The organism is Streptomyces sp. NPDC004721, assembly GCF_053601495.1.
This window is the reverse complement of record NZ_JBSGBZ010000004.1, coordinates 1-54,583: the sequence shown is the minus strand read 5'-3', so window position 1 is coordinate 54,583 and position 54,583 is coordinate 1. Positions and strand designations below refer to the sequence as shown.

General features: G+C 73.0%; 54 protein-coding genes, 2 tRNA genes and 1 pseudogene. 28 read left to right on the top strand and 29 right to left on the bottom strand.

Features of this window, described 5'->3' with window-relative positions:
- Nucleotides 1-58: 58 nt before the first annotated feature.
- The 4 genes from ACWEK3_RS04550 to ACWEK3_RS04535 all read right to left on the bottom strand — a co-directional run bounded on the left by ACWEK3_RS04550 (nt 59) and on the right by ACWEK3_RS04535 (nt 1,807).
- Nucleotides 59-132: transfer RNA gene (locus tag ACWEK3_RS04550), tRNA-Pro, on the bottom strand.
- 75 nt (nt 133-207) lie between these two features.
- Nucleotides 208-843, bottom strand: a complete 636-nt coding sequence (locus ACWEK3_RS04545) for an SRPBCC family protein (RefSeq protein ID WP_453248917.1) — start codon at nt 841-843, stop codon at nt 208-210.
- Nucleotides 840-1,202 (bottom strand): ArsR/SmtB family transcription factor, encoded by a 363-nt coding sequence (locus tag ACWEK3_RS04540; protein ID WP_453248916.1) that lies wholly within the window; start codon nt 1,200-1,202, stop codon nt 840-842. The genes ACWEK3_RS04545 and ACWEK3_RS04540 overlap by 4 nt, the downstream gene beginning before the upstream one ends.
- Before the next feature lie 80 nt (nt 1,203-1,282).
- Nucleotides 1,283-1,807, bottom strand: a complete 525-nt coding sequence (locus tag ACWEK3_RS04535; protein ID WP_453248915.1) for a MarR family winged helix-turn-helix transcriptional regulator — start codon at nt 1,805-1,807, stop codon at nt 1,283-1,285.
- A gap of 238 nt (nt 1,808-2,045) precedes the next feature.
- On the opposite strand from ACWEK3_RS04535, the gene ACWEK3_RS04530 reads away from it, so the two are divergent.
- Both ACWEK3_RS04530 and ACWEK3_RS04525 read left to right on the top strand, forming a co-directional pair.
- Nucleotides 2,046-2,483 (top strand): SH3 domain-containing protein, encoded by a 438-nt coding sequence (locus ACWEK3_RS04530; RefSeq protein ID WP_390725444.1) that lies wholly within the window; start codon nt 2,046-2,048, stop codon nt 2,481-2,483.
- Nucleotides 2,484-2,646: 163 nt separating this feature from the next.
- A complete protein-coding gene (locus tag ACWEK3_RS04525) occupies nt 2,647-3,498 on the top strand; it encodes a DUF2690 domain-containing protein (RefSeq protein WP_450545620.1) in 852 nt (283 codons plus the stop codon).
- 22 nt (nt 3,499-3,520) lie between these two features.
- Here the strand turns inward: ACWEK3_RS04525 and ACWEK3_RS04520 are convergent, their stop codons facing one another.
- Entirely contained in the window at nt 3,521-3,724 is a 204-nt protein-coding gene (locus ACWEK3_RS04520) for a hypothetical protein (protein ID WP_450545618.1), read from the bottom strand.
- Between the two features lie 106 nt (nt 3,725-3,830).
- Between ACWEK3_RS04520 and ACWEK3_RS04515 the strand changes: the two genes are divergently transcribed.
- Nucleotides 3,831-4,175, top strand: a complete 345-nt coding sequence (locus ACWEK3_RS04515) for a cupin domain-containing protein (RefSeq protein WP_361415658.1) — start codon at nt 3,831-3,833, stop codon at nt 4,173-4,175.
- Between the two features lie 15 nt (nt 4,176-4,190).
- Here the strand turns inward: ACWEK3_RS04515 and ACWEK3_RS04510 are convergent, their stop codons facing one another.
- The gene (locus tag ACWEK3_RS04510) at nt 4,191-5,225 is read right to left on the bottom strand and encodes a LacI family DNA-binding transcriptional regulator (protein WP_453248914.1); all 1,035 of its coding nucleotides are present in this window, start codon (nt 5,223-5,225) and stop codon (nt 4,191-4,193) included.
- A gap of 242 nt (nt 5,226-5,467) precedes the next feature.
- Here ACWEK3_RS04510 and ACWEK3_RS04505 point away from each other — a divergent pair, with 242 nt between their 5' ends.
- The 3 genes from ACWEK3_RS04505 (at nt 5,468) to ACWEK3_RS04495 (ending at nt 8,541) form a co-directional block, all read left to right on the top strand.
- Nucleotides 5,468-6,643 carry a phytanoyl-CoA dioxygenase family protein gene (locus tag ACWEK3_RS04505; RefSeq protein ID WP_450545613.1) on the top strand — a complete coding sequence of 392 codons (1,176 nt, stop codon included), beginning with the start codon at nt 5,468-5,470 and terminating at the stop codon, nt 6,641-6,643.
- Between the two features lie 8 nt (nt 6,644-6,651).
- The gene (locus ACWEK3_RS04500) at nt 6,652-7,452 is read left to right on the top strand and encodes an SDR family oxidoreductase (protein ID WP_453248913.1); all 801 of its coding nucleotides are present in this window, start codon (nt 6,652-6,654) and stop codon (nt 7,450-7,452) included.
- Nucleotides 7,453-7,536: 84 nt separating this feature from the next.
- Nucleotides 7,537-8,541 carry a Gfo/Idh/MocA family protein gene (locus ACWEK3_RS04495; protein WP_453248912.1) on the top strand — a complete coding sequence of 335 codons (1,005 nt, stop codon included), beginning with the start codon at nt 7,537-7,539 and terminating at the stop codon, nt 8,539-8,541.
- Nucleotides 8,542-8,608: 67 nt separating this feature from the next.
- Here the strand turns inward: ACWEK3_RS04495 and nhaA are convergent, their stop codons facing one another.
- The 8 genes from nhaA to ACWEK3_RS04455 form a co-directional block, all read right to left on the bottom strand.
- The gene (gene nhaA, locus ACWEK3_RS04490; protein WP_453248911.1) at nt 8,609-10,486 is read right to left on the bottom strand and encodes a Na+/H+ antiporter NhaA; all 1,878 of its coding nucleotides are present in this window, start codon (nt 10,484-10,486) and stop codon (nt 8,609-8,611) included.
- Nucleotides 10,487-10,549: 63 nt separating this feature from the next.
- Nucleotides 10,550-11,797, bottom strand: a complete 1,248-nt coding sequence (locus ACWEK3_RS04485) for a serine hydrolase domain-containing protein (RefSeq protein WP_450545607.1) — start codon at nt 11,795-11,797, stop codon at nt 10,550-10,552.
- Nucleotides 11,798-11,966: 169 nt separating this feature from the next.
- Nucleotides 11,967-12,572: a GOLPH3/VPS74 family protein gene (locus ACWEK3_RS04480; protein ID WP_390725452.1), complete on the bottom strand. Its 606-nt coding sequence runs from the start codon at nt 12,570-12,572 to the stop codon at nt 11,967-11,969.
- A 114-nt stretch (nt 12,573-12,686) separates the two neighbouring features.
- Entirely contained in the window at nt 12,687-13,706 is a 1,020-nt protein-coding gene (locus ACWEK3_RS04475) for a Gfo/Idh/MocA family protein (protein ID WP_453248910.1), read from the bottom strand.
- Between the two features lie 21 nt (nt 13,707-13,727).
- Entirely contained in the window at nt 13,728-14,630 is a 903-nt protein-coding gene (locus tag ACWEK3_RS04470) for a sugar phosphate isomerase/epimerase family protein (RefSeq protein WP_453248909.1), read from the bottom strand.
- A gap of 4 nt (nt 14,631-14,634) precedes the next feature.
- Nucleotides 14,635-15,552 (bottom strand): ATP-binding cassette domain-containing protein, encoded by a 918-nt coding sequence (locus ACWEK3_RS04465; RefSeq protein ID WP_365774734.1) that lies wholly within the window; start codon nt 15,550-15,552, stop codon nt 14,635-14,637.
- A gap of 5 nt (nt 15,553-15,557) precedes the next feature.
- Nucleotides 15,558-16,628, bottom strand: a complete 1,071-nt coding sequence (locus ACWEK3_RS04460; RefSeq protein ID WP_365419803.1) for an ABC transporter permease — start codon at nt 16,626-16,628, stop codon at nt 15,558-15,560.
- Nucleotides 16,629-16,633: 5 nt separating this feature from the next.
- On the bottom strand, nt 16,634-17,653 hold the full coding sequence (locus ACWEK3_RS04455) for a sugar ABC transporter substrate-binding protein (protein ID WP_361415680.1): 1,020 nt from the start codon (nt 17,651-17,653) through the stop codon (nt 16,634-16,636).
- A gap of 353 nt (nt 17,654-18,006) precedes the next feature.
- Here ACWEK3_RS04455 and iolC point away from each other — a divergent pair, with 353 nt between their 5' ends.
- The 6 genes from iolC to ACWEK3_RS04425 all read left to right on the top strand — a co-directional run bounded on the left by iolC (nt 18,007) and on the right by ACWEK3_RS04425 (nt 24,530).
- The gene (gene iolC, locus ACWEK3_RS04450; RefSeq protein WP_453248908.1) at nt 18,007-18,978 is read left to right on the top strand and encodes a 5-dehydro-2-deoxygluconokinase; all 972 of its coding nucleotides are present in this window, start codon (nt 18,007-18,009) and stop codon (nt 18,976-18,978) included.
- A gap of 13 nt (nt 18,979-18,991) precedes the next feature.
- Complete coding sequence (locus ACWEK3_RS04445) at nt 18,992-19,870, top strand: Cgl0159 family (beta/alpha)8-fold protein (protein WP_453248907.1); 879 nt, start codon at nt 18,992-18,994, stop codon at nt 19,868-19,870.
- Between the two features lie 103 nt (nt 19,871-19,973).
- Nucleotides 19,974-20,867 carry a 5-deoxy-glucuronate isomerase gene (iolB, locus tag ACWEK3_RS04440; RefSeq protein WP_450545597.1) on the top strand — a complete coding sequence of 298 codons (894 nt, stop codon included), beginning with the start codon at nt 19,974-19,976 and terminating at the stop codon, nt 20,865-20,867.
- A gap of 7 nt (nt 20,868-20,874) precedes the next feature.
- Complete coding sequence (gene iolD, locus ACWEK3_RS04435; protein WP_453248906.1) at nt 20,875-22,758, top strand: 3D-(3,5/4)-trihydroxycyclohexane-1,2-dione acylhydrolase (decyclizing); 1,884 nt, start codon at nt 20,875-20,877, stop codon at nt 22,756-22,758.
- 65 nt (nt 22,759-22,823) lie between these two features.
- On the top strand, nt 22,824-23,609 hold the full coding sequence (locus ACWEK3_RS04430; protein ID WP_450545593.1) for a GntR family transcriptional regulator: 786 nt from the start codon (nt 22,824-22,826) through the stop codon (nt 23,607-23,609).
- Nucleotides 23,610-23,897: 288 nt separating this feature from the next.
- A complete protein-coding gene (locus ACWEK3_RS04425; RefSeq protein WP_453248905.1) occupies nt 23,898-24,530 on the top strand; it encodes a hypothetical protein in 633 nt (210 codons plus the stop codon).
- A 116-nt stretch (nt 24,531-24,646) separates the two neighbouring features.
- On the opposite strand, the gene ACWEK3_RS04420 is transcribed toward ACWEK3_RS04425, so the two are convergent.
- Nucleotides 24,647-24,720, bottom strand: a tRNA-Pro gene (locus ACWEK3_RS04420).
- A 101-nt stretch (nt 24,721-24,821) separates the two neighbouring features.
- Between ACWEK3_RS04420 and ACWEK3_RS04415 the strand changes: the two genes are divergently transcribed.
- Together ACWEK3_RS04415 and cobF are read left to right on the top strand one after the other, a co-directional pair.
- Nucleotides 24,822-25,349 (top strand): DUF309 domain-containing protein, encoded by a 528-nt coding sequence (locus ACWEK3_RS04415; protein WP_376651797.1) that lies wholly within the window; start codon nt 24,822-24,824, stop codon nt 25,347-25,349.
- A gap of 84 nt (nt 25,350-25,433) precedes the next feature.
- The gene (cobF, locus tag ACWEK3_RS04410) at nt 25,434-26,213 is read left to right on the top strand and encodes a precorrin-6A synthase (deacetylating) (RefSeq protein WP_453248904.1); all 780 of its coding nucleotides are present in this window, start codon (nt 25,434-25,436) and stop codon (nt 26,211-26,213) included.
- Here cobF and ACWEK3_RS04405 read toward each other — a convergent pair.
- From ACWEK3_RS04405 to ACWEK3_RS04390, 4 genes are all read right to left on the bottom strand, one after another.
- Nucleotides 26,164-26,958, bottom strand: a complete 795-nt coding sequence (locus ACWEK3_RS04405; protein WP_453248903.1) for a cobalt-precorrin-6A reductase — start codon at nt 26,956-26,958, stop codon at nt 26,164-26,166. The two genes, cobF and ACWEK3_RS04405, sit on opposite strands and share 50 nt — an antisense overlap.
- Before the next feature lie 362 nt (nt 26,959-27,320).
- On the bottom strand, nt 27,321-28,040 hold the full coding sequence (locus ACWEK3_RS04400) for a polysaccharide deacetylase family protein (protein WP_450545625.1): 720 nt from the start codon (nt 28,038-28,040) through the stop codon (nt 27,321-27,323).
- 150 nt (nt 28,041-28,190) lie between these two features.
- Nucleotides 28,191-29,210, bottom strand: coding sequence for a DMT family transporter (locus ACWEK3_RS04395; protein ID WP_453248902.1), 1,020 nt, complete (start codon nt 29,208-29,210; stop codon nt 28,191-28,193).
- Between the two features lie 8 nt (nt 29,211-29,218).
- The gene (locus tag ACWEK3_RS04390) at nt 29,219-30,067 is read right to left on the bottom strand and encodes an SDR family NAD(P)-dependent oxidoreductase (RefSeq protein WP_450545583.1); all 849 of its coding nucleotides are present in this window, start codon (nt 30,065-30,067) and stop codon (nt 29,219-29,221) included.
- Nucleotides 30,068-30,237: 170 nt separating this feature from the next.
- On the opposite strand from ACWEK3_RS04390, the gene ACWEK3_RS04385 reads away from it, so the two are divergent.
- Complete coding sequence (locus ACWEK3_RS04385) at nt 30,238-31,434, top strand: MGDG synthase family glycosyltransferase (RefSeq protein ID WP_453248901.1); 1,197 nt, start codon at nt 30,238-30,240, stop codon at nt 31,432-31,434.
- Nucleotides 31,435-31,672: 238 nt separating this feature from the next.
- Here the strand turns inward: ACWEK3_RS04385 and ACWEK3_RS04380 are convergent, their stop codons facing one another.
- Both ACWEK3_RS04380 and ACWEK3_RS04375 read right to left on the bottom strand, forming a co-directional pair.
- Complete coding sequence (locus ACWEK3_RS04380) at nt 31,673-32,143, bottom strand: RpiB/LacA/LacB family sugar-phosphate isomerase (RefSeq protein ID WP_361415708.1); 471 nt, start codon at nt 32,141-32,143, stop codon at nt 31,673-31,675.
- Nucleotides 32,144-32,257: 114 nt separating this feature from the next.
- Nucleotides 32,258-33,382, bottom strand: coding sequence for a serine/threonine-protein kinase (locus ACWEK3_RS04375; protein WP_450546867.1), 1,125 nt, complete (start codon nt 33,380-33,382; stop codon nt 32,258-32,260).
- Nucleotides 33,383-33,691: 309 nt separating this feature from the next.
- Here ACWEK3_RS04375 and ACWEK3_RS04370 point away from each other — a divergent pair, with 309 nt between their 5' ends.
- The gene (locus tag ACWEK3_RS04370) at nt 33,692-33,847 is read left to right on the top strand and encodes a hypothetical protein (RefSeq protein ID WP_361415712.1); all 156 of its coding nucleotides are present in this window, start codon (nt 33,692-33,694) and stop codon (nt 33,845-33,847) included.
- 67 nt (nt 33,848-33,914) lie between these two features.
- On the opposite strand, the gene ACWEK3_RS04365 is transcribed toward ACWEK3_RS04370, so the two are convergent.
- Nucleotides 33,915-34,688: a sulfite exporter TauE/SafE family protein gene (locus tag ACWEK3_RS04365; protein WP_453248900.1), complete on the bottom strand. Its 774-nt coding sequence runs from the start codon at nt 34,686-34,688 to the stop codon at nt 33,915-33,917.
- 63 nt (nt 34,689-34,751) lie between these two features.
- Here ACWEK3_RS04365 and ACWEK3_RS04360 point away from each other — a divergent pair, with 63 nt between their 5' ends.
- The 4 genes from ACWEK3_RS04360 (at nt 34,752) to ACWEK3_RS04345 (ending at nt 37,799) form a co-directional block, all read left to right on the top strand.
- Entirely contained in the window at nt 34,752-35,558 is an 807-nt protein-coding gene (locus ACWEK3_RS04360) for an alpha/beta hydrolase (RefSeq protein ID WP_453248899.1), read from the top strand.
- A gap of 202 nt (nt 35,559-35,760) precedes the next feature.
- The gene (locus tag ACWEK3_RS04355; RefSeq protein ID WP_361415718.1) at nt 35,761-36,243 is read left to right on the top strand and encodes a Dps family protein; all 483 of its coding nucleotides are present in this window, start codon (nt 35,761-35,763) and stop codon (nt 36,241-36,243) included.
- Nucleotides 36,244-36,434: 191 nt separating this feature from the next.
- Nucleotides 36,435-36,983: a hypothetical protein gene (locus ACWEK3_RS04350; protein ID WP_450546864.1), complete on the top strand. Its 549-nt coding sequence runs from the start codon at nt 36,435-36,437 to the stop codon at nt 36,981-36,983.
- Nucleotides 36,984-37,061: 78 nt separating this feature from the next.
- On the top strand, nt 37,062-37,799 hold the full coding sequence (locus tag ACWEK3_RS04345) for a DUF3566 domain-containing protein (protein ID WP_453248898.1): 738 nt from the start codon (nt 37,062-37,064) through the stop codon (nt 37,797-37,799).
- A gap of 89 nt (nt 37,800-37,888) precedes the next feature.
- On the opposite strand, the gene ACWEK3_RS04340 is transcribed toward ACWEK3_RS04345, so the two are convergent.
- Entirely contained in the window at nt 37,889-38,773 is an 885-nt protein-coding gene (locus ACWEK3_RS04340) for a Cof-type HAD-IIB family hydrolase (RefSeq protein ID WP_453248897.1), read from the bottom strand.
- A 393-nt stretch (nt 38,774-39,166) separates the two neighbouring features.
- Here ACWEK3_RS04340 and ACWEK3_RS04335 point away from each other — a divergent pair, with 393 nt between their 5' ends.
- Genes ACWEK3_RS04335 through ACWEK3_RS04320 form a run of 4 tightly spaced genes read left to right on the top strand, consistent with a single transcriptional unit; the run spans nt 39,167 to nt 43,208 of the window.
- Nucleotides 39,167-39,979, top strand: coding sequence for an SAM-dependent methyltransferase (locus ACWEK3_RS04335; RefSeq protein WP_453248896.1), 813 nt, complete (start codon nt 39,167-39,169; stop codon nt 39,977-39,979).
- A gap of 49 nt (nt 39,980-40,028) precedes the next feature.
- Nucleotides 40,029-41,432, top strand: a complete 1,404-nt coding sequence (locus ACWEK3_RS04330) for a glutamine synthetase (protein WP_450546860.1) — start codon at nt 40,029-40,031, stop codon at nt 41,430-41,432.
- On the top strand, nt 41,432-42,646 hold the full coding sequence (locus ACWEK3_RS04325) for an amidohydrolase family protein (RefSeq protein ID WP_450546859.1): 1,215 nt from the start codon (nt 41,432-41,434) through the stop codon (nt 42,644-42,646). Before ACWEK3_RS04330 ends, ACWEK3_RS04325 begins: the two co-directional genes overlap by 1 nt.
- 34 nt (nt 42,647-42,680) lie before the next feature.
- The gene (locus tag ACWEK3_RS04320) at nt 42,681-43,208 is read left to right on the top strand and encodes an NUDIX hydrolase family protein (protein WP_361415809.1); all 528 of its coding nucleotides are present in this window, start codon (nt 42,681-42,683) and stop codon (nt 43,206-43,208) included.
- Nucleotides 43,209-43,266: 58 nt separating this feature from the next.
- On the opposite strand, the gene ACWEK3_RS04315 is transcribed toward ACWEK3_RS04320, so the two are convergent.
- From ACWEK3_RS04315 to ACWEK3_RS04295, 5 genes are all read right to left on the bottom strand, one after another.
- Entirely contained in the window at nt 43,267-44,733 is a 1,467-nt protein-coding gene (locus ACWEK3_RS04315; protein WP_450546868.1) for a sialate:H+ symport family MFS transporter, read from the bottom strand.
- 60 nt (nt 44,734-44,793) lie between these two features.
- Complete coding sequence (locus tag ACWEK3_RS04310) at nt 44,794-45,477, bottom strand: N-acetylmannosamine-6-phosphate 2-epimerase (protein ID WP_453248895.1); 684 nt, start codon at nt 45,475-45,477, stop codon at nt 44,794-44,796.
- On the bottom strand, nt 45,474-46,418 hold the full coding sequence (locus ACWEK3_RS04305) for an ROK family protein (protein ID WP_450546857.1): 945 nt from the start codon (nt 46,416-46,418) through the stop codon (nt 45,474-45,476). Before ACWEK3_RS04305 ends, ACWEK3_RS04310 begins: the two co-directional genes overlap by 4 nt.
- Complete coding sequence (locus ACWEK3_RS04300; RefSeq protein WP_453248894.1) at nt 46,415-47,374, bottom strand: dihydrodipicolinate synthase family protein; 960 nt, start codon at nt 47,372-47,374, stop codon at nt 46,415-46,417. Before ACWEK3_RS04300 ends, ACWEK3_RS04305 begins: the two co-directional genes overlap by 4 nt.
- Before the next feature lie 220 nt (nt 47,375-47,594).
- Nucleotides 47,595-48,368 (bottom strand): FadR/GntR family transcriptional regulator, encoded by a 774-nt coding sequence (locus ACWEK3_RS04295; protein WP_450546855.1) that lies wholly within the window; start codon nt 48,366-48,368, stop codon nt 47,595-47,597.
- Nucleotides 48,369-48,520: 152 nt separating this feature from the next.
- Between ACWEK3_RS04295 and ACWEK3_RS04290 the strand changes: the two genes are divergently transcribed.
- The 4 genes from ACWEK3_RS04290 to ACWEK3_RS04275 all read left to right on the top strand — a co-directional run bounded on the left by ACWEK3_RS04290 (nt 48,521) and on the right by ACWEK3_RS04275 (nt 54,194).
- The gene (locus ACWEK3_RS04290) at nt 48,521-50,095 is read left to right on the top strand and encodes an ABC transporter substrate-binding protein (protein WP_453248893.1); all 1,575 of its coding nucleotides are present in this window, start codon (nt 48,521-48,523) and stop codon (nt 50,093-50,095) included.
- 91 nt (nt 50,096-50,186) lie between these two features.
- A complete protein-coding gene (locus ACWEK3_RS04285) occupies nt 50,187-51,137 on the top strand; it encodes an ABC transporter permease (protein WP_361415742.1) in 951 nt (316 codons plus the stop codon).
- Nucleotide 51,138: 1 nt separating this feature from the next.
- Nucleotides 51,139-53,226, top strand: coding sequence for a dipeptide/oligopeptide/nickel ABC transporter permease/ATP-binding protein (locus tag ACWEK3_RS04280; RefSeq protein ID WP_453248892.1), 2,088 nt, complete (start codon nt 51,139-51,141; stop codon nt 53,224-53,226).
- Nucleotides 53,223-54,194 (top strand): oligopeptide/dipeptide ABC transporter ATP-binding protein, encoded by a 972-nt coding sequence (locus ACWEK3_RS04275; protein ID WP_453248891.1) that lies wholly within the window; start codon nt 53,223-53,225, stop codon nt 54,192-54,194. Before ACWEK3_RS04280 ends, ACWEK3_RS04275 begins: the two co-directional genes overlap by 4 nt.
- Nucleotides 54,195-54,262: 68 nt before the next feature.
- Here ACWEK3_RS04275 and ACWEK3_RS04270 read toward each other — a convergent pair.
- A pseudogene (locus ACWEK3_RS04270) lies at nt 54,263-54,583 on the bottom strand (nucleoside deaminase); the annotation flags it as partial.

Sequence of the window (54,583 nt, the reverse complement as noted above, 5' to 3'; positions counted from 1 at the left end):
ATCAAGGGGCCTTTTCAGATGTCTTCTGAAAAGGCCCCTGACCTGCGACTCCGTAAAGTCGGGACGACAGGATTTGAACCTGCGACCCCTTGACCCCCAGTCAAGTGCGCTACCAAGCTGCGCCACGTCCCGGTGCGTTCGTGCGGAGATCCGCCCGAACGCGCAGGTGAACCTTACCTTACGCGGGCGGGTGCGGCCGATTTCCGGCTATCCCTCGGCGCCCGTGTAGGCGGCGGTGGTGCGGTCGGCGGCCTCGCGTGCGCGTGCCGGGTCCTCGCCGCTCGCGACGTTGGCCGCGTACCACCCCTCGCTGCTCGCGGCGACGAATCGGCGGCCCTCCTCGGAGCCCACCCAGGCCATGGCCTCGCGGGAGTCGACCGGAGCGCCGCTCGCCAGATGGCGGGTCAGGCCGATGAGCATCATGTCCCAGCCGACCCCGACCGCGCCCGGGCCGAACTCGCCCCACTTGGTGTCGTCGACGTGGAAGAGGTGGTCCAGCTCGAAGTGGGTGCCGCCGCCGTCCCGCGCGGTCAGGCGCAGCTCGATCCAACTGGTCTCGCCGCCGTACTCCCAGGTCGCGGCGAAGCCCTTGGGCGGGTCGCAGCGTTCGATCGTGCCGCCGGCGTTGCCCTCGAGTTGGTAGTGGCCGCCCAGGCGGAGTTCACCGGTGACGGGGAGGAACCAGCGCGGGATGCGCTCGGGGTTGGTGCAGGCGTCCCAGACGTCGTCGAGCGGGGCGTCGTAGGACTGGCTCACGGTGACCACACGGGCCTCGGCCGCCTTGAAGACGCGGCGGCCGACCCGGCGGTCGACGGCGTTGATCTGATGGGTCACGTCGATCATGGGGTGCTCCTCGGAGGGTCGTCGGCACCGCGCAGCCGGCGTTCGCGCCTGCCGCGGGCCAGCTCGGTGGCCAGCGCGTCCAGGGGCTGGGCCCAGAAGCCGCGGAACCGGTCGAGCCAGGCGTCGACGTCCTTGAGCGGTGCGGAGTTCACCGCGTACAGCCGCCGGGCGCCCTCGGGGCGGACGGTCGCGAAACCGTTCTCCCGCAGTACCTTCAGATGCTGCGACACCGCGGGCTGCGAGATCCCGAACTCCGCCATGACGGCCTCGCAGACGGCGCCGGAGGTCTTCTCGCCGTCGGCGAGAAGTTCCAGTATCCGCCGCCGGACGGGGTCGCCGAGGACGTCGAACGCGTGCATGGCCGCCAACGTATCACCCACCCCTTATATAAGCCACCACTGATACGCCATCCGCCGCGGACCCGGGACCCGGCACACCCTCAGCGGGTGCGCCGGGCCGCCTCGGCGGCCTCGTGTTCACTCTCGACGTCCTTGGCGTAGACGAGGAAGTCGTCGACCATGCGGTGGAAGAGCGACGCGAGGCGGCGCAGGTCCTCCGGGGACCAGTCGGCCAGGGCGAGCTGCATACCGCGAGCCCCGACCTCGCGGATGCGGGAGATGGCGTCCCTGCCGAGGTCGGTGAGCTGGATGCGCTGGGCACGGCGGTCGTCGGGGTCGGGAATCCGGATCACATGACCGGACCGCTCCAACTGCTGCACCGTGCGCGTGACATGGGAGGCCTCCACGCCCAGGCGGTTGGCCAGTTCCCCCGGCCGCTGCGGCTCGCAGTCGGCGATCTGGCGCAGCAGGGCGACCGCCGCCCGGTCCAGCGGCACCCCGGCCAGACTCATCAGCCTCTCGTGCTGCCGGGCCCGCGTCCCCAGGTAGGTGATGCGCATCAGGGCGCGCTCGATCTCGGCCACCTCGGGCGAGACGGGTCCGGTGGGCAACGGTGGAATGACCATACCGGCAACTTTACCATATCATTGCGTTACTCAAGCAATTTGCTGCGGACCGGAGCACGGTACGGCGATGCGTGCGCAGAGCCGTCTCCCCGGCCGGCCACACCCCGGGTCTCGTCCCCGGGGACGGCAGGGACGTCCCCGGGGACGCGGGGACGGCATCGCGGAGGCGTGGCGCGGAAACGCTGGGCGGCATGCGATCACGACGCGTGGTCGCAGGAACGAAAGCCCGGAGGTTTCCATGATCCGACGGACCCTCACCAGCGGTGTGCTGGCCACGGTCGCGGCACTCGCGCTCGTGCCCACGGCGGCCGACGCCGCTCCGGCCGGCCCCGGCTCACGCCCGGCCGTGTCGGCGGTCGCCCCGCACCTGCTCCCCTCGATGCTGCCCGAGCCCGCCCAGCAGTCGCACCATGTCAACCGGTGGGCTACGCACCACCGTTCGATCCACTCCCTCGGACGTGTGGTCACGCACCGCCGGGCACTGAACGTCCGCTCCGGCCCCAGCACCCGGTACCGGGTGGTCGGCGTCCGGCACCCACACCGCCTGGTGGCGCTGAAGTGCCGGACGCGCGGGTCCTGGGTGGGCGGCACGCGACAGTGGTACCGCCTCGCGCATGCACGGGGTTACGTCTCCGCGCACTACGTGCGGGTCCGGCACACCCTGCCGTGGTGCTGACGCGCCGTCACGCGCGTACGCGGTGACCGGCCGGGCCCGTCCAGGAGCAGCGTGCTCCCGGACGGGCCGTCGGCTCGAGGTGTGTCGGTGCCCTCAGCCCGGGAAACCATCCCGACAACCGGGGCGAAACGCCCAAAGCGGGAATGGAGTCGGGAGCAGCAGCATGCGGCAACCCCAAGGAACGGCAGCGTCACCCGGGCAGTTGACGACAGCCCTGCGCGAGCTGCGGGACCGTACGGGTCTGAGCCTGGCGGCCCTGGCCGCGCGCACTCCGTACAGCAAGTCCGCCTGGCACCGCTATCTGACCGGGGCCAAGCACCCTCCCCGATCGGCCGTGGAGGCACTCGCCCGGCTCGCGGGCGCCGATCCAGTTCCGGCGCTGGCCCTGTGGGACGCCGTCGGCGAGTGCCCTTCCGCGGCCGCCGAGCCCGGCTCCGGGCCTGATTCCGAGCCCGAGCCCGATCCCGGACCCGAGTCCAGACCCGATCCCGTCCCCCGACCAGAGTCCGAGTCAGAGCCGGTCGATCCGCCCAGGACGCGGGTGGGACGCCTGCCGCTGCTGACGGCTCTCACCCTGCCCGCCGCGGTCACCGCGGTGGCCGCGGTCCTCCTCACACCGTCCCCCGGCAAGCCACCGGGCACCCGGGTGATGATGACGTCGCCACGCTGTCACGGCGCCTCCTGCCAGGGCGAGTTGCCCGACGCCTCGGCCTGCGCCGGGGACGCGCGCACCCAGAGCGCCGTGGCCGGCTCGACGTACACCGTGCGGCTGCGGTACTCGTCCTCCTGCCGTACCGCCTGGTCCCAGGTGCGGGTACGGGGCGCGGTCGCCCGGGAGATCTCCGTACGGATGGGCGGGAACGTCCTGTCGGCCACCTACGCCGCCGACGACACCAGCGGCGACACGAGCCCCATGCTCAGCGTCTCCTCCCCACGGGGTGTGGAGGCCTGCGCCGAGGTCGAGGGGAAGTTGGCCTGCACCGGCCTGGACCCCGACGCGCCGGACCGCCCGTGACGCCCCGGGGAGGGCGGGAGTGTCAGCTCGCGGCCAGGAGGTCCCGTCGGAGGCTGCTCTGCGCGGGGTTCCTCGGGGCGCGCAGGCCCGCGACTCCGATGAAGACCATGGAGGAGACACCGGCCAGAGCGAAGGCCGTGAAGCCCCGGTCGCCGCGGTCGGCGGCCGGCAGCCGGCCGCCGGGCCGGGGGCACCGCGCACAGGCCGGAGGCCAGGGAGACCTCATACATGCCGGGCTTCCCGCCGGAAGCGACGAAGTGTCCTCGGGCCGGGGCCGATGCCCCACACTCTGTCGGCGTTCCCGTGCCGTCCGCCCCGGCTAGGGTCACGGCATGACGCACAGTTTCGTTCTGCACGTTCCCGACGCCGACCTCGTGCCCGAGCCGCTCGAACCGGAGCAGATCGTCTCCGGGACGCCCGAGGTGACCGGCAAGGTGGTCTGGGAGTCGGCCGACGGCCGGCAGATCCGTGGGATCTGGCAGATCACCCCCGGGGTCGTCACCGACACCGAGGCGGACGAGTTGTTCGTGGTGATCAGCGGCTCGGCGACCATCGAGGTCGAGGGCGGGCCGACCTTGCGCGTCGGCCCCGGCGACATGGCGGTGCTGCGCGAGGGCGACCGCACGACGTGGACGGTGCACGAGACGCTGCGCAAGGCGTACGCGATCAACCTGTGAGGCCCGCCGCGGGGTTCAGCCGGCCACCGGGTGCGGCGGCATGTTGTACGGGGTCACCACCTGGATCGCCGACGGAAGCGTCGGTCCCGCGGGCGGCAGGGCGCCGTGGGCCCGCATCACCAGGTGGCAGGCCTCCCGCATGTCCTGCCGCAGGTCGTGGTGGAGCACGGCGGACAGGCGGTGCTCGCGCAGCAGGCGGGTGTTGTCCTGGTCGAGGTCGTGCGCGATGAACACCGCGCACTCGCGGCCGAGGTCCGCGAAGGCCCGCAGGGTGGCGATGTTGCCGCCGCCGATCGAGTAGACAGCGCGGATCTCCGGGTCGCGTTCCAGGGCGGCCCGCACGAGGTCGTACTGCGTGGCGTCCAGGCCCTGCCCCTCGGCGATCTCCACCAGCACCCGCCGGGGGTGGCGGGCGCGCATGGCGCCGCGGAAGCCCATCTCGCGTTCCTCCTCGTTGCGGAAGAAGCCGCTGCTGAGGCTGGTGAGCACATTGCCGGGCCGGTCGCCGAGCCACTGGCCCATCAGGTACGCGGCCGTCGCGCCCGCCGCCCGGTTGTCGCTGCCGACGTAGCCGAACCGGGCGCTGGCGGGCAGGTCGGTGACCAGGGTGACGACCGGGATGCCGACCGCCACCAGCCGGCCGACCGCCGCGGTGACCTCGGGGACGTCCGGGGCCTTGAGGATCACGCCCTGCGAGCCGCGCCGCGCGATCCGGTCGAGTACGGCGATCTGCTCGCGCACCGGACCGGTCTCGCGGAAGTGGAAGCGGGAGCGCACCACGGCCGGGTGCAGGGACGGCAGTTCGGCCTCCAGGGCGGTCCGTACGGCGGTGCTGAACCGCTCGGGCGCCTGCATCACGATGTCGACCATGAAGGTGCGGCCCACCAGCCGGACCTGGGTGCGCTGCCGGTCGAGGTCGGCGATGGCCCGGCGCACCTCCCGCGCGGTGCTCTCCCGCACCCCGCCGCGGCCGTTGAGCACCCGGTCGACGGTGGCCTCGCTCAGCCCTGCCTGACGTGCTATCTCGCGGATCGGGAAGGGGTGACCCATGCGCAGGCTCCTTGGGTGGGTCCCTGAGGGGTTTTTGATGGCTCGCTGCTGGTTGTTCGAGGTGTTTGTACTGACAAGAATGGCAGGACGCGACGGCCCTCGTGACCAGGTCCGCCGACGACCGGGTCCGGGACCGGGTCCGCCCGTCACCGTCCCCGAGTCCGCCCATGACCGTCCCCGTCACCGAGCCCGCCCGACGACCGTTCCCGTGGCCGCGTCGCCCGACGACCGAAAGGACGACGATGTCCTCCACCCCCGTACACCGCCGCGTCCGGCTGTCCGAGCAGGACTGCGACCTCGACTCCTTCCGCGCGCTCGTCGAGCGAGCGACCGACGCCGCCGACTATCCGCACGCCTCGTCGGTGGACCGCAACGTCCTCGTCTACGACGCCGAGCGGCTGCGCGGGCCCGCCGGCCTCGCCGCCCGCGACGCCCTACGGGCCGAACTGGTCCGCGCCCTGGACGAGGGCCCCGGCATCGTGGTGTTCCGGGGCGCCTTCCCCGACACCGCGGTGGTCGACCGGGCCACCGCCGTCTTCCGCGCCCTGATCGCCGAGCAGCGCGCCTCGGGCGCGGGCGCCGGGGACCACTTCGCCAAGCCGGGCGCCAACGACCGGGTATGGAACGCCCTGGAGAAGGCGGCGCTGCACGATCCGGAGGCGTTCGCCGACTACTACGCGAACGACGTCCTGGCGCTGGTCGGCGAGGCCTGGCTGGGCCCCGGCTACCAGGTCACCTCGCAGATCAACGTGGTCAACCCGGGCGGCGCGGCCCAGACCGTGCACCGCGACTACCACCTGGGCTTCCTGGCCAACGAGGTCGCCGCCGCCTACCCGGCGCACGTCCACCGGCTCTCCCCCGTGCTGACCCTCCAGGGCGCGGTCGCGCACTGCGACATGCCCGTGGAGTCCGGTCCGACGATGTACCTGCCGTACTCGCAGCGGTACGAGCCGGGGTACCTCGCCTGGCGACTGCCCGCGTTCCAGGCCTACTTCGAGGACCACCACGTGCAACTGCCGCTGGCCAAGGGGGACGCGGTCTTCTTCAGCCCGGCGCTCTTCCACGCCGCCGGGACGAACCGGTCGGCGGACATCCATCGCATGGCCAACCTGCTCCAGGTCTCCTCCGCCTTCGGGCGCGCGATGGAGACCGTGGACCGCGAGGCCGTCGCGGGCGCCGTCTTCCCGGTGCTGCTCAAGCGCAAGGCGGAGGGTGCCGACGCCGCATGGCTGGACCGCGTCGTCGCCGCGAGCGCCGAGGGCTACCCGTTCCCCACGAACCTCGACAGCGATCCGCCGGTCGACGGGCTGGCCCCGCCCTCGCAGGCGGACCTCGTACGGCGGGCGGTGCGCGAGGAGTGGACACCGGACGCGCTCCGCGCGGAGCTGCGGGCCGGTGCCGAGCGACGCGAGAGCTGAGGAAAGCCATGGGACTTCTCGAAGGAACCGCGGACGGACTGCTGCACGGCAAGGTCGTCCTCGTCAACGGCGGCAGCCAGGGCGTGGGGGCCGCGATCGCGCGGGCCGCCGTCCGCGAGGGCGCCGTGGTCGCCGTGACCGGGCGGCGGACCGAGCCGGGCGAGGCGCTGGTGGCGGAGCTGACGGCCGCCGGGGGCAAGGCGATGTTCGTCCGGGCCGACCTGGCCGACGCGGAGCAGGCCAAGGGGTCGGTGGCGCGGGTGGTCTCCGCGTACGGACGGATCGACTGCCTGGTGAACTCCGCGGGGCTGACCTCGCGCGGCACGCTCCTCGACACCACGCCCGAGCTGTTCGACGCGCACATCGCGGTCAACCTCAAGGGGCCGTTCTTCGCGATGCAGGCGGCGGTGGCCGACATGGTGGCCCGCGGGGCGCCGGGCACGGTCGTCAACATCATCACGTCCTCGGCGCACGGCGGGCAGCCGTTCCTGGCGCCGTACGTCGCCGCCAAGGCCGGCCTGGCCGGGCTCACCCGCAACGCCGCGCACGCCCACCGCTTCGACCGGGTACGGATCAACGGCCTGAACATCGGCTGGACCGCGACCGAGGGCGAGGACGCCACCCAGCGTGCCTTCCACGGCGCCGGTGACGACTGGCGGGAGCGGGCCGGGGAGCGGCTGCCGATGGGCAGGCTCGGCCGGCCCGACGAGATCGCCGACTTCGTGGTCCTGCTGCTGTCCGAGCGGTCCGGGGTGGTCACCGGTTCCGTGATCGACTGGGACCAGAACGTGCTCGGCGGACTGGACTGACGTACTGCCGCACCACGCGCGCGACCACGCACCACCCACGCACGACCCACGCACGACCCACGCACCAAAGGAGCATCAGCCCCCATGCGTATCGGAATCCTCGGCCTCGGCCGGATCGGCGCCTTCCACGCCGAGACCCTCTCCGGACTCGACACGGTCGAGTCGCTCGTCCTCGCCGACCCGTTCACGGACGCGGCCAAGGCCGCCGCCGAGCGGTTCGGGGCCGAGGTGGCCGACTCGGCCGAGGCGGTGCTGGCCGCCGGGGTGGACGGCGTCGTGGTGGCCGCCGCGACCGACGCCCACCCGGCGCTGATCCTCGCCGCCGTCGACGCCGGTGTCCCCGTCTTCTGCGAGAAGCCGGTGGCCCGCACCATGCCCGAGGGCGTCGAGGTCCTCAAGGCCGTCCAGGGCAGCGGTGTGCCCGTGCAGATCGGCTACAACCGCCGCTTCGACGCCGGATTCGCCGCTGCCCGGGCCGCGGTGCGGGCGGGCGAGCTGGGCAGGCTGCACACCGTGCGGTCCACCACGCTCGACCCGGCGCCGCCGCCGGCCGCGTACATCGCCGCCTCCGGCGGGATCTTCCGGGACTGCTCGGTGCACGACTTCGACATCATCCGCTGGGTGACCGGGCGGGAGGTGACCGAGGTGTACGCCGTCGGCGGCAACCGGGGCGCCAACCACATCAGGGAGGCGGGCGACGCCGACACCACCGGGGCGGTGCTCACCCTGGACGACGGCACGATCGCGGTGGTCTCCAACAGCCGCCACAACGCCCGCGGTTACGACGTCCGCATGGAGCTGCACGGCTTCGAGGACTCGATCGCCGTCGGCCTGGACGACAAACTGCCGCTGCGCTCCGTCGAACCCGGGGTGACCTTCCCCGCCGGCACCCCGCACGACTTCTTCATGGACCGCTTCACCGCCGCCTACCGCGCCGAACTCACCGCGTTCACCGAGGTCGTGGCCGGCCGGCTCCCCTCCCCGTGCACGGTCGCGGACGCCCTGGAGGCCGGCTGGATCGCCGAGGCCTGCACCCTCTCCCTCCACGAACACCGCCCGGTACGCATCGACGAGGTACGAACCGCCTGACCCACCGACGCAAGACCGGCAACGCGGCCCCTACGGGCCACGCGACCGGCCCAGCGGGCCCGCGTCGTCAGGGCTGCGGGCCCGCCCCCGCGAGTGTGGCGCGTTCGCGGGCTGTGCGGACTGTTGTCGTGAGGGTGGTGATGTCGTAGGCGCCGTGGTGGCGGCGGCCGTTGACGAAGAAGGTGGGGGTGCCGGAGACGGCGCTGAGGTCGGCCGACTCCACGTCGTCGGCCACCCGCTGCGCGCCCGTCCGCTCCCGCAGGTCCCGGCGGAAGCGGTCCACGTCGAGGCCGATCTGCTCGGCGTAGCGCAGGAGGTCCTTGGGGCTCAGGTCACCCTGGTGGCTGATCAGGACGTCGTGCAGCTCCCAGAAGCGGCCCTGGCGGGCGGCGCCCTCCGCGGCCTCGGCGGCGAGCTGCGCGTTCGGGTGGACGTCGGTCAGCGGCAGGTGCCGCCAGACGTAGCGCACGTCGTCGCCGAAGTCGGCGAGCAGCTCCCGCACGACCGGCTCGGCGAGTCCGCAGTACGGGCACTCGTAGTCGCCGTACTCGACCAGGGTCACCGGGGCGTCGAGCGGGCCGCGGACGTGGTCGCGCTCGGGGTCGACGGGCTCGCCGAGATCGACGAGGACCCGGCCGCGGCCCAGCAGCGCGCGGACTCGGCGGCGCGGGGGCAGCAGGGAGAGGACCCCGGTCACCAACCAGGTGACGGCGAAGGAGCACAGGACGGTCGCCAGGATGCCGATCTTCGCCTCCTCCAGCCGGGTCCCGCGGAGGGCGAGGGTGGCGATCAGCAGGGAGACCGTGAAGCCCACCCCGGCCAGGCCGCCGCCCGCGGTGATGGCGCCCCAGCCGATCGGCGGGCGCAGCCGCCCGCGGCTCAGCCGCACGGCGAGCCAGGTGGAGCCGACGATGCCGATCGGCTTGCCGACGACGTAGCCGAGCAGGATGCCGACGGTGACGGGTGAGGTGAACGCGTCCGCGAGCCGGGCCGCGCCGAGCGGCAGACCGGCGTTGGCCAGCGCGAACAGCGGCACGATCAGATAGCTGGTCCAGGGGTGGAGCATGCGCTGAAGCCGCTCGTTGGGCGACAGCGCGGTGGCCAGGCCCCGGCGCAGGGTGCGTTCCAGCTCGGGAGTGGGCTGCTCGCGGAAGCGCCGGAAGAGCCGGCTGGCGCGTTCCAGGGCGTGCCGCTGGGCCGGGTGGGCATAGGTGAGCAGGCCCATGACCAGTCCGCTGACCACCGGGTCGACGCCGGAGCGCAGCAGCGCGCCCCACAGGACCAGGGCGACGAACGCGTACACGACGGAGATCCGTACGCCGGCCAGGCGCAGTGCGATCAGCACGGCGAGGACGCCGAACGCGGTGAGCAGCGCGGGCACGTAGAGGGTCCCGCTGTAGGCGAAGGCGATGACGGCGAGGGCGAGGAAGTCGTCGGCGACCGTGACGCCGAGCAGGAAGACGCGCAGACCGCCGGGCAGCCGGGAGCCGAAGACGGCGAGGATGCCGAGCGCGAACGCCGTGTCGGTGGACATGGCCGCGCCCCACCCCCGTGCGGTGGCGTGGCCCGCGTTGAGGGCCAGGTAGATCGCCACGGGTACGGCCATGCCGTTGATCCCGGCGATCGCCGAGAGCGCGAGCCGCCTGCGCTCTCTCAGCTCCCCCATGTCGAACTCCCGGCGGGCCTCCAGGCCGACGACGAAGAAGAACAGCGCCATCAGCCCGCTGTTGATCCACTCCCGCAGTCCCAGCGAGACCCCGGTCGAGCCGACCATGAACGACACGTGGGTGCGCCAGAACGACTCGTAGGTTCCGGGCGAGACGTTGGCCCACACCAGCGCGGCGACCGCGGCGGCGAGCAGCACGGCGGCGCTGCCGGTCTCGGTGCGCAGGAAGGTGCGCAGCGGTCCGCGCGCGCCGGCGCCGCAGGCGGTCTGCCCGCTCATGGGCGGCTGTTCCGGAGGTGCGGTCGAAGCCCGGGACACGTCGTCAGTCCATGGAGCGGCCGGTCACCGGGCGGCTGCCCGGGCCGGCAGGTCGAAGACGTGTCCCGGAGTGACGATCTTCGTGATCGCCTCGCCGAGCAGGGTGCTGGGCTCGGTCCCCTTGTCGTCGATGTCGCTGTTCAGCAGGAGGACGAGAGTCGTCCGCGCCGAGGGGAGATAGACCGTGAGGGACTCGTAGCCCGGCAGTGAGCCGTTGTGGCCGATCCAGCCCCGCACGTCGAAGATGCCGAGGCCGTATCCGGCGCCGGGGACAGAGGTCGGGGGTGTGGTGAGCCGCTGCTTCTGGGAGGCGGGGCTGATGAGCCTGGTGCCGTCGGGCAGGACGCCCGTGGCGACGGTGCGCGCCCATACGCGCAGGTCGTCGAGGTTGGAGACCATCGCTCCGGCCGCCCAGCCCCAGGAGGGGTTCCAGTCGGCCGCGTCCTGCACCTCTCCGTTGGCCGTCTGGTTCGTGTAGCCCTGCGCGTGCGGCCGGGGGAACTGCGCCCCGGCCGGGAAGAAGGTCTGGTCGAGCCCGGCCGGCCGCAGCACATGGGTGCCGACGTAGTCCGCGAGATGTCGGCCGCTCGCCTTCTGGACGACCAGGCCCAGCAGGATGAGGTTGGTGTTGCTGTAGTCGAACTTCCGGCCCGGCGGGAAGAGCACGGGGTGCTCGAAGGCGTACGCGAGCAGTTGCTTCGGGGTGAAGGGCCGGCGCGGATCCGAGGCCAGCGCCTTGCGGAAGCCCGCGTCGGCCGTGTAGTCGGGCAGTCCGCTGCGCATCCCGGCGAGCTGCCGCAGGGTGATCCTGTCCCCGTTCGGCACGCCGGCGACGTACTTGCCGACGGGGTCGTCCAGGCCCACCTTGTGCCGGTCCACCAGATGCAGCAGCGCCGTCACGGTGAAGGTCTTGGTCTCGCTGCCGATCCGCATGTACAGGTCGGGCGACATCTTCCGCCCGGTTGTCTTGTCGGCGACGCCGAAGGACTTGACGTACTGCCCCTGGTCCGGTGTCCACAGCCCCACGGTCACCCCGGGCACGCCCGCCTGCCGCATGACGCGCAGCACGGCCTGGTCGAGTTGCCGGACCACGTCGGGACTCAGTCTCCGCACCCCGGTCGGGGACAGCCCCAAAGGCGCGGTGACGGAAGCGGCGCCGGGGCGGACGTGGGGTCCGGCAAAGGCGGTCCCGCCGGCGAGCGGCACCACGAGGATTCCGACGGCGGTCGCGGTGGCGACACCCCGTCGCAGTCGTGGACGTACGTGGGTCATGCGCCGGCTCCAAGCGCGTGGGAACGAGCCCGCGGCCGTCCCGGACGAGCAGGGGACGAGGGGACGCCGCGCGATTCCGCCGGCGTGCGCCGACGGAATCGCGCGGGCGGTTGACCCGCGCCGTCCCTCAGCTTAGGAGCGCCCCCGCGGCACCGCCTGTCGGCGACGCCTACGCGCCCCGCCACACGTTGGCGAAGGCCGCGTCCTCGATGGCCTTGCGCTGGCGGACGGCCTCCAGTTCCATCACCGCGTCGTGGACGGCGGCGAGGACGGTGAGGACCGCGTCGTCGGTGATGCCCGGCTCCGCCGCGGTCATCTCGTCGCGGATGCCGACGGCCGCGGCGAGGGTGAGCAGCACCGGCTCGTCGGCCGCCCAGCGGTAGCCCGCGCGGTTCCGTGCCTCGGTGTCGCTGAGGACCGAGCGGCCGCCCCGGAAGGGCAGCCAGCGGCTGCGTTCCCAGGTGACCTGGCCCTCCTGTTCCAGGGCGGTCAGATAGGCCCGGGCCAGGCCGCGCCCGCGCCGCCAGAGCCAGTCCTCCAGGGTTTCGTGCGGTACCTGGCGCACCAGCGAGGAGGCGGCCTCGTCCAGCAGCCGGTCGTCGAGCTCCGGCAGGGGCCGCGGCACGATCCGGTCGCCGTCCAGCTCCAGCACCTCGGCCCGCAGCAGGTCGTACGCCTCGGCGCCGGCCAGCGCCAGGGAGAGGTCCCCGCGCTCCAGCGACCGGCTGGGTTCCAGGTCCAGGGCGACGATCATCAGGTCACGCGCTGTGCTCATTACGCTCCCCGTCGAGGAGTTGCCCGCCACTGCGCCACCGGCACGCAGAACGCGACGTTTCGTGCTTCCCGTACGCCCCGACTGTAGCGCGGCGGGCGAGGCGCGCGGCGGGTGTCACCCGTACAGTGCCGGGCGTTCCGGCAGCTCCACCTCGACCCGGCCGCCCTCGCTCAGGGACCGGACGCCCGCCGCGCAGACCGCGGCCGCGGCGTAGCCGTCCCAGGCGGTGGGACCCGTGGCCGTGCCGTGGCGGACGGAGTCGATCCAGGCCCGCAGCTCGCGGTCGTAGGCGTCGTCGAAGCGTTCGAGGTAGTCCTGGGCGATGGTGCCGCCCCAGCGGCCCGCCGTCTGGGTGACCATGGCGTGGCCGTCGCCGACGCGGGCCGTACCGCGCTCGCAGACGGCCTCGGCCTGGACCTGGTAGCCGAAGCCGCAGTTGACGAAGATCTCCGCGTCGGCGATGACGCCGCCGTCCGTCTCGAGGACGACGAACTGCGGGTCCTGGATGCCGTCGGGGGCGTCGCGGGACGGCGTGGGGCGCAGCACCGTCACCGCGGTGATCTCCTGGCCGAGCAGCCAGCGGGTCACGTCCATCTCGTGCACGAGCGAGTCGCTGATGAGCAGCTCGCTGGCCCATCCGGGCGGGGCGGCCACGTTGCGGTGGCGGTGGTGCAGCAGCAGCGGGCGGCCCAGCCGGCCGGTCCGCAGGAGCTGTTCGAGCCGGACGTATTCCGGGTCGTAGCGCCGCATGAAACCCACCTGGATACGCCGCCGGCCGAGCCGCTGCTCGGCTTCGAGCACGCGCAGGGCGGAGGCCGGGTCCGGGGTGAGGGGCTTCTCGCACAGGACGGGCAGGTCGTGGGCGAGAGCGGCGAGCAGTGCCCCCTCGTGGGCCGGGCTCGAAGAGGCCACGAGCACCGCGTCGACGTCGGCCGCGGCCAGCGCGGCGGCCGGGTCGGTGTACGCGGCGCAGCCGCCGGAGTGGGCCGCGACGGCCGAGGCGCGTTCCGCGTCGGCGTCCACGACGGCGCTCACCCGGGCCCCGCTGACGACCTCCTGGATCCGGCGGACATGGTCGGCGCCCATCCGGCCCACGCCGATGACGGCGACGTTCAGCGTCGATGACCGGGCCATCGTCGTCCTTCCTCGGCGGGGTCAGGCACCGCAGGACTTGAGGAACCTGCGTGTGCGCACCGCGATGGGCAGCGGCTTGTCCGGCTCGCACGGGTACATGTCCTGCTCGACGATCGCGAAGAGGTCCACGCCGAGTCCCTGCGCGGCCGTCAGGACCGGTTCCAGCTCCGGTACTCCGGCCGGCGGCTCGCACATGACGCCCCGCTGGACCGCCGGCCCGAAGGGGACCTTGTTCGCCACCACCTCGGCGAGGATCTCCGGGTCGACCTGCTTGAGGTGCAGGTAGCCGATACGCTCGCCGTAGGTCTCGATCAGCTTGACGCTGTCGCCGCCGCAGTAGGCGTAGTGCCCGGTGTCCAGGCAGAGGTTGACGAGATCGGAGTCGGTGGAGTCGAGGAAGCGCTCGACGTGGGCCTCGGTGTCGATGTGGGTGTCGGCGTGCGGGTGGACGACGATGTCGAGGCCGTACGTCTCCCTGACCTGCCGGCCGAGCCGTTCCATGCCCCGCGTCAGGTGCGCCCACTGCTCGCCGGTCAGCTCCGGCTGCTCCAGGATCTCGGCGGTCTTGTCGTCGCGCCAGAAGGAGGGGATGACGACGAGGTGGCGTGCGCCCATGGCCCGGGTGAGTTCGGCGACCTGGCTGACGTGTTCCCAGGTGGACTCCCACACCGACGGGCCGCGGTGCAGGCCGGTGAAGACGGTGCCCGCCGAGACCTTGAGGTCGCGCTTGGCCACCTCGTCGGTGAGCCGGGCCGGGTCGGTCGGCAGATAGCCGTAAGGGCCGAGTTCGATCCAGGGGTAGCCGGCCTCGGCGACCTCGTCGAGGAAGCGTTCCCAGGGCACCTGCGCGGGGTCGTCGGGAAACCACACGCCCCAGGAGTCGGGGGCGGAGCCGACCCGGATGCGGTCCAGCACGGGGGCCATGTCATCAGTTCCCTTCGGTGGGTGCCGGTGCGGGCGCGGTGGGTGCGGCGAGGTCCTCCGCCTCCGGGAGCTCCTCGGTGTCGACACCGCGGACCTGCGACAGCTCGTGCTTGAGGGCGGCGAGTTCGGTACCGCCGGCCATGTGGTGGGTCAGCTCCTCCAGGCCGACGTCGCTGCGGCCGGCGCTGAGTTCGAGGGTGCCCAGGCGCAGCACGCTGAAGTGGTCGCCGACCATGTAGGCGTGGTGGGGGTTGTGGGTGATGAAGATGACGCCGAGGCCGCGGTCACGGGCGGCGGCGATGTACTTGAGGACCACACCGGACTGCTTGACGCCGAGCGCGGCGGTGGGCTCGTCCAGGATGAGGACGCGGGCGCCGAAGTGGACGGCGCGGGCGATGGCCACGCACTGGCGCTGGCCGCCGGAGAGGGTGCCGATGGGCTGTTCCAGGTCGTCCAGGACGATGCCCATGTTGCGCAGTTCCTCGTCCGCGGTCCGCTTCATCCGGGCGATGTCGAGGCGGCGGACGGGCCAGGGGCCCTTGGTCATCTCGGAGCCGAGGAAGAAGTTCCGCCACACGGGCATGAGCGGGACGGTCGCGAGGTCCTGGTAGACGGTGGCGATGCCCTTGGCGAGGGCGTCGCGCGGGCTGGAGAAGCGCACCGGTTCGCCGTCGACGAGGAACTCGCCCTCGGTGTGCCGGTGCAGCCCGGAGATGATCTTGATGAGGGTGGACTTGCCGGCGCCGTTGTCGCCGAGTACGCAGGTCACGTGCCCCGGGTGGACGGCGAGGTCGACGCCGTGCAGGGCGCGGATGTTGCCGTAGGACTTGCCGGCGCCGCGCAGTTCGACGACGGGCCCGTCGTGCGCGGGCGGGGTGTCGGGGAGGACGGCTCCGTGGGTCGCCGCCTTGTCGGTCGTCATGTCGGTCACCTCCGGGTCGCCGTGCGGCGGACCCACAGATTGATGAGCACGGCTCCGAGCAGCATCACGCCGAGGAAGGCCTTGAACCAGTCGGGGTTCCAGCCCGCGTAGACGATGCCCTGGTTCACCATGCCGAACATGAAGGCGCCGAAGACGGGGCCGATGGCGGAGCCGTAGCCGCCGGTGAGCAGGCAGCCGCCGATCACCGCGGCGGCGATGTAGATGAGCTCCTGGCCGACGCCCTCGCCGGACTGCACGGTGTTGAACGAGAACAGCTGGTGCATGCCCGCGAACCAGGCGCCGAAGCCGACCAGCATGAACAGGGTGATCTTGGTGAAGGTGACGGGCACGCCGACCGCGCGGGCGCTGTCCTTGTTGCCGCCGACCGCGAAGATCCAGTTGCCGTACTTGGTGCGCAGCAGGACCCAGGTGGCCAGTGCGGCGAAGACCAGCCACCACACCACGGTGATCTTCACCTCGACACCGCCGACGTCGAAGGACGAGGCGAAGACGGCCTTGGCCTGGTCGAAGCCGTCCATGTCGCTGATGTCGTCGGTGGCGACGTTGCCGGTGACCAGTTTGGTGACGGCGAGGTTGACGCCCTGGAGGATCAGGAAGGTGCCGAGGGTGACCAGGAAGCTCGGCAGGCCGGTCTTCACCAGCATCCAGCCGTTGAAGGCGCCGATGCCCAGCGACACCGCCAGGGCGACGATCACCCCCGCCCACACGTTCATCGTGAGCTGGTAGCTGAGCATGCTCGCGGTGAGCGCCGAGGTGATCACGGCGACACCGGCGGAGAGGTCGAACTCGCCGCCGATCATCAGCAGTGCCACCGGCAGGGCCATGATCCCGATGGTCGACGACTGGTAGAGGACCGTCGCCATGGAGCCGCCCTGGCGAACCGAGGGCGCGGCGACGAGGAAGAACACGAGCACGGCGACGGCGCCGAGGAAGACCCCGACCTCCGGGCGGGCCAGCAGCCGCAGCGCCAGCGGGCGCCGTACGGTACGGCCGTCGGTCTGCTGGGAGCCGGGAGCCGGCGGTGTGCTCACCGCCGGTGCGGCCTGCTGGGACATGTCGCTCACCGGGTGCCCTTCGCGGCGAACCCCGCGATCTTCTCGACGTTGGACTTGTCGACGAAGGCCGGTCCGGTGAGCACCGGCTGCTCGCCGCCGCCGCTGTAGTTGCCGTTGTTCTTGTACAGCCACAGGCCGTCCACGGCCAGGTAGCCCTGGAGGTAGGGCTGCTGGTCGACGGCGAACTCGATGTCGCCCTTCTTGACGGCGCCGGCCAGTTCCTTGTTGAGGTCGAAGGTGGCGACCTGCGCCTTGCTGCCCGCGTCGCCCACCGACTGCACGGCGGTCATCGCGACGGGGGCGCCGAGGGTGACGACGTGGTCGACGGAGCCGTCCTGCTTGAGCTTGGCGGTGATCGTCGACTTCACCGACGGCATGTCCGCGCCGTTGACGTAGAGGTTCTCGATCGAGCCCTGGAAGGTCTTCTTCACGCCGTCGCAGCGCTGGGTCAGGCCGACGTTGCCCTGCTCGTGGATCACGCAGACGGCCTTCTTGGCGCCGACCTCGTTCAACTTCTTGCCGAACGCCTCGCCCGCCACCGACTCGTCCTGCCCGAAGAACTCCAGCAGGTTGAGCTTCTTCCAGTCGTTCAGGCCGGAGTTGAGCCCGACCACGGGTATGCCGGCCTGCTCGGCCTTGGCCAGCACGCTCCGCATCGCGTCCGGCTTGGCGAGGGTGACGGCGATGCCGTCGACCTTCTGGTCGATGGCGTTCTGGACGAGGTTGGCCTGGGTGCCGGCGTTGGGGTCGGCGGAGTAGACGAGCTTGATGTTGTCCTTGGCGGCGGCCGCCTCCGCGCCCTTGCGGACGATGTCCCAGAAGGTGTCGCCGGGCGCCTGGTGGGTGACCAGCGCGACCGTCATCCGGGGCGTGCCGGCCTTGCCCGCCGTGCCGCCACCGTCTCCGCCCTCCTCGGCCTTCTTTCCGCCCGAGCCGCTGGAACAGCCGGCGAGGGCCAGAGCCGCCACCGCGGTCACGGCCACGAGGGGGGCGACTCCGCGGGAGCGGCGAGAAGAGCGGTCCATCTTTCCTGCACCTCACTGTGGTTCGGGGAAAGCTCGGGGGGAGAACTCGGGGAACTCGGGGGAAGGTAGGGCATCGGGAGGTCCGGGGCCCAGAGCCGGCAAGGACGGCTCCGGGGCCGTGCGCCGCTTGCGCGGCTGGTGCGTTGGGACCGGATCCAATCCCCTGGCGCGCCCGCTGTCAATACTTTGTTAAGACATCCGTTCACGAGCTAGTCCGAATGTAAGAACAAACTCTTGACAGTGTGGCCGCCCGCGTCCTACATCTGGGAGGCGGCAGGCCCCGGGATCCGTGTCCCCACCGTCGCCGGGCCCCCTGGGATCCGCACCCCAGCCCAGCTCGAGGAGCGTCGCGCATGGCAGAGCCCGTTGAGTCCGCCCAGTCGTTCGACCTGATCACCATGGGACGCATCGGGGTCGATCTCTACCCCCTGCAGTCCGGCGTACCCCTGGCCCGCGTGGAGACCTTCGGCAAGTTCCTCGGCGGTTCCGCGGCCAACGTGGCCGTCGCCGCGGCCCGGCTCGGCCGCTCCACCGCGGTGATCACCCGCACCGGCGACGACCCGTTCGGCGCGTATCTGCACGAGGCGCTGAAGGACTTCGGCGTCGACGACCGCTGGGTCACGCCGGTCGCCGCGTACCCGACCCCGGTGACCTTCTGCGAGATCTTCCCGCCGGACGACTTCCCCCTGTACTTCTACCGCCGGCCCAAGGCCCCGGACCTGGAGATCCACACCGACGAGCTGGACCTCTCCGCGATCCGCGCGGCCCGGATCTTCTGGATCACCGGCACCGGCCTGAGCGAGGAGCCGAGCCGCTCCGCCACGCTCGCCGCCCTGGCCGCGCGCGACAAGGCGGGCACCACCGTCTTCGACCTCGACTGGCGCCCAATGTTCTGGCCGGATCCCGCCCAGGCCCGCCCTTACTACGCCGAGGCGCTGCGCCACGCCACCGTGGCGGTCGGCAACGTCGACGAGTGCGAGATCGCCACCGGCGTGCGCGAACCCGAGGCCTGCGCCGAGGCGCTGCTGGCGGCCGGTGTGGAGCTGGCCGTCGTCAAACAGGGCCCCAAGGGCGTCCTCGCGGTGCACCGGGACGGCACCCGGGCCGAGGTCCCGCCGGTGCCCGTCGAGGTCGTCAACGGCCTCGGCGCGGGCGACGCGTTCGGCGGCTCGCTCTGCCACGCCCTGCTGTCCGGCTGGGACCTCACGACGACCATGCGGTACGCCAACGCGGCCGGCGCCCTCGTCGCCTCCCGCCTCGCCTGCTCCTCCGCGATGCCCACCCGTGCGGAGGTCGACGGCCTCCTCGCGCGAGCCACTGCCTGAACGGAGCCTCCCCTTGACCCTCAGCATCCCCGACCTCACCGCGGTCCGTGCCCGGCACCCCGAGGCCGTCGCGGAGGCGGCCGCGCGCCGGGAGCGCCGTCCGCTGATCGGCGACAGCGGCCGGCTGATGATCGTGGCCGCCGACCACCCCGCGCGCGGCGCGCTCGGCGTCGGCGACCGCAGACTCGCCATGGCCAATCGGGCCGACCTGCTCGAACGCCTCTGCGTCGCGCTGTCGCGGCCCGGCGTCGACGGGGTGCTCGCCACCGCCGACGTCCTGGAGGACCTGCTGCTCCTCGGGGTGCTCGACGGCAAGGTCGTCATGGGCTCGATGAACCGCGGCGGCCTGTCCGGCGCCTCCTTCGAGATGGACGACCGCTTCACCGGGCACCGCGCCCGCGACATCGCCCGGCTCCGCTTCGACGCGGGCAAGCTGCTGCTGCGCATCGACTACGACGACCCGGGCTCGCTGAGCACCATGGAGTCCACCGCGCGGGCCGTCGACGAGATGGCGGAGCTGCGTCTGCCGGTCTTCGTCGAGCCGTTCATCGCGCGCCGCGCCGGCGGCAGGGTCGCCAACGACCTGTCCGCCGAGGCCGTCACCCGCTCCATCGCCATAGCGTCGGGCCTGGGCGGCACCTCCGCCTACACCTGGCTGAAACTGCCCGTCACCGAGAACCCGGACGACATGGCCGAGGTCCTGCGGACGTCCACGCTGCCGGCCGTGCTGCTCGGCGGCGAGATCGGCGACGACCAGGAGGGCGCCTACGAACGCTGGCGCAAGGCCCTCAGGCTCCCCACCGTGCAGGGCATGGTCGTCGGCCGGTCGCTGCTGTACCCGGCCGCGGGCAGTGTGGAGAGCGCGGTCGACACGGCCGTGAGCCTGCTGTGACGGGGCCCTTCCGGTCCGGGCCCGCCCCGGCCTCGCCCGGGCCGTGACGCCCGTGCTCCAGCCCGTGATCCGCCGTGATCCCGCTGCGAAAAGGAGGCATCTCGTGACCAGCCCCTACCACCTCCCCGCCGGAAAGGCCCTCGGCGGACCCTACGTCGTGGACGTGAACCCGGAGTCCGCCGGCTGGGGCCACTCCAGCCTGCGCGTCCTGGAACTGCCGCCCGGCGGCTCGCACACCTTCGACACCGGCGACAGCGAGTGGATCGTGCTGCCGCTCGGCGGCGGCTGCACGGTCGCCGCCGCCGACGACTTCGGCAGTGACACGTTCCAACTGACCGGCCGCGAGAGCGTGTTCAGCGGCGTGAGCGACTTCGCGTACGTACCCCGCGACGCCCGCGTGACCGTCTCGTCCACGGGCGGCGGACGGTTCGCGCTCACCGGCGCCCGCTGCGTCCGGCGCCTGCCCGCCCGGTACGGTCCGGCGTCCGGCGTACCGGTGGAGCTGCGCGGCACCGGGAACTGCTCCCGCCAGGTCAACAACTTCGGCGCGGCGGACGTCTTCGAGTGCGACAAGCTGATCGCCGTGGAGGTGATCACCCCGGGCGGCAACTGGTCCTCCTTCCCGCCGCACAAGCACGACGAGCACCGGCCGGGCGAGGAGTCGGTCCTGGAGGAGGTCTACTACTTCGAGTTCGCCGCCCACGACGGCACCCCCGGCCTCGGCTACCAGCGGGTCTCCCCGTCCGGTCCCGGCCGGGAGACGGACGTGCTGGCCGAGGTGCGCGGCGGTGACGTGGTCCTGATCCCGGACGGCTGGCACGGACCGTCGATGGCCGTGCCCGGCCACCACATGTACTACCTCAACGTCATGGCCGGCCCGGACGCCGAGCGCGCCTGGCTGATCTGCGACCACCCCGACCACGCGTGGATCCGCGGCACCTGGCCCGAGCAGCCCGTCGACCCCCGCCTGCCCCTGTACACCGCCCCTTCCCCGTGAGGTCACGATGAGCCACTCCACGATCCGCCTCACCGCCGCCCAGGCGCTGGTGCGGTTCCTCGCCGCCCAGCACACCGAGCGGGACGGCGTACGGCACCGGCTGATCGCCGGCACCTGGGGCATCTTCGGCCACGGCAACGTGGCCGGTCTCGGACAGGCGCTGATGGAGGCGGGCGAGGACGTCATGCCGTACCACCAGGGCCGCAACGAGCAGGCCATGGTGCACGCGGCGGTCGGGTACGCCCGGCAGTGCGGCCGGCTGTCCACGCAGGCGGTCACGACGTCCATCGGACCGGGCGCCACCAACCTCGCCACGGGTGCGGCCCTGGCCACGATCAACCGCCTGCCGGTGCTCCTGCTCCCCGGCGACTACTTCGCCTCGCACGCCGCCGACCCGCTGCTCCAGCAACTGGAGCACCCCGTCGAGGCGGACGTGTCGGTCAACGACACCCTGCGCCCGGTCTCCCGCTGGTTCGACCGGATCACCCGCCCCGAGGCCCTGATCCCCTCCGCCCTGAACGCCATGCGGGTGCTCACCGACCCGGCCGAGACTGGGGCCGTCACCCTCGCGCTGCCGCAGGACGTGCAGGCGGAGGCCTTCGACTGGCCCGAGGAGTTCTTCGCCGAGCGGGTGTGGCGGGTACGGCGCCCCGCCCCGGACCCGGCCGAACTCGCCGACGCGGTACGGGCCGTGCGGGCCGCCCGCCGCCCGCTGGTCGTCGCCGGCGGCGGCGTCCACCACAGCGGGGCCGAGGACGCGCTGAAGGCGCTCGCCGACGCCACCGGCCTCCCGGTCGCCTCCACCCAGGCGGGCAAGGGCTCGCTGCGCCACGACCACCCGGCCGACCTCGGCGGCATCGGCCACACCGGCACGGCCGTCAGTGACGACCTGGCCCGGACCGCGGACCTGGTCGTCGGCGTCGGCACCCGCTACACCGACTTCACCACGGCCTCCGGCACGCTCTTCCAGAACCCGGAGGTCCGCTTCGTCAACCTCAACGTCACCGCGTTCGACGCCCACAAGCTGGCGGCCACCACCCTCGTCTGCGACGCGCGGACCGGTCTCACGGCGCTCACGGAGGCGCTGGCCGGGCACCGTGTGGACGCCGGGTACGAGGCCGAGTACCGCGCCGGCAAGGAGCGCTGGGAGCGAGTGGTCGAAGCGGCGTTCCGCGCCGAGGACGACAGCGCCGTACCGACCCAGAGCCAGGTGCTGGGCGCGCTCGACGCGGTCGTGGGCGACGACGACGTGGTGATCAACGCGGCCGGCTCCCTCCCCGGTGACCTGCACAAACTGTGGCGGACCCGCTCCCCGCGCCAGTACCACCTGGAGTACGGCTATTCCTGCATGGGCTACGAGATCCCGGCCGCGATCGGCGTGCAGCAGGCCGCGCCGGACACGCCGGTGTGGGCGCTGGTCGGCGACGGCACCTACCTGATGATGCCGACGGAGATCGTCACCGCCGTCCAGGAGGGCCTGCCCGTCAACATGGTGCTGGTCCAGAACCACGGGTACGCCTCCATCGGCGGCCTGTCGGAGTCGGTGGGCGCCGAGCGCTACGGCACCGCCTACCGCTACCGCGCCGCCGACGGCTCCTTCACCGGCGCACCCCTCCCCGTGGACCTCGCCGCCAACGCCGCCAGCCTCGGCATGGAGGTACTGCGCGCCAAGACGGTCGGCGAGCTGCGCCGGGCGCTCGGGGCGGCCCGTGCCTCCGACCGACCGACGTGCGTCTACGTCGAGACCGACGTGGAGCGTCCCGCCCCGGCCGCTCCCCCGGCCGAGGCCTGGTGGGACGTGCCGGTGGCCGAGGTGTCCGCCCGTGAGCCCGCCGTCCGGGCCCGCGCGCGCTACGACCGCGAGGTGGCCGCCCGCCGCCGTCATCTGTGAACGCGCCCCGGCGGGGGCCGCTCGAGCCCGTGTCCCACCCGACCCGACCCGGAGGGGGTGCCGCCGTGGCGACGACCGGTGACCGGTCCCGTCCCGGGACCGTCTGCGCGCTCGATTCCCTGGACTTCGTGCTGGACCGGGGCAGTCCGGTGCCGCTGTACCACCAGTTCGCCCAGCAGCTGGAGGCCGCGATCCAACGCGGGCTCCTCACCCCGGGGAACCTCCTGGGCAACGAGATCGACCTGTCCGCGCGCCTGGGCCTGTCCCGCCCCACGGTCCGCCAGGCCATCCAGTCCCTGGTCGACAAGGGCCTGCTGGTGCGGCGGCGCGGGGTGGGCACCCAGGTGGTGCACAGCCGGGTCAAGCGCCCCCTGGAGCTGAGCAGTCTCTACGACGACCTGGAGACGGCCGGGCAGGGACCGACCACCAGGGTGCTGCGCAACGAGCGGGTGCCCGCGACCGCCGACGTGGCCGCCGCGCTCGGCCTCGCGGAGGGCGCCGAGGTCACGGTGCTGGAACGGCTGCGGTTCACGCACGGCCGGCCGGTGGCGTTCCTGTGCAACCACCTGCCGGCGGCCCTGCTCGAACCCGACACCGCCCGGCTGGAGTCGACGGGCCTGTACCGCGTGATGCGCTCGGCGGGCATCACCCTGCACAGCGCCCGCCAGACCATCGGCGCCCGCACGGCCACCGCCGAGGAGGCCCCCCTGCTCGACGAGCGGGAGGGCGCCGCCCTGCTCACCATGCAGCGCACGGCCTACGCCGACACCGGCCGCGCGGTCGAGCACGGCACCCACGTGTACCGCGCGTCCCGGTACACCTTCGACTTCCAACTGCTGGTGAGGTCGTGAGGGGCTGTCACCACTGATTGCGGAGGGAGGCAGGCCGCGGAACACATCTGGGGCCGCCTTCGCACGCTGGCGCGTCAGTCACAACAGGGCTGTGAGACGGGCGTGAAGTGGCGAAGCCCCGGCCGGTGAACACCACGTTCGACAGCCCGGGCAGGTAGGCACGGGCTGCGGCCCGAGGCTCAACTCGCTTACCAGGACGACGTCCTCGTGGAAGGTTTGTGAATTGGTGCTGTGACGCGCCTGCGTGGCTATGGTGATCGCTGGCATCGAAGGGGAGAAGGGGAGCACATGACCGGGCACAACACCACGTCGACGCGTCCGCCGGAAGGATCGCACCAGCAGCCGCGCTGGGCCTGGTGGGTCGTGGGGATCGTGATTCCGATCGTGGGGATCCTCGTGACGGTACTGGTGAGCCGGTCCGGTTCCTCCGGCGACACCAGTGACAAGAGCGCGGAGTTGGCGCCCACGCGGTCCACCGCCTCGACGGAGTCCGGTGCTCCCGAGCAACCTGCCGAGACCGCCGGTACCGTGCGCGCGGTGTTCGGGCCGAAGGCCGTGGCGGCCGACACGACCAACCGCGGGTCCTTCGTCGATCTGGACACCACGGAACCGACCGTCACGGGGTCGGACATCGCCGGCGCAGACGTCACCTTCGGGGCCCCGACCGGGTCTGTGGAGCTGTCCGTGCCGGGATCTGCCGGGAACCTGGCCCCGCTGCCGGCCTCGGGTGCCGCGCCGACGGCCACACAGTGTGCCGAGAGTGTTCGGACCAACGGCACCTACACCACGGGGGTCAAGCCTGGCGACCGGTTCTGCCTGCTGACCGGCGAGGGCCGTACCGCCTACCTGCGCGTCCTCGCCGCGCAGGTCCAGGGCACGGGACGTCTGGAGATCACCGTCTGGGACACGCCTGCCGCCTGACCCCCCGGGGTACTGCGGCAGCATGGGCACCATGCCGAACCGACTGGTCCCCGTACATGATCAAGGGGATGCTTCAGATTCCTCTGAAACATCCCCTGACCTGCGACTCTTCCGAGTCGGGACGACAGGATTTGAACCTGCGACCCCTTGACCCCCAGTCAAGTGCGCTACCAAGCTGCGCCACGTCCCGGTGCGCGTTCGTGCGGTGAACCGCGTGATCGCGCGAACGTCACTTTACCGCACCTCGGGGGCCGCGCCGAAAAGGGGCGCGGGGTCGGGGACAATCGGCGTATGAGCGGCACTTCCTCCGACAGGCCGGCGGGCGCGCGGGACCGGGACAGTGAGGGGCGGGCGCGCAACGCCCGGCCCCGGGACGGGCTCGGGCGGCCCCTGCCGTACGGCGCCGACGGTGTACCGAGGCAGCCCGAGGGCGTGGTGCGCACCCCGCCGGCGACGGTCGCCGAGGCTCAGGCACTGCTGGACGCGGGCAAGCCCTTCCACGCGCACGAGGTCTTCGAGGACGCCTGGAAGTCGGGGCCACCGGCGGAGCGCGCCCTCTGGCGGGGGCTGGCCCAGCTCGCGGTGGGGCTCACGCACGCGGCCCGCGGCAACGTCACCGGCGGCGCCCGGCTGCTGCGGCGCGGGGCGGGGGCGGTGGAGGAATGGGTGGCGGACACCGGGCAGCGGACTCCGTACGGCATGGACGCGTCCGGGGTGGTGGCGTGGGCGCGGGAACTGGCGGACGCCGTGGACAGCGGGGCGGCGGGTGCCGTGGACGCGGCGGAACGGGCGCCTCGGCTGCGCGGGGACGGGGCGTAGCCGACGGGCTGCGTGAGTGGTGCCGGTAGCGGTCGGTGTGGCACCGGTGGACGCGCTGTCAGTGCCGTACGGCAGACTCGGGGCGTGCGAAAGATTCATGTGATCGGCATCGGCGCGGGCGACCCGGACCAGCTCACCCTCCAGGCGGTCAGGGCGCTGCGCGACACGGACGTGTTCTTCGTCCTCGACAAGGGCGAGGCGAAGTCGGACCTCGTACAACTGCGCCGGGACATGCTTCGCACGCACATACCGGAGGGGACGTACCGCGTGGTGGAGGCGCGTGACCCGGAGCGGGACCGGACGGCGGGCGGTGCCGCCTACTCCCCCGCCGTCGGCGACTGGCGCAGCGCACGCGCGGACGTCTACGAGCGGCTGATCACGGCGGAACTGGACGAGGACGAGACCGGCGCGTTCCTGGTGTGGGGCGATCCGGCGCTGTACGACAGCACGCTCGGCATCCTCGAGGAGGTGCTGGCGCGGGGCGCGGTGGACTTCGCGTACGACGTGGTGCCCGGCATCAGCAGCGTCTCGGCCCTGGTGGCCCGGCACCGCACGGGGCTCAACCGGGTCGCCCGGCCTGTGCAGATCACCACCGGGCGGCGGCTGGCCGAGGGATTCCCGGAGGGCGTGGACGACGTGGTGGTGATGCTCGACGCCCACCAGGCCTTCCGGCACTGCGCCGACCAGGACATCGACATCTACTGGGGCGCCTACATAGGCACCCCGGACGAGATCCTCGTCTCCGGCCCGATCGCCGAGGCCGCGCCGCGCATCGAGCGGCTGCGGACCGAGGCTCGCGAGCGCAAGGGCTGGATCATGGACACGTATCTGCTGCGCCGCAACCCCGAGGGTCGGGCGGAGTAGGCCTGGCGGCTCGGCCGAGGCGTTCCAGCACGGCCGCGACGTCCGGTACGGCGGTCAGCTCCGGAGGCAGCGGCGGACGGCGTACGACGACGACCGGCAGCCCGAGTTCCCGCGCGGCCGAGAGTTTGGCCGCGGTGGCCGCTCCCCCGCTGTCCTTGGTCACCAGCACGTCGATGCGGTGCGCCCTGAGCAGCTCTGTCTCGCCGGCCACGGTGAACGGCCCGCGGGCGAGCACCACCCGCGTGTCCGGGGGTATCGGCGGCTCGGGCGGCTCGACCGACCGTACGACGAAGTGCGTCTCGGCCAGATGGGCGAAGGCGGCGAGGCTCAGCCGTCCCGTGGTCAGGAACGCCCGGCGCCCCAACCGCGGCAGCAGCTCCGCCGCGGCGTGCAGCGAGGCGACCGGGTGCCAGCGGTCCCCGGGTCCCGGCCTCCATCCGGGCCGGCGCAGGACCACCACGGGTACGCCGGTCGCCGCCGCGGCCCGCGCCGCGTTCCGCGTGATCGCCTCGGCGAAGGGATGGGTGGCGTCGACGACGGCGTCCACGCGGTGCTCGCGCAGCCAGGAGGCCAGCCCCTCCGCTCCACCGAAACCGCCGACCCGCACGTCCCCGTCCAGCGCCCCCGGCCGTGTCACCCGCCCCGCCAGCGAACTGGTCACCCGCACCCCGTCTCGCGCCGCGAGCACCGCGGCCAGCTCACGGGCCTCGGCGGTACCACCGAGAACCAGGATGTGCGAGGACATGACATCGAGCGTAGGGGGTGACGGACGGGGGGCCGCACCAGGGTGCGGCGACGAGGGCGCGAGACCCTACTGCCGGCTGGCGGGCCTCACGCGCGTGCGGCGTGTGGCATCACCCGCGCTTCGAACCCGCCATTCGGCATGGCACTGCGCGCGGCACCGCGTACCGACGCTGAGAGCCGCGCCGTGGAGACGGGCATCTCCACACGGCCATCGGCCGGGCCGTCCCGGCGCCGTGGCCTGCCCCAAGACCTGCGGGCCCGTCGCGCGGCGGACGGGCCCGCCCGCCGCAGACCAGCGGGCGCAAGGCGCCCAGGGGCTGAGGCATCGTCGGCGCGAGAACCCTGGACAACGGGTGGACGGGCTCAGCCCTGCCCGGCTCGGCGCAGGTCGTGTTCGGACAGGGGACCCACCGACCAGCCGGCGTCTTGGCAGACACGGAGAAGGCCGGGCAGGGCGCCTAGGGCTGCCTGCCAGGAGTTGGGGGCGCAGGCGTGGTCGGTGTCGTGCAGGAGGATCGTGCCGCCGCCGCGCAGGTCCGCGGTGACGGTGGTGCGGACGGAGGCGGGGGTCGCGTCCGCCGTCCAGTCGCGGCCCCAGGCGGTCCACAGCACGGGGCGCAGGCCCGCGTGCCGGGCGGCGGCCCAGCGGCCCGCGGTGAGAATGCCGTAGGGCGGGCGGTACCACCGCGGCCGCAGGCCCGTTGTCTCGCGCACGGCGAGGGCCGCCCGCGCGGTCTCCCGGACGTCCCGGGCCGGAGCCGGCAGCCAGGGACGGCTGTGGGTCCAGCCGTGCACGGCGAGCTCGTGCCCCCGGTCCGCGATGTGCCGGGTGAGGCCGGGGAAACGGGCCACTCTTCCGCCCAGGACGAAGAACGTGGCGCGTACGTGGAGCCGGTCCAGCTCGTCCAAGAAGTGCGGCGTGGAGGCCGGGTCCGGGCCGTCGTCGAAGGTCAGTGCGACGTGGTCGGGGCGGCCGGTCCCGGCGAGACCGGGGAAGCACAGGGCCCGGAAGCGGGGCAGCCAGGTGGCCGCCGGGACGATGTGGGCGGCCGCGACGGCGGCCACCGGCGTGAGGGCCGCCAGCGCGGTGCGCGCGTGACGGCTGCCTGGTCCTGCCACCTGCCGACTCCGCCTGACGGGTGCTCTGCCTGCCACCTTCCGACTCCTCCTCATGCTGTTGTCCTCATGGGTGCTCCGCCTGCGCCCTTCCGACTCCTCCTCATGCTTCTGTCCTCACGGGTGCTCCGCCTGCGCCCTTCCCGGATCGGAGGCCGCGCCGACCGCCGCTTCCGCGTCCCACTTGCCCGAGACGGCCGGGGAACGGGACAGACCGACCGTCCCGGCCGCGAGCAGACCGATACCGATCGCCTCGGGCACCATGCGTACGCCCAGGGCGATGTGTTCCCCGAACAGCGCCCAGCCCAGCGCCATGCTCGTCAGGGCGTCGCCGAGGGTGAGGGCGGGCTGGGAGGCGACGAGCGTCCCCGCCCGGAAGGCACACTGGAGGAGTCCGAAGGCGGCCAGCCCGGTGATCGCCGTGGCGTACGGCGTCCAGTCCGACAACAGTGTGGCCAGGCCCTGCGGATAGAGGCCCGTGACCTCCTTGAGGAGGGCGGCCGTCGCCGCGAACAGCACGGCCGAGGCCAGACCGAGCACGGCTGCCCGGGGCGGGCCCCTGACCAGCCGCGCCACGCCGATCAGCAGGAGCACCAGGCACGCCAGGGCGGCGCCGACCGGGATCCAGCGCGCCCCCTCGGCCGTGGCGCGTCCGGCGGACGGCGAGGCGGCGCCGAGGAAGACGGCCAGTCCGGCGGCCAGGGCGAGGAAGGACAGCCAGGTGATCCGGGCCGGCCGCCGGCGGAAGACGATGCTGCCCATCGCCAGCGTGAACAGCAGTTCGGTCGCCAGCAGGGGCTGGACGAGTGACAGGCTCCCGACGGCCAGCGCCGCGGCCTGCAACACCGCGGACACGGCCAGCATGGCCGCCCCGGCCAGCCAGAACCGCCGCCGCCTGACCTTGACGGCATGCGGCGTACCCGCGGCGTCCGGCCCGTGTCCGCCCTCCGCCGCCCGGGGAGCCGGACCGCCGTCCTCCCCGCGCCTGTCCGGCGTCTCGCCCGCCGTACCGCCGGTGCGCCGATCGCCCCCTCCCCCGCCGTCCGGCGTCTCCGTCGCCGCGCGCCTCATCAGTACCGAGGCCGCGGCGTTGGCGCACGCGGCGAACAGTGCGAGGACGATGGTGAGCGCGTTCACGCCGTGTGTCACCCAAATCGTGCGGCAAGGCGGCGGTACAGGGCGGGCGCGGCACCGCGCACCCGGCCCGGCAGCCGGGTCCAGCCGGGGACGTACACCTCGTCCCGGCCTCGCGACACCGCCTCCCACACCGCGTCGGCGACCCGGCTCGCCGGGACGGGACGGGGCCAGGAGCGCCGGTAGGGCACTCCGCGGCGGTCGAAGAACGGCGTGTCGACCACCCCGGGCACCACATGGCTGATGCCGACCCCCGTGCCGCGCAGCTCGTAGCGCACGGCGTCGGCGAAGGCGCCCAGCGCGGCCTTGGCGGCGGAGTAGACGGCCTCGTCGCGGACGCCTACCGTGCCGGCAAGGGAGCCGATGATGACCACGCGGCCCGTGCCCTGCCTGATCATCTGGGGCAGCAGCAGCCGGACCAGACGCAGCGTCGCCAGCACGTTGACGTCGAACAGCTCGTCGATGGCCGGCTGCGGCATGGTGCTGAACGGTCCGGCCCACCCGATGCCCGCGCCCGCCACCAGCAGGTCGACGCGGCCTACGTTGTCGAGCGCGAACTCCGCCAGGCGCCGCTCGGCACCCTGGGCGGACAGGTCCGCCGGGAAGGCCACGGCCGAGGTGCCCCGGGCGACCTCCTCAAGGCGTGCGCGGTCGCGTCCGTTGAGCACCAGGCGCCAGCCGCCCTCCGCGGCCAGTCGCCGTGCCACGGCCGCGCCGATCCCGGACGAGGCCCCGGTCACCAGCGCGCCTCCGCCCGGTGTCGCTGCACCGCCGGTCCGGCCGGGTGCGGCGCTCGGCGCCGCCGGGGCCTCGACCGGCGTGCCGGAGCCGGACCGTACGCGGGAGGGGGCGTGGGACATCGGGACGCACCTCGAGGATCGGACGGACCGAGGGCCGCCGGTGCGGCCCCGGCGGTACGGGACGGCCTCCGGGCTGGTGAAGTATCCCGGAGGCTGTGCCCGAAACGTGGGACGGGCGGAAGGATGTGCCCGTTCGTTTGACTGCGGTGGGTGAGGGTTACTCACTTCCAGTGTCGTCCGAATCGTCCGTGCCGCCACCGCTGTCCGCCGCCCGCGAGCCCGGCAGGCGCCACGCGCCCGCCCGGCCGGCCCCGACGTCCCCGCCCGAGGCGGAGCGGCTGCTCGTGGTGACCGCGAGCATGGGGTCGGGCCATGACACGGTGGCCGCCGAACTGGCCCGCCGCGCCCGAGCCGCCGGCAAGGAGGCCCGCGTCGTGGACGTACTGGCCCTGCTGCCCGGCGGTCTGGGAAGCGGTCTGCGCGGCTTCTACCGGACCGTCGTCCGTCGGGCCCCCTGGGTCTACGCCGGTATCTACGACCTGTTCCTCGCACCCGGCCCCCGGCCGCGCCCGAGCGGCACCCCGCTGGCACGGCTGGCCGGCGGGCGTCTGCTGAGCCTGGTGGGTGAGTGGCGGCCCGATGTCGTCGTGCCGGTCTTCCATCTGGCCGCCCAGCTCACCGGCCACCTCCGGGTGCGCGGCGCGCTGCGGGTGCCCAGCGCGGTGGTCGTCGTCGACTTCGCGGCGCACCGGCAGTGGCTGCACCCGGGCAACGACCTGCATGTGTGCGTCACGGACGAGACCGCTCGGGAGGTCCGGCGGGGCACCAGCCGGGCGGCGGAGGCGACTGGTCCGGTCGTGGCACCGGAGTTCTTCGCCGCGGGGCCGGGGACGGCCGTGTGGCGGCGCCGGCTGGAGCGGCACGGCGGCGGGCGGCCCGCGGTGCTGGTCTCCGCCGGCGCCTGGGGAGCCGGCAGCCGGCTGGCCGACACGGCCCGACTGCTCGCCGCGCACGGTTTCCTGCCGGTCGTGCTCTGCGGACGCAACGAACGGCTGCGCCGCTCCCTGTCCGGCACGCCGGGTGTCCTCACCCCCGGTTGGGTGACGGACATGCCGGAACTGCTGCACGCGTGTGCCGCCCTGGTGGACAACGCGGCCGGGCAGACCGCCGTACAGGCGCTCGCCGCGGGCCTGCCCGTCGTCGGCCACCGCCCGCTGCCCGGACACGGGGCGGAGGGGCTGCGCCGTATGGCGGCCCTCGGCGTCTGCGACCACGCACCAGAACCGGATGCCCTGCTGCGCTCCCTGACCCGCCTCACGGCGCCGGGCGCGCCACGTGAGGAACGGATCGCGGCCGGGCGCGCCCTCTTCCGGGAGGACCCGCTCGACCTGGTCGTACGGGCCGCGGAGGCGAGCCGCCCTTCCTAGTGCCCCAACAGGCAACGCTCGCCCCGTCGCGACGCCCGGCACGCTCCCCCGAGCTCTTCGAGCAGGGGGTACCCCCACTCGCCGCACCGGCCGAAAGCCCAAGTACGTCCAGTACGGGGACTTCCGGCCGGCACTCCCCCGAGCTCTTCGAGCAGGGGGGACCCCCAGAGCACGCACCGGACGCCGCTCCTTGACGGGCCAACGTTGCCTGCCGGGGCACTAGTGACTCTGGGGCCTCTCAGGGCCGGTCGCCCCGGGTCTCGTCCCGCCGGAGGTCCAGGCGTCCTACGCGGGCGACGTTCTCGCGGTCCTCGGCGTCCTCGCTCGGCGCGGCCGCGAACCAGGCGTCGAGGATCTCCTTGAGCAGCGGTTCGGAGGTCAGCCGCAGGCCGAGCGCCAGCACATTGGCGTCGTTCCAGCGGCGGGCGCCGTCCGCCGTGTAGGCGTCGGTGCACAGAGCTGCCCGTACGCCGGGCACCTTGTTCGCGGCGATGGAGGCGCCCGTGCCGGTCCAGCAGCACACGACGGCCTGGTCGGCGCGTCCCTCGGCGACGTCACGGGCCGCGGCGGCCGAGCACGCCGCCCACTGGGGGTCGTCCCCGGGGCGCAGCGCACCGTGGGTCAGCACCTCGTGCCCGCGCTCGCGCAGCAGGGCGACCAGCGAGCGTGCGACGGGTTCAGCCATGTCCGAGGAGACGGAGATCCGCATGTGCCGGAGACTACTCAGCGCGCCGTCCGGACTCCAAGGGCGCCCGCCCGCTCCTGTCGGCGACCGCGCACGCGGGCGCGTCTGCCCGTGGGCGCGTCCAGTGCTGTCGCAGCACTAGGAGAACCACGCCATCCCGGCGAGCAGCGCGGAGACGAAGAGGACGGCGCCGCCCACGACGGCGGCGGCACGGCGGTGGCGGCGCAGCGAGGAACGCAGTCCGGGTCGGCGCGGGGGCACCCGGTGCACGCTGGTGTTCCAGCCGGAGTCCATGCCGGCGGCCCCCGACGCGACCCCGGCGCGGGCGAGGGCGGGAGCGGTGGCGGCGCGACGGTGCGAGGGAGCCGTACCCCGCTGGCTCGGACCGCGATGCTGCCCGCGTCCCCCGCCCCCGCCCCCACTCCAGTGCTCCGGGGGAAGCGGCTCGGGAACGCCCCGCCAGGCGCCGCCCGCGAACCAGTCCGCTGCCTGCCGGGCCGTGGGCCGCTCCTCCGGCTGTTTGGCCAGCATGCTCAGCAGGTACGCCTCGAAGGCGGGCGGCAGCGCCACGCCCCGCTGGTGCGGCGGTACGGGCGGGGAGTCGACGTGCTGGTAGAGCAGCGCCGTCGCGGTCGACGCCTCGAAGGGCGGGGAGCCGACGGACAGGTGGTAGAGCACGCAGCCCAGCGAGTACATGTCGGAGGCCGCGCTCGCCGGGGTCCCGATGGCCCGCTCGGGCGCCAGGTAGAGGCCGGTGCCGACGATCTGCCCGGTGGTGGTGAGCGCGCCGGAGGGGTCGTCGACGAAGCGGGCTATGCCGAAGTCGGCGATGCGGACGGTGCCCTGGTGGTCGCTGAGCAGGTTGCCGGGCTTGACATCCCGGTGCACGATGCCCTGGGCGTGCGCCGCGGCGAGGCCCTCGGCCGAGTGCTGGGCCACCTGGGCCAGTCGTTCCGGTGAGAGCGGGCCGCCGGCGGTCAGCTCACCGGCCAGGCTGTCGCCCTCGATCAGTTCCATCACGAGGAAGCAGCGGTCCTCCCAGGCACCGAAGTCGAGCGTCCCGACCACGTGCGGGTGGTTCAGCCGGGCCGAGGTCTGCGCCTCCAGTCTGAACCGGGCCTCGGCGGAGGCGTCCGACCCGTCGTTCAGCAGCAGTTTGACCGCGATCGGTCTGCCGAGCACCTCGTCGAGGCCTCTCCAGACCTCGCCCATTCCGCCGCGCCCGATGACCGTCTGCAGCCGGTACCGCCCCGCCACCAGCACCCGTAGCCCCGCCCTCAAAATCCCCGAAGTCCCGCCCTCACGACCGCTCCCCGCAGCAGGCGCGGCAGCAGCCGGGCAGCGCATACGGATCGCGGCAACCGCGGTTCATCTTAACGATCACTCAGGGCGCTCCCGACCCATGCCCGGCCCTCCCGGGCGGATTGTCCGGACAAGAAACCTTCCGACTTTCGGACCGGGGCCCTCCGAGTGAAAAGCGCGGAGTCGCTCGTCATACAAATATGTAGAGCTGATCATGTATGTCATCGTCGCCCTACCCGGCTGATCCACTCGGGAAGGAGAGGACGGACAGTGACCCCTCTGACATGGCTGCTCATCCCCCTGGCGACGTTGTTCATGGCCAGCGTCTGGGGACTCCTCGTGGGACGGCCGCGGCGCGCCGACGACGTGGATGACGTGGAACGCTACGACCGCTTCCGCGCGGCGCTGGGCCGCGCGGCCTCCTGACCGGACGACCGGACTACTTCGCGCTCCGGACACCTCCCGATCCGGACACTCTCGACCGGATGACCGGCTAGCGCAGCAGCAGTTGCAAGCCGCCCACGACGGTGGCCGCGATCACCAGCTGTTCGAACAGCCGCTGGTTGATGCGGTGCACCGCCCACTTGCCGAGCAGCGCACCGGGCACGACGAAGACCACGAGCACGGCGTCCAGGAGGAGCGAGCGGCCGTCGATCAGTCCGAGACCGGCGCTGAACGGCACCTTGGAGACGTTGACGATCAGGAAGAAGAAGGCCGACGTACCGAGGAAGCCGAGCTTGCGGAAGCCCGCCGACAGCAGGTACAGCGACATCACCGGGCCGCCCGCGTTGGCGACCATGGTGGTGAAGCCGCCGAGGACGCCGTAGGAGCGGGCCTTGAGGCGGCCCGGACGGGTGCTGACCGCCTCGGGCTCCTCCCCCCGGTCGGCGCTGCGGCGCCGCCATACCGTCACCCCCGCCATCAGCAGCAGGATCGCCCCGATCGACGTCCGTACGATCCCGTCGTCGGCCCACATCAGGAACAGGGTGCCGACGACCACCCCCGCCGCGACCGCCGGGAACAGCCGCCACAGCGTGGGCCAGTGAGCGTGCCGCCGGTAGGTGAGGACGGCGAGGACGTCGCCGGCGATCAGGACCGGCAGCAGCACTCCTGTGGAGGCGCGGGCGGGCAGGACGGCCGCGAAGACGGCCAGGCTGACCGTGTTGGCCCCGCTGACGGCGGTCTTCGAGAAGCCGACGAGCAGGGCCGCGAAGGCGAGCGCGGCGAATCCCCACCCGGATATGTTCCAGAGCGTCATCGTGTTCATGCGGTGACCGATGTTATGTCCTGACAACCGCGGGGCGTAAGGACCGTCTCACCTGGAGGGGTCGTGGCCGACGTCCGCGAGCACGTCCTGACCGGCGTCCGGGGCGCCCTCGCCGTCCGCGAGTGGCCGCACCCGCGACCGCGGTACGTCGCGCTCGTGGTGCACGGGTACGGCGAGCACTCCGGCCGCTACGAGGAGCCGGCGCGCGCACTGGGCGCGCACGGAGCGGCCGTATACGCCCCCGACCACATGGGCCATGGGAAATCGGCGGGCGAACGCGTGGTGGTCGAGGACTTCGAGGAGGTCGTCACCGACGTGCGCGCCGTGGCGGATCTCGCCCGTGCCGCGCACCCCGGGCTGCCGCTCGTGCTGATCGGCCACTCCATGGGCGGGCTGATCTCCACCCGCTACGCCCAGCGCCACGGCGCGGAACTCGCCGCGCTCGTGCTGTCCGGGCCGGTCATCGGCGCCTGGGAGCTCCCGGGCCGGCTGCTGGCCCTGGACGAGATCCCCGACACGCCGGTCAGCCCGGCCGCGCTCTCCCGGGACCCGGCGGTCCGTGCGGCGTACGCGGCGGACCCGCTCGTCTGGCACGGCCCGATGAAGCGGCCGACGGTCGAGGCGTTCGCGCGGACCCTGAAGGCCGTCGCCGAGGGCGGCGACGTCGGGGAGCTGCCCGTGCTGTGGCTGCACGGCGACGACGACCGGCTGGTCCCGCTCGACGGGAGCCGGGCCGGGGCCGAGCGGCTCGGCGGCACGCTGACCGAGCGGATCTACCCGGGCGCCCGGCACGAGGTGTTCCTGGAGACGAACCGGGCGGAGGTGTTCGCCGACATGACGGACTTCCTGGACCGCGTACTCGCGCGCTGAGCGCCCGTCTCGGGCCCGGAAAAGGGCGTCCGACCTGGGCGGGGCGGTTGTTTGCCCCCTTTCGACGAGGGCACTCGCGCCCCCATGGAGTGGTTGCGCGGTGCGGTTGGGACCGGCCGGGACCAGCGAGGCCGAACGCATCGCGCCGCTCCGTACCGCCAGAGACGACTCCCAGAGACGACTCCCCAAGGAGGACCACCGCATGACTGTCGTGAAGAGCACGATCCCCGAAGCGGCCCGTCAGGTCACCGGGGACGCGCTGCAGAGCACTCTCGTGGACCTTCTCGGGCTCTCCCTGATCGGGAAGCAGGCGCACTGGAACATCGTGGGACCGCGGTTCCGGTCCATCCACCTCCAGCTCGACGAAGTGGTGGCGGCGGCCCGCGAGTTCGCCGACACGGTCGCGGAGCGCGCCGCGGCGCTCGGCCTGCCGCCGGACGGACGCCCGGAGACGATCGCCTCGGCCTTCACGCTGCCCGGCCCCAAGGACGGCTGGGTGCGCGACACGGAGGTCGTCGCGGTCATGGTCGAGTCCCTGGAGGCGGCCATCAAGCGGCTGCGCGAGCGCATCGACGCGACGGAGAAGCCCGACCCGGTCACCCAGGACCTGCTGATCACGATCACGGCCGAACTGGAGAAGCAGCGCTGGATGTTCGCCGCCGAGAACGTGAGCGAGCGCGGCTGAGCACCGCACGGCGGCGGGCCGGCCGGTCCGGCGTACGCACCGCCGTCACCCGAGCGGCCCCGTCCCGCGGCGGCGGGCATGCGGGACGGGAGCGCCACGCCTAACGTCGAAACCGCACACCAACGGCGGTGTCCGGGACGGCCCCAACGCCGTCCGAGGATGCCGGTTCGGCGTGGGAGGCCGGTCAGCCAATGAGACTCACCGAAGCACGCCGCCGCGACCGGGACCCGGACCGGCCGCTGCTCGTCAGCAGATGGCATGAGACGGCGGACCGGCATCTGACCCCGCTGCGACGGTCGTTGCTGATCACCTGGATCTCCTTCGGGGTCACCTTCGGCACCGTCCGCGTCATCACGCACGGCATCCGGGGCGGCTGGCTGCCCTGGGGCAACATCTCCGCCGGTGGCGAGCACCTGCACCACTACAACATCGGCATCGCCACCCTCGCCGGCGTGGGCCTGATCGCCGTACGCGGTGACGAACGCGCGGTCGGGCACCCCGCCGTCGCGGCCGCCTACGGCTGCGGCACCGCCCTCATCTGCGACGAGTTCGCACTCCTGCTGGATCTCAAGGACGTCTACTGGGCCAAGCAGGGGCGGATCAGCGTCGACGTCTCCCTCGGAGTGCTCTCCGTGCTGGGCGCCTACCTGACGGCAAAGCCGTTCTGGCACGAGATCGGCCGTGTCACCCGGCACCACATCGTCGCCGCGGCCGCACGCCACGGCAGCGCCACCGCCTGATTCCCGCACCGCCCAGCACGGCCCGGCCGCCGTCATGCACGCCGCGCGGGCGGTCGCACCCACCGTGAGGAGCAAGGCATGAGCCCAGCCGAGCGCCAGGAGCGCGGCACCGAGGCCTCGGGGCAGGACCCCGCCCCCCAGCAGTGCGGGGTCGCAGACCGGCCCGTGCGGTCCCAGGCGGCGGGACCGGGGCCGTCCGCGATACGTATGCGCATATCGCGGGCCGATCCCTGGTCGGTGATGACGACGAGTTGTCTGGTGCTGCTGGGACTCGGTGCCTGCGTGCTCGTCACCATGGTGCTCGTCTGGGCCATGCTCACCGCGATGGACCCGGAAGCCTGGCCCTCCTTCGGCTGGACGCTCGTCATCGCCGCCGGTGTCGTCACCCTGGAGGTCGTCCTGGGTACGGCCATGGCGACCCTGGGCGCGTTCCTCTACAACATGTCCTCGCAGTACGCCGGGGGTGTTCATCTGACGCTGGCAGAGGACGCGGCGGCCGCCTCCGATCTCCGGCCCGACCTCCGGCCCGATCTGCTTCCGGACGTCGGCGGGGTGTTCCACCGTTTCCAGGACCGCCTGGGATTTCCGCCGCCCGGCTGCGGAGCGCGCTACGTCGAGTTCGTCGACCGCTGCGGCGACGCGTGGCGGCGGCTGCGCGGCCGGGTCGGCGGCGGGCGGATCACTCCGCAGGACACTCGGCAGGACAGTTGGTACGACACTCGGCAGGACAAGGACAGCCGGCCCGGCCCGGACGACCGCGACCGCAGGGACCGGGACGACCCGGACACCCGGGTCGAGGAGACCACTCCCGGCTGACGGCCCCGGCTCCCAGCTGACGGCCTGGACTCCCCTCTGCCGACAGCCAGGACTCCCCCGGCTCCGGGCACCCCGCGGGCAGCCGGCGGTCAGCCGCCGAGGCCGGGCGGCAGGCGCAGCAGGCGCGCGATGGTGCGCAGTACCCCGTTGTCGTTGTTGGAGGGGGCCAGATGGCGGGCCCGGCCGATGACCTCGGGGTGGGCGTTGGCCATGGCGAACGACCACTCGGCGGCGTCCAGCATCTCCAGGTCGTTGAGGTAGTCGCCGAACACCAGGGTCTGGGCGGGCGTGATCCCCAGGTCCCGCTGGAGCCGGCGCAGCGCGGCGCCCTTGTCGGCGGTGCGGTTCATCACGTCGACCCAGTGCTCGCCCGAGACGACGACCTGGTGGGTGGCGGCGAACCGCGCCAGCACCGGGGCGGTGGTCCGCTCGGCCGACCCGAAGTCGAACAGGGCCACCTTGATGATGTCGTCGTCGACGGCCGCCGCGTCCGGCACGATCCGGTGCCGTACGTAGTACTTGCGGACCTCGGTCAGGAAGGCCTCGTCGGTCCGCTCCACATAGGCCGACCGCTTGCCGCAGACCACGGCGCCCACGTCCACGCCCTGGGCGACGAGTTCCCGTACGGATCCGACGAGGCGGGCCGCGACGGCCGGGTCCAGGGGGGCGGAGCTCAGCTCCATTCCGTCCCGGACGACGTAGGTGCCGTTCTCCGCGATGAACACCATGCCCTCGTCGTGGCCGGCGAACTGCTCGGCCAGCGTCGCGTACTGACGGCCGCTCGCGGGGCTGAACAGCACCCCGCGGCGGCGCAGTTCGGCCAGGGTCGGCCACAGTCCGGCCGGGAGCCGCTTGGCGTCGTCCAGGAGCGTGCCGTCCATGTCGGTGACGATCAGCCGTATGCCGACGGGGCCGGTGACGGTTTCCGGGGCGGGTTCGGGGGTGGTGAGCAGGGGCGAGGGTGTGCTGGGCATGTCCGTTTTCCGTGGCGGGCGCGGCGGGCGCGTCCGGGGTGGTGGGGCGCCGGCTCCGTTGCCGTGCGCGAGGGGTGCGGTGGTCGACGCCGTACCGACTCCGCGACGTCGCCGGCCGGGTCGGCCGGGCCGTGCCTCCGCGGTGGCGCCACGGCCCCGCCAGCCTACCGGGGCCTCCTGGCAGGGGTTCCGTCCCGATCAGGTCCGGGGCCGCCCGGGGCCCGAGTCCGGCGGTCTCCCCGGCCGGCCGGGTTCGGCCGATTCCCGGACACGGTGATCACCGGGCGGCACAATGGCGACGTCGGCCGCGGCCGGCCGCGGGCAGGGCGCGACCACGGCCACGACCGTCACGAGACGGCACGAGACGGCACGCGACGAACCAGGAGTGCAGACGTGAGCGAGAGCCACACCCCGCCGGACGGGTCGGCGAGGCTGAACACCGCGGTGGCGCACAACGCGCGCGTGTGGAACTACTGGGTCGGCGGCAAGGACAACTACGAGGTCGACCAGCAGGTCGGCGAGCACGTCGCCGGGATGTTCCCGGTGATCCGGGACGTGGCCCGCGCCGACCGCGAGTTCCTCGGACGGGCGGTCCGCCACCTGACCGCCGAGCGCGAGGTGCGCCAGTTCCTGGACGTCGGCACCGGGCTGCCGACGGTCGACAACACCCACGACACAGCCCAGCGGATCGCCCCGGACGCGCGGATCGTGTACGTCGACAACGACCCGGTCGTCCTCGCGCACGCCCGCACGCTGCTGACCAGCACCCCCGAGGGCGCCACCGCCTACATCGAGGCCGATGTGCACGACCCGGAGGCCATCGTCGAGCGTGCCTCCGCGACCCTCGACTTCGGCCGGCCCGTCGCGGTGATGATGCTGGGCATCCTGAACTTCGTGCTGGACACCGACCAGGCGCGCGACATCGTCCGCCGTGTCATGGCGGCGGTCCCCTCGGGCAGTTTCCTGGTGCTGACGCACCCCACCTACGACGCCGACCTCGGCGGCGAGGGCAACGTCCCGGCGATGGAGTTCTGGAACGCCAACGCCACACCGCCGATCACCGCCCGCTCCCGTGCCGAGGTGGCCGCCTTCCTCGAGGGCCTGGATCTGGTCGAGCCGGGCCTGGTGCCGTGCTCGCGGTGGCGCCCGGACGGCGACTCCCCCGCCGCGGTACCGCAGTTCGGCGCGGTCGCCGTGAAACCCTGACGCGGGCGGTACCCGGCCGCCGGTTCGCCCGAGCCCGTCGAGGAGGACTATGACCACCCTTGCCGACCCCGTCCCCGGCGGGCGTCCCGGCGACGTCGAACGGGCCACCGCGCTCAGCGGTGAACTCGCCGGGCGAGGCGTGCACGGAGTCGTCCTGGCCTACGTCGACACCGCGGGGATCGCCCGGGTCAAGACGGTACCGACGGCCAAACTCCCCTCGGCGGCGGCCTGGGGGGTGGGCATGTCCCCGGTGTTCGACACCTTCCTGGCGCACGACTCGATCGTCACCACCGACGTCCTCGGCTCCCCCGACGGCGATCTGCGGCTCTACCCCGACCTCGATCACCTGGTGGTCCTGTCCGGCCAGCCCGGCTGGGCCTGGGCCCCGGTCGACCGGATCACGCAGGAGGGCGAGCGCCACCCCGGGTGCAGCCGTACGTTCCTGCGCAGGATCACCGCCGACGCCGAGCGGCACCACGGCCTCACCTTCGAGGCGGCCATCGAGGTCGAGTGGGCCGTGGGCCAAGGACACGCGCCCGGGGGCGAGTTCGAGCCCGCGGTGTCGGGTCCGGCGTACGGGGCCGTCCGGCAGGTGGAGCTGAGCGACTGCGCCGCCGACCTGCTGGCGGCCCTCGCGGCGCAGGGCGTGGACGTGGACCAGTTCCACCCCGAGTACGCGGCCGGGCAGTTCGAGGTGTCCGTCGGCGCGCTGGACCCGGTGGCGGCGGCCGACCGCAGCGTGCTGGTGCGGCAGACCGTGCGGGCCGTGGCCCGGCGGCACGGGCTGAAGGTCTCCTTCGCGCCGGCGGTCCTGGCGCGGGGCGTGGGCAACGGCGGTCATGTCCACCTCTCGGCCTGGCGCGACGGGACCAACCTGCATTCCGGGGGCGACGGCCGCCACGGCATGACGGCCGAGGCCGAGTCCTTCACGGCCGGCCTCCTCGCCCATCTGCCCGCGCTGACGGCGGTGACCGCGCCGAGCCCGTCCAGCTATCTCAGACTCAAGCCCTCCCAGTGGGCCGGGGTGTTCACCGCCTGGGGCCGGGAGACCCGCGAGGCCGCGCTGCGCGTGGTCACCGGGACCCGGGGGCAGGGCGCGCGGGCGGCCAACCTGGAGGTCAAACCGGTCGACCTCGCGGCCAACCCGTACCTGGCGCTGGGCTGCCTGATCGCCGCCGGGCTGGACGGGACGGCGTCGTCAGCGTCCCTGCCCGAGGAGATCACAGGGGACCCGGCCCGGTTCGGTGAGGCGGAGGCGGCGGCCCGGGGCGTACGGCGCCTGCCGGTCTCGCTGGCGGAGGCGGTCGCCGCGTTCCGTGGGGACGACCTGCTGCACACGGCTCTCGGACCGGTCCTCGCCGACGCGGTCACCGCCGTGCGGCAGGGCGAGATCGCGGCTGTCGAGGGGCTGGACGACGAGCAGGTCGCGGCGGCGTACCGCTGGACGTACTGATGAGCGCGTCGACCGGGGCCGGAGCGGTCCAGGAGGCGCTGGCGGCGCTGCCGCTCGTGGACCACCACTGCCACGGGGTCGTCACCGCCGACCTGGACCGGACCGGCTTCGAGTCCCTGCTCACCGAGGGCGAGGCATGGCCCGGCAGCGGGATCTCGCCGTTCGACAGCCCGGTCGGCGTGGCCGTGCGCCGCCACTGCGCGCCGGTCCTCGACCTGCCGCGACACGCGCCCGCGGAGGAGTATCTGGCCCGCCGCACCGAGCTGGGCGCGGCGGAGGTCAACCGGCGCTTCCTCGGCGCCTGCGGCACGAAGGTCTTCTGCGTCGACACCGGATTCGCTCCCGAGCCCGGCACCACCCCGCGGGAGCTGGCAGGCGCGGCGGGCGGTGGCGCGGTGGCGTACGAGGTCGTGCGGCTGGAGCGCGTCGCGGAGGCCGTGGCGGCCGGGGGCGTCGAGCCCGGCGAGTACGGCGCCGCCTTCCGTGCGGCCGCGCAGGACGCCGTGCGGCGGCCGGGCGTGGTCGCGGTGAAGTCGGTGGCCGCGTACCGCACCGGCTTCGACCTGGACCCGGCACGCCCCTCGCCGGAGGAGGTCACGCGGGCGGCGGCCGGCTGGCTCGCCGGGGCGGGCGACCGTCTCGACGACCCGGTGCTCGTACGGCATCTGCTGTGGACGGCCGTCGACCTCGGTCTTCCCCTCCAGTTGCACACCGGGTTCGGCGACGGCGACATCCGCCTGCACCGCGCGGACCCCGTCCTTCTGACCGACTGGCTGCACCTGACCGCCGGCACGATCCCGGTCCTGCTGCTGCACTGCTGGCCCTACCAGCGCCAGGCAGCCTATCTGGCCGCCGTGTTCGAGCGGGTGTACCTCGACGTCGGTCTGACGCTGCACCACGTGGGTCCCGCCCGGGCCCGGGCGGTCCTGGCCGAGGCCCTGGAGATCACGCCGTTCCGCAAGCTGCTGTACAGCTCCGACGCCTACGGTGTGGCCGAGTTCCACCACCTGGGCGCGGTGGCCTTCCGGCAGGGACTGGCCGGGCTGCTGCGGGAGCGGGTGGACGCCGACGAGCTGAGCCCGGCGGACGCGCTGCGGATCGCCCGCTGGGCGGGGCGGCACAACGCCCGGCGGGTCTACGGATTCACCGACCTCACCGACCTCGACGACCCCGCTGACCCCACCGATCTCCCTGCCACCGACCTCCCCCGTTGAGCACCACTGAAAGTATGATCAAGTGATGTCTGACATGACCGAAACCACGCCCGGTTGGCTGACCACGGACGAGCTGGAGTCGGCACGCGCCCGCATGCCGATCCTGTACGTCGAGGCGGTGCCGGTGCGCGTCGACGACAGCGGCGAAGTGACCAGCATCGGCCTGCTGCTGCGCATCGGACCGGACGGAACGGTCAACCGGACCCTGGTCTCCGGCCGGGTGCTGCACCACGAGCGCGTGCGGGACGCCCTGCTGCGCCATCTGGAGAAGGACCTCGGTCCGGTGGCGCTGCCCCGCGTGCCGGCTTCCCTCCAACCGTTCACCGTCGCCGAGTACTTCCCGACGGCCGGCATCACGCCGTACCACGACCCGCGTCAGCACGCCGTGTCGCTGGCCTACATCGTGCCGGTCGCCGGCGACTGCCGTCCCCGGCAGGACGCGCTGGACCTGGTGTGGTTCAGCCCGCAGGAGGCGGCCTCCGCAGCGCTGCAGAGCGAGATGCCGGGCGGGCACGGGGTGCTGCTCAAGCAGGCGCTGGCCCACGTGGGTCACGCGTACTGACGGGCGCCGCGAAGGGCGCCTCCGGTATCACCGGCGGCGCCCTCCCAGGCACGGCCGGCTATCCGGCGGTCGCACGGGCCGCCGGGGCCGGGCGGCGGTCCTCCTCCATGACGAGGTGGTCGGCCGGCCCGTCCGGGTCGAGGAGCCGACCCAGCCGGCCCGGCACGTCGAAGCCGACGAGGACCACGACGATCATCGTCCCGGCGAAGGTGAGGACGGCCAGCGCGTGGCCCAGGTCCATGCCGGAGGCGAGGCGGGCGCCGAGGACGGGGGCCACAGCGCCGCCCAGGGCGCCCACGTTGTAGGTGAAGCCCAGCGCGGCGGCCCGGGTGTGGGTCGGGAAGTGGCCGCCGATGTACCGGGGCAGCAGCCCGGAGATGCCGAAGCTGGTGGCCTGGAGCACGAACAGCAGCACGCCGAGCAGCGGCAGGCTGTCGCGTACCGCGAAGACCGGGAAGACGAAGGCCAGTGAGGCCAGCAGCGTGAAGGCGTACGCCTTCCTGGTGCCGATCCAGTCGCCCATGAACCCGGCCAGCCAGCAGCCGGCCATCGTGCCGAAGCCCGCGTAGTAGAGCGCGTCGGTGACCTGGCCGGCGTCGTAGCCCAGGTCGGTCTTCAGATAGGTGGGCAGCAGCGCCTGGATGGGCCAGGAGTACAGGAACGCGAAGAAGATCGTGACGATCATCGACACGTACAGCAGCCAGCCGCGGCGGCCGCCCAGCTGCACGGCGAAGGCGATCAGGCACGCTCCGGCGAGCACCGACAGCACCGGTACGAGACCGTCGCCGAGCGGGGTGAAGACGGCGAAGAGCGAGACGGTGGCCGCCACCGCGAGCACCACGTTGACGGTGGCCCTGGACCGGGTGGTGAACAGCGGGCGGAAGGGGTTGGGCCGCTGCTCCCGCTCGGCGACCGAGGCCCTCCAGTCGGCGGCCTCGGGCAGCGCGCGGCGCATCCACAGCGCGACCAGGACGGGGATCAGGCCGAGGTAGAACATCCAGCGCCAGCCGAGCGACGGCACGACCCACTTGTAGACCTGGGCGGCCAGCACCGTGCCGACGGAGTAACCGGAGATCAGGAAGCCGCTGGCCCGGTTGCGCATGTGCACCGGCCAGCTCTCCATCACGTAGGTGGCGCTGGACGAGTATTCGCCGGCCATGCCCATGCCGATGGCGAGCCGGGCGACGAACAGGCTGGTGTAGTCCCAGGCGAATCCGCAGGCGAAGGTGCCCAGGGAGTACAGCAGGATGCTGACCACCATCGACAGCTTCCGCCCGAAGCGGTCACCGAGCGCACCGAGGAGCGCGCCGCCGAGCCACCGTGTGATGAACGCGGCGGAGACCAGGCTCGCCGCCTGGACGGTGTCGAGGTGGAAGTCGGCGCTGATCTCGGTGAGGACCAGGGTGATCAGGACGAAGTCGAAGCCGTCGAGGACGTAGCCGATCCAGGCGGCGAAGAACGACTTCCACTGACTGCGGCCCACCTGGCGGAACCAGGGCGGCTTGGATGGCGCGGTGAGGTGCACGGTTGCTCCAGGATGCCGGACGGACTCGTCGCCGAGCACCGTCGGAAGGTAAAGGCGCCTCTATCGACGTGTGAGGTGCGTCGCGAAGCGGTGGGTGAGGGCGGTCGGGGCGGTGATGGCGGTGCCGACGACCACGCTGTGGGCGCCCCGGGCGAGCGCCTCGGCCGCCTCCTCGGGGGTGCCGATCCGTCCCTCGGCGACGACCGGGGTGCCGGTCGCGCGGGCGAGGGCGGCGACCAGTTCCAGGTCGGGGCCGGACTGGCGCGGGGAGCCGGGCGCGTATCCCGACAGGGTGGTGGAGACGAAGTCGGCGCCCTGCCGGGCGGCGAGCACGCCTTCCTCCAGCGTGGCGACGTCCGCCATGACCAGGGCGCCCGCGGAGTGCACGGCGGTCACGAGGTCGGCGAAGGAGCCGCCGTCCGGGCGCGGGCGCGCCGTGGCGTCGGCGGCGACCACCTGGGCGCCGGCCTCGGCGACGGCGAGGGCGTGGCGCACGGTCGGGGTGATGTAGACGCCGGTGTCGCCGTCCTTCCACAGCCCGATCACGGGCAGGGCGACGGTGGCGGCGACGGCGGCCACCACCTCGGGACCGTTGACGCGGACGGCCGCGGCGCCGCCGGCCTCGGCGGAGCGCGCCAGCCGGACCAGGGTCGCGGTGTCGCGCATCGGGTCGCCCTCGGGAGCCTGGCAGGAGACGATCAGCCGGCCGGCGACGGCGGCTACGGGCGAGGGGGTCGTGGTCATCGAGGTCCTTCCGAGGAGTGCGGGGACAGGGTGCGGGTGAGCAGGGCCGCCCCCAGTACGGCCGCGTCGGATCCGAGGCGCGGCGGCACCGGGCGCAGCCGGCGCAGGGGGGCCATCAGCTCGGCGCGGAAGGCGTCGGTCAGCGCGGACCAGTACAGGTCACCGATCCGTGGTACGCCGCCGCCGATCACGACGCGGTCCGGGCCGAGCGCGTTGGCCAGGCCGCCGACGGCGCTTCCCGTGGCCCGTGCCCCGGTGGTGATCGCCTGCCGTGCGGTGGCGTCGCCCGCGGCGGCGCGTTCCGCCACGGTCTGGAGGCGGTCGGCCGGCCGGCCGCTCAGGCGCTCGTACAGCGCGGTGATCGCGGGTCCCGAGGCGATCGCCTCGAGGTGGCCGCTGCCGCCGCAGGTGCAGGGCAGGCCGGTGGCCTCGGGGCTCGGTACATGGCCCAGGTGGCCCGCGATGCCGGCGCTGCCGTGCAGCATCCGGCCGTCCACCGCGACGGCGCCGCCGACTCCGGTGCCCACGGCGACGTAGACGAGGGAGGCGGACGGGTCGCCGGCCTCGACGAGTTCGGTGGCGGCCGTGGCGCGTACGTCGTTGTCGCAGGCGACCGGCAGCCCCGTACGGTCGGACAGGCCCGCGGCCAGTGCGGTGCCGGCCCATCCGGTGATGGAGTCGGTGGCGCTGGTGACGGTGCCGGTGCGCGGGTCCACGACACCGGCGGCGGCGACTCCGATCGCCCGGGCGCCGTCGTCCACCTCGCGGGCCGCGGCGGCGAGCGCGTCGAGCACGGCCCGCGCGCCCGCCCGCGCCGGTGTCGGGCGGGCGTGCCGGCGCAGCACCGTGCCGTCCGGGCCGACCAGGGCGGCCGCGATCTTGGTGCCGCCCAGGTCGAGTCCGATGACGGGAGCGGTGCCGGGGGCCGGGGTCCGCGTCATCGGACCGGGGTGAGCCCGGCGGCGCGCAGCCGCGCGTCGACCTCGGCGACGGGTGCGGCGCCCAGCTGGATCTGCGGGAAGGCGGTGTCGCCGCAGTCGATGACGCCCAGCAGGCGCAGCGCCGCCTTGAACGCGCCCAGCGCGGAGGAGCTGCGGCCCATCTCGGCCTCGGGGCCCGCGTCGACCATGGCGAACAGGCCGGTGAGCCGCTCCTGCTCCTTGACGGCCGACGACCAGTCGCCGGCCCGGGCCGCCTCGTAGAGCCGGACGTAGCCGGCGGGGTCGACGTTGCCCAGGCCGGGAACGACGCCGTCGACGCCGGCCAGCAGCGCCGCGTCGACGGTCAGTTCGGAGCCGGTGAGGACGGAGAAGGCGGGCGCGGGTCCCTCGGCGCGGCCCTGGCGTCCGCCGAGTGCGACGAGCAGGCGGCGCAGGGAGCCCTCGTCGCCGCTGCTGTCCTTGAGGCCGGCCAGGGTGCCGTCGGCGGCCAGTTCGAGGATCAGGGCGGTCGACAGCTTGCTGTGCACGGAGACCGGCAGGTCGTAGGCGAACAGCGGCAGTTCCACCGTCTGGCGGATCCGGCGGAAGTGGGCGGCGATCTCCCGGGGGTGGGTGCGGGTGTAGAAGGGCGCGGTGACCACCAGCGCGTCCGCGCCGAGCCGGGCCGCCTGGCGGGCGTGGTCGAGGACGCGGGGGGTGGTGGTGTCGATGACGCCCGCGAGGACCGGTACCCGTCCGTCGACCGCGTTGACCACCGTCTCCAGGGCGGTGCCCCGCTGCTCGTCGGTGAGGTAGGCGACCTCGCTGGTCGAGCCGAGGGCGAAGAGCCCGTGGACGCCGCCGTCGAGCAGGTGCTCGACCAGCCGGGCCAGGGACGCCGTGTCGACCTCGCCGTGGGCGTCGAGCGGGGTGCACACGGGCGGGACGACTCCGCGCAGGGGTGCGGTCAGAGGCATGGGGGCTACTCCATGGGCTGGAAGACGGAACTGCTGATCGCGGCCGGCTGCTCCACGAAAGGGACGTCAGATGTCTGACGTCTGAACAATAAGACGCAGCCGCCCGGGTCGGTCAAGAGGGGGATGGCTCACACTCTCGATTCCGACCCGGGCGGCAAGTCCCGACGAGGGGAACGACGTCCGGGGCCCGCCGGTACGGGCGGGCCGCTCCGGTGACCGGTCAGGCGGTGCGCTCGACCTCGCCCACCGGGCCCCGGCCCGCCTGCGCCTGAGCCTCCGCCAGCCGCCTGCGCACCGGCGCGTAGTGGCCGGAGAGGGCGTGCACGAACCCCTCGACATCCCCCTGCCTGGCCGCCCGCACGATGGCGCGGTGGTCGGCGATGGTTCCCGCCTCGGCCTCCTCGGAGATGCCCTCCAACTGCGGCGCGACGATGGCGTAGACATCCCAGAAGGCCAGCGAGAGCTGGCTGACCAGCTCGTTCTGGAGCGGTTCCATCAGCCGCTCATGGAAGGCCCGGTCGCATTCCGCGAAGCCGTGGTCGTCGTGGGCGCCGCGACGGTCCATCTCGTCGACGAGGACGTCGAGGGCGTCGAGATCCTCGGACCCGAGCGTCGCCATGATGCGTGCGGCCATGCCGCGTTCGATCAGCTCGCGCACCTCGACCAGCTCGGACAGGATCCGGAAGTCGTCCTTGGGACTGAGCAGACCACGGAAGGCCAGGCCCTCCACCAGCGCGGACAGGCTCAGCCGGCCGACATACGTGCCATGACCGCGCCTCACCTCGACGATGTCCAGCACCGCCAGGGTCTTCACGGCCTCGCGGACGCTGGACCTGCTGGCGCCGAGGGCGGTGCACAGTTCCGCCTCCGACGGCAGCGGGTCTCCCGGCTTGAGGTGATTGTCGAGGATGTAGCTCTTGATCGCCTCCGAGACCTCCTGACGCAGTGACGGCCTGACCGCCGCTCGGACCTCTTGCGGACGCGACGAATTCACCTCTTGACCCCTTCTGCTCAATGAAGCTACCTTCACAGCCTATCAAGGTCGGACATCAGACGTCTGATGTCGCGGCCTCAATTCTTCTTCCATTTCCCCGCGTTGTGCCGCCCCTGGAGGGACCTCACGTGTCGTACAAGACGCCCGTCGGCATGGATCGTCGCAGATTCCTGCGCTACGCGAGCGCCCTCGGGGCCGCCTCGGCCCTGACCGCCTCGATCTCCGCGTGCAGCGGCCCGGCCTCGACCGGCTCGAACACCGGCGCGAGCGGCGGAGGAGGCACGGACACCATCGAGACGGGCATCTCCTACGCGCTCTCGACCGGCTTCGACCCGATGATCGCCTCCGGCGCCACCCCGATCGCGGCCAACCTGCACGTCTTCGAGGGCCTGGTGGACCTGGACCCGGTCACGCTCGAGGCCCGGCCCGGCCTGGCCACCGCGCTGCCCGTCAAGGTGAACGCCACCACCTACCGCGCCACCCTGCGCGAGGGCGCCACCTTCCACGACGGATCCGACGTCACCGCCGAGGACGTCGTGTACAGCTTCGAGCGGATCCTCGACGAGAAGAACGCGTCCCTGATGGCGCAGTTCCTGCCGTTCCTCGACTCGGTCAAGGCGGTGGACGCCAAGACGGTCGAGTTCAAGCTGAAGTACCCCTTCGCGCTGTTCCCCGGCCGTGTCTCGGTCGCCAAGATCGTTCCGAAGAAGCTGGTGGAGGCGGACCAGAAGGGCTTCGACGCCCTGCCCGTGGGCTCGGGCCCCTACCGGATGGTCTCGGCGACCCGCGAGGACAAGATCGTCTTCGAGGCGTACGACAAGTACAACGGCAGCCACCCGGCCAAGGCCAAGAAGATGGTCTGGCGCCTGGTCTCCGACCCCGCCGCCCGGGTCAGTGCCATGGAGTCGGGCCGGGTGCAGGCCATCGAGGACGTGCCCTACCTGGACGTGGACCGCCTCGCCAGGAAGGCGAAGGTCGAGTCCGTGCAGTCCTTCGGCCTGCTCTTCCTGATGTTCAACTGCAAGCAGAAGCCCTTCGACGACAAGCGCGTGCGCCAGGCGCTCCACTACGCGCTGGACACCGACAAGCTCATCACCACGGCCATGGCCGGCAACGGCTCGGCCGCCCGCAGCTACCTCCAGCCCACCCACCCCGACTTCCACCAGGCCGCCACGGTCTACGGGCACGACCCGGCCAGGGCCAGGAAGCTGCTCGGCGAGGCCGGCGTCAAGAACCTCACGGTCACCCTGCTCACCACCGACACCGGCTGGGTCAAGGACGTGGCCCCGCTGGTCAAGGAGAGCTGGGACGCCATCGGCGTGAAGACCACGCTGAGCATCGGCCAGTCCTCGGCCCAGTACGCCAAGGTGGACGCCGGCTCCTACACGGTCCTGCTCGCCCCCGGCGACCCGTCCGTCTTCGGCAACGACGTCGACCTGCTGATGCGCTGGTACTACTCGGGACTGTGGCCCGAGAGCCGCTATGGCTGGGGCGGGACCGCCGCGTACAAGAAGGTCAACTCCCTGCTGGACAAGGCCGCCCAGGCCACCGACGAGGCCACGCGCAAGGACCTGTGGGGCCAGGCCGTCGACCTGGTCGCGGACGAGGCCGCCCTCTACCCCGTCCTGCACCGCAAGCTGCCCACCGCCTGGAACGACAAGGCGCTGAAGGGCTTCAAGCCCCTGCCGACCACGGGCCTGTCCCTCCTGGACGTCAGCCGCGCCTGACCCGCGTCTGACCCCGGAGCCGCGGCAGCCGCCCGGCCCCCGCCGGGCGGCTGCCGCGCCCCGGTGCCCTCCCCTTCCCTAGGAACCCACGATGGTCACATTCCTCCGGCTCGCGCTGCGCCGTCTGGCGATCATGCCGGTGATGATCCTCGGCATCACGCTGCTCGTCTTCGTGGTGCTTCAGTTCTCGCCCGTCGATCCCGCCTACAACGCCCTGGGCGACGGCGCCTCGGCCGCGGCCCGCGCCGCCTTCGCCGAGGCCAACGGCCTCAACGACCCACTGCCGGTGCGCTACGTCCGCTTCCTCGGCCAGTTGCTGAGCGGCGACCTCGGCTCCACCGTGCCGCCCAGCCAGCCGGTGCTCGACCGGATCTCCATCGCGCTGCCCCTCACCATCCAGCTCACCGCCCTGGGCCTGGTGATCGCGATCGTCCTCGCCCTCGTGCTCGGCGTGACCGGCGCGGTCTTCCGGGACCGCTGGCCCGACCAGCTCACCCGTGTGCTGTCGATCGCGGGCGTCGCCATCCCGTCGTTCTGGCTCGGAGTGCTGCTCATCCAGCAGTTCGCCCTGAACAGCCCGGTGTTCCCCACCGGCGGCTACGTCAACCCGGCCGACTCCTTCAGCGGCTGGCTCAGGTCCATGGCCCTGCCGGCCTTCGCCCTCGCCGTCCCCGTGGCGGCCTCGCTGGCCCGTCTGGTGCGGACCTCCATGGTGGCCGAACTGGACCGCGACTACGTACGGACCGCCACCGGCAACGGGCTGCCCCGCCACGTCGTCGTCCGGGGCGTGCTGCGCAACGCGCTCATCACTCCGCTGACCGTGCTCGGCGTACGGGTGGGCTACCTGCTCAGCGGCGCGGTCGTGATCGAGACGATCTTCGACCTGCCCGGCATGGGCAAGCTGATCCTCGAGGGGGTCACCGGCGGCGACGTCGCCCTCGTCCAGGGCACCGTGCTCACCATCGCCGTCGCCTTCCTGGTCGTCAACGTCGTCGTCGACCTGCTGTACCTGCTGGTCAACCCGCGTATCAGGACGGTGTGACATGTTCCCCAGAAGCGGTCTCGTCAGGAGACTGTCCCGCCCCGGCATCCGGTTCCGGGCGCTTCCCCTGTCCTCGCGCCTCGCTCTGGGCGTGCTGGGGATCGTGGTCCTCGCCGCCGTGTTCGCGCCGCTGATCGCCGCCGATCCGCTCGCCACCGGCACCCCCGTCCAGGCACCCGGCGGCGCCCACTGGTTCGGCACCGACCGGGTCGGCCGGGACATCTTCGCCCGTGTCGTCTACGGCGCCCGGTACTCCCTGGTCATCGGCCTGGGCTCGACCGCCGCCGCCCTCGTGCTGGGCGCGGTCCTCGGCTCGCTCGCCGCCACCTCGCGCAAACTGGGCGACGAGTCGGTGATGCGCACGCTCGACATCGTCATGGCCTTCCCGCCGATCGCGCTGGCGGCCGTGCTGGTCACCGTCTTCGGCACCAGCCTGCCCGTGCTCATCCTGTGCATCGCCTTCGTCTACATGCCCTCGCTCGCCCGTGTGGTGCGCGCCAACGTCATGGCGCAGTACGGCGAGGACTACGTGGCCGCCGAGAAGGTGATCGGCGCCCGCCGCGCGTACATCGTCGTTCGCCACGTGGCCGTCAACTGCGCCGCGCCCGTCATGGTGTTCGCCACGGTGCTGGTCGCCGACGCCATCATCTTCGAGGCCAGCCTGTCCTTCATCGGGGCCGGCGTGCAGGACCCCGACCCCAGCTGGGGCAACGTCCTGTCCTACGGCCGGCAGATCCTGCTGTCGGGCGGCTGGTGGGCCACCCTGCTGCCCGGACTGGTGCTGCTGGCGACCGTGCTCGCCCTGAACATCCTGTCCGAGGGCCTCACCGACGCGGCGGCGGCGCCGTCCGACGCGCGCGCCGACGACGGGGACACGCGGTCCGGGGCGGCTTCCGAGACGGGGTCCGCGACGTCCTCCGCGGTCGGGACCGCCGGTGCCGTCGGTGCCGTTGCTTCCGGTGAGTCCGCCGGTTCTGCCCAGTCCGCTGGTTCCGCCGAGACCGGCGACGGTGCGCGGCCCGACGTCACCCCGGTCGGCCCCTGCGCGGACGTCGACGCCGCGCTCGCCCGGCTGTCGGCGCGCGTGCTGAGCGGCCCAGCCGCCGTCGCACCGGTCGCCGACGACGCGGCCGAACTCCTGACAGTGAAGGACCTGACCATCCGCTTCCCCGACCGCTACGGCGACACCCGGGTCGTGGACGGCATCTCCTTCTCGGTCCGCGAGGGCGAGACCCTCGGCCTGGTCGGCGAGTCGGGCTGCGGCAAGAGCATCACCAGCCTGGCCGTCATGGGGCTGCTGGCCCGCAACGCCGAGGTCGGCGGGCGCATCGAGTACCGCGGCCGGAATCTCCTGGAGCTCGGCCCCCGGCAGCGCCGGGCCCTCAACGGCCCGGAGATCGCCATGGTCTACCAGGACGCGCTCTCCTCGCTGAACCCCTCGGTGCTCGTCGGCCGGCAGCTGAAGCAGCTCACCAGCCGCGGCGGTACGCAGACCCCCACCGAACTCCTCGAACTGGTCGGCCTCGACCCGCGGCGGACCCTGCGCAGCTACCCGCACGAACTCTCCGGCGGCCAGCGTCAGCGCGTACTGATCGCCATGGCGCTCTCCCGCAGCCCCCGCCTGCTGATCGCGGACGAACCGACCACCGCGCTCGACGTCACCGTCCAGGCCCAGGTGGTGGAACTGCTCGAACGGCTCCGCGACGAGCTCGGCTTCGCGATGATCCTCGTCTCCCACGACCTGGCGCTCGTCGGCGATCTGTCGCACCGGATCGCGGTGATGTACGCCGGCCAGGTCGCGGAGGTCGCCGAGACCCGGTCGCTGCTGTCCGCGCCCGCCCACCCCTACACTCGCGGGCTGCTCGGCTCGGTCGTGTCGCTGGAGACGGGTGCCGAGCGGCTGCACCAGATCCCCGGCATCGTCCCGGCGCCCCGCCGCTTCGGGGACGGCTGCCGGTTCGCCTCGCGCTGCGCCGCGGCGACCGACCTGTGCCGCACCACCCCGCCCGTGCCCGGCGGCGGGCCCGACCACAGCACCGCGTGCCACCACCCCGTGCCGGCCGCCCCGCTTCAGGAGAGCAACCGATGATCCGGCTCGACCACGTACACGTACGCCACAAGGCCCGCGGCGGCGGCCTGTTCGACCGAAGCCACGTGCACGCCCTGACCGACGCCTCGCTGGAGGTCGGGCGCGGGGAGATCGTCGGCCTGGTCGGCGAGTCCGGCTGCGGCAAGTCGACCCTGGCCCGGGTGCTCACCGGTCTGCAGCGGCCCACCGAGGGAACGGTCACCTTCCACGGCGAGGACCTGTGGGCGATGCCCGGTGCCCGGCGCCGCGACGAGTTCGGCTCCTCCGTCGGCGTCGTCTTCCAGGACCCGTCGACCGCTCTGAACCCCCGGCTGCCGGTGGGCCGGATCCTGCGCGACCCTCTGGACGTGCACCGGCGGGGCGACGTCAAGGAACGCGACGCGCGGGTCGAGGAGCTGCTGGACCTGGTCGGCCTGCCCGCGCACACCCTGCGGGCCCTGCCGGGACAGCTCTCGGGCGGGCAGCGCCAGCGCGTGGCCATCGCCCGCGCACTCGCCCTGGAACCCGAGTTGATCGTCGCCGACGAGCCGACCAGCGCACTCGACGTGTCGGTACGCGCGCAGGTCCTGAACCTGCTGGTGGACCTGCGGGACCGGCTGAACCTCGGCATGGTGTTCATCTCGCACGACATCCAGACCGTGCGGCACCTCGCCGACCGGCTCGCCGTGCTCTACCTCGGCCGGATCGTGGAGGAGGGTCCGGCGCGGCACGTCGCCGCCTCCCCCGCGCACCCGTACACCCAGGCCCTGCTGTCGGCCACCCCGAGCCTGATGGAGCGCAGCGAACGCATCGTGCTGCACGGCCCGGTGCCGTCGGCGGTCAACCCGCCGCCCGGCTGCCCCTTCAGCACCCGCTGCTGGAAGGCCGACGACGCCTGCCTGACCGCCTTCCCCGCGGCCGGGTCCGGCCCCGGCGAGTCCCACCGGTGGCACTGCGTCCATCCGCAGACCGAGGACGACCGGTCGTAGGGACGACTTCCCGTACGGGCCCTCTCCTCCACCTTGCCGAGGTGGAGGAGAGGGCCCGTACGCGGTTGTCAGGAGTCGGATCGGCGGGCCGCCGTGTGGAAGTCGCGGTGCAGTTCGCGCAGGCGGTCGGTCAGGGCCGGGACGGGGCCCTGCACCGTCAGGCCGGGTACCACGTCCTGGATCGGCAGGCAGCGCACCGGGGAGGGCGGCACGCCCAGTTCGGCCAGCCAGTCGGTCAACTGGGCTGCTGAGTGGGCGTAGACGATCCGGCCGAGGCCGGCCCAGCCGTGGGCGGCGGCGCACATGGGGCAGTGCTCCCCGGAGGTGAAGACGGTGGCCTCCGCCCGCTGCCGCTCGGTGAGATGGGCGGTGGCCCAGCGGACCAGCTC

Excerpts from the sequence above, each read along its gene's own strand:
- ACWEK3_RS04425 (WP_453248905.1), top strand. The coding sequence starts at position 23,898 with ATGACCGGGCACAACACCACGTCGACGCGTCCGCCGGAAGGATCGCAC.
- ACWEK3_RS04340 (WP_453248897.1), bottom strand. The coding sequence starts at position 38,773 with ATGCCCAGCACACCCTCGCCCCTGCTCACCACCCCCGAACCCGCCCCG.
- ACWEK3_RS04465 (WP_365774734.1), bottom strand. The coding sequence starts at position 15,552 with ATGACGACCGACAAGGCGGCGACCCACGGAGCCGTCCTCCCCGACACC.
- ACWEK3_RS04500 (WP_453248913.1), top strand. The coding sequence starts at position 6,652 with ATGGGACTTCTCGAAGGAACCGCGGACGGACTGCTGCACGGCAAGGTC.
- ACWEK3_RS04530 (WP_390725444.1), top strand. The coding sequence starts at position 2,046 with ATGATCCGACGGACCCTCACCAGCGGTGTGCTGGCCACGGTCGCGGCA.
- ACWEK3_RS04330 (WP_450546860.1), top strand. The coding sequence starts at position 40,029 with ATGACCACCCTTGCCGACCCCGTCCCCGGCGGGCGTCCCGGCGACGTC.
- ACWEK3_RS04480 (WP_390725452.1), bottom strand. The coding sequence starts at position 12,572 with ATGAGCACAGCGCGTGACCTGATGATCGTCGCCCTGGACCTGGAACCC.
- ACWEK3_RS04505 (WP_450545613.1), top strand. The coding sequence starts at position 5,468 with ATGTCCTCCACCCCCGTACACCGCCGCGTCCGGCTGTCCGAGCAGGAC.
- ACWEK3_RS04365 (WP_453248900.1), bottom strand. The coding sequence starts at position 34,688 with ATGAACACGATGACGCTCTGGAACATATCCGGGTGGGGATTCGCCGCG.
- ACWEK3_RS04520 (WP_450545618.1), bottom strand. The coding sequence starts at position 3,724 with ATGAGGTCTCCCTGGCCTCCGGCCTGTGCGCGGTGCCCCCGGCCCGGC.
- ACWEK3_RS04495 (WP_453248912.1), top strand. The coding sequence starts at position 7,537 with ATGCGTATCGGAATCCTCGGCCTCGGCCGGATCGGCGCCTTCCACGCC.
- iolD (WP_453248906.1), top strand. The coding sequence starts at position 20,875 with ATGAGCCACTCCACGATCCGCCTCACCGCCGCCCAGGCGCTGGTGCGG.
- ACWEK3_RS04455 (WP_361415680.1), bottom strand. The coding sequence starts at position 17,653 with ATGGACCGCTCTTCTCGCCGCTCCCGCGGAGTCGCCCCCCTCGTGGCC.
- ACWEK3_RS04460 (WP_365419803.1), bottom strand. The coding sequence starts at position 16,628 with ATGTCCCAGCAGGCCGCACCGGCGGTGAGCACACCGCCGGCTCCCGGC.
- ACWEK3_RS04380 (WP_361415708.1), bottom strand. The coding sequence starts at position 32,143 with ATGCGGATCTCCGTCTCCTCGGACATGGCTGAACCCGTCGCACGCTCG.
- ACWEK3_RS04355 (WP_361415718.1), top strand. The coding sequence starts at position 35,761 with ATGACTGTCGTGAAGAGCACGATCCCCGAAGCGGCCCGTCAGGTCACC.
- ACWEK3_RS04545 (WP_453248917.1), bottom strand. The coding sequence starts at position 843 with ATGATCGACGTGACCCATCAGATCAACGCCGTCGACCGCCGGGTCGGC.
- ACWEK3_RS04540 (WP_453248916.1), bottom strand. The coding sequence starts at position 1,202 with ATGCACGCGTTCGACGTCCTCGGCGACCCCGTCCGGCGGCGGATACTG.
- ACWEK3_RS04290 (WP_453248893.1), top strand. The coding sequence starts at position 48,521 with ATGGATCGTCGCAGATTCCTGCGCTACGCGAGCGCCCTCGGGGCCGCC.
- ACWEK3_RS04285 (WP_361415742.1), top strand. The coding sequence starts at position 50,187 with ATGGTCACATTCCTCCGGCTCGCGCTGCGCCGTCTGGCGATCATGCCG.
- ACWEK3_RS04515 (WP_361415658.1), top strand. The coding sequence starts at position 3,831 with ATGACGCACAGTTTCGTTCTGCACGTTCCCGACGCCGACCTCGTGCCC.
- ACWEK3_RS04535 (WP_453248915.1), bottom strand. The coding sequence starts at position 1,807 with ATGGTCATTCCACCGTTGCCCACCGGACCCGTCTCGCCCGAGGTGGCC.
- ACWEK3_RS04510 (WP_453248914.1), bottom strand. The coding sequence starts at position 5,225 with ATGGGTCACCCCTTCCCGATCCGCGAGATAGCACGTCAGGCAGGGCTG.
- iolC (WP_453248908.1), top strand. The coding sequence starts at position 18,007 with ATGGCAGAGCCCGTTGAGTCCGCCCAGTCGTTCGACCTGATCACCATG.
- ACWEK3_RS04415 (WP_376651797.1), top strand. The coding sequence starts at position 24,822 with ATGAGCGGCACTTCCTCCGACAGGCCGGCGGGCGCGCGGGACCGGGAC.
- ACWEK3_RS04405 (WP_453248903.1), bottom strand. The coding sequence starts at position 26,958 with ATGTCCTCGCACATCCTGGTTCTCGGTGGTACCGCCGAGGCCCGTGAG.
- ACWEK3_RS04475 (WP_453248910.1), bottom strand. The coding sequence starts at position 13,706 with ATGGCCCGGTCATCGACGCTGAACGTCGCCGTCATCGGCGTGGGCCGG.
- ACWEK3_RS04470 (WP_453248909.1), bottom strand. The coding sequence starts at position 14,630 with ATGGCCCCCGTGCTGGACCGCATCCGGGTCGGCTCCGCCCCCGACTCC.
- nhaA (WP_453248911.1), bottom strand. The coding sequence starts at position 10,486 with ATGAGCGGGCAGACCGCCTGCGGCGCCGGCGCGCGCGGACCGCTGCGC.
- ACWEK3_RS04350 (WP_450546864.1), top strand. The coding sequence starts at position 36,435 with ATGAGACTCACCGAAGCACGCCGCCGCGACCGGGACCCGGACCGGCCG.
- ACWEK3_RS04305 (WP_450546857.1), bottom strand. The coding sequence starts at position 46,418 with ATGACGCGGACCCCGGCCCCCGGCACCGCTCCCGTCATCGGACTCGAC.
- ACWEK3_RS04280 (WP_453248892.1), top strand. The coding sequence starts at position 51,139 with ATGTTCCCCAGAAGCGGTCTCGTCAGGAGACTGTCCCGCCCCGGCATC.
- ACWEK3_RS04345 (WP_453248898.1), top strand. The coding sequence starts at position 37,062 with ATGAGCCCAGCCGAGCGCCAGGAGCGCGGCACCGAGGCCTCGGGGCAG.
- ACWEK3_RS04325 (WP_450546859.1), top strand. The coding sequence starts at position 41,432 with ATGAGCGCGTCGACCGGGGCCGGAGCGGTCCAGGAGGCGCTGGCGGCG.
- ACWEK3_RS04310 (WP_453248895.1), bottom strand. The coding sequence starts at position 45,477 with ATGACCACGACCCCCTCGCCCGTAGCCGCCGTCGCCGGCCGGCTGATC.
- ACWEK3_RS04390 (WP_450545583.1), bottom strand. The coding sequence starts at position 30,067 with ATGTCCCACGCCCCCTCCCGCGTACGGTCCGGCTCCGGCACGCCGGTC.
- ACWEK3_RS04275 (WP_453248891.1), top strand. The coding sequence starts at position 53,223 with ATGATCCGGCTCGACCACGTACACGTACGCCACAAGGCCCGCGGCGGC.
- ACWEK3_RS04300 (WP_453248894.1), bottom strand. The coding sequence starts at position 47,374 with ATGCCTCTGACCGCACCCCTGCGCGGAGTCGTCCCGCCCGTGTGCACC.
- ACWEK3_RS04320 (WP_361415809.1), top strand. The coding sequence starts at position 42,681 with ATGACCGAAACCACGCCCGGTTGGCTGACCACGGACGAGCTGGAGTCG.
- ACWEK3_RS04485 (WP_450545607.1), bottom strand. The coding sequence starts at position 11,797 with ATGACCCACGTACGTCCACGACTGCGACGGGGTGTCGCCACCGCGACC.
- ACWEK3_RS04525 (WP_450545620.1), top strand. The coding sequence starts at position 2,647 with ATGCGGCAACCCCAAGGAACGGCAGCGTCACCCGGGCAGTTGACGACA.